The sequence below is a fragment of the uncultured Tateyamaria sp. genome (assembly GCF_947497045.1).
Classification (GTDB): Bacteria; Pseudomonadota; Alphaproteobacteria; order Rhodobacterales; family Rhodobacteraceae; genus Tateyamaria.
This window is the reverse complement of the sequence record NZ_CANMEU010000017.1, coordinates 1-49,567: the sequence shown is the minus strand read 5'-3', so window position 1 is coordinate 49,567 and position 49,567 is coordinate 1. Positions and strand designations below refer to the sequence as shown.

The following is a 49,567-nucleotide window of genomic DNA, read 5'->3' as shown; positions in this document are numbered from 1 at the left end:
CTTAACTAAGCCCAGATGAGCGACGACTCCTCAAAGTCAAACCGCCATCTGTCTCAAACCATTTGATGACGGACACATAGAATGCATCATCACCAGCCAAGGTCACCATATCCGCATATCGATCGGCATTAAGGGAGTGGTAAGGCACGTGCGATAGGAGATCTGAACGGCGCCCCTTCAAGGTTGAGTGGCACGCTTTCGGTCAAGGATCTTTCGATGCGCTTTTTCGACACTCTCAGGAAAACCGGGTACCGGTTCAATACGTTGCTCGTCAAATCGGCGCTGCTGACGGGTTTTGTGACTATCGCAGTCCTGTCAACACAGACGACCCTTGATCTTCGCAACAAACGTCTGATGGCAGGTGATCAAATATCAGCACGGGCCGTGGATGTGACCCGATTGCTCGCCGATCAGATGGCTGGATCAATCAAGTTCGGTAATGAGGTGGCGGTGGCGGACATCTCCATCGGAGTTGTTGAAACTGCGCAACCCGATGCCAAGGGCGCATTTGTGACGAATGCCGATTTGGGTGTCCTGTTTGCGAGCGAGGGTCTTGAAGAAAGCAGATCGATTTTTCTGGAATTGGCCGAACAATCCATCGCAAGCGGTGAACTGGTGACATCTGAAGACGGGTTATATGTCGCCGCACCGGCCTTATTTGGCGGGGAAGGGGCAATTGCGGGGGCCGTCGTCACCGCATGGGCAAATGACCACGTTATGGCGCAGGTCCTCAAGGCGCAGCGTACGGCCTATATCATCGCGGCTTTTATGTTTGTGGCCACCATGATGCTGGTGGTGACGTATGTCTGGTATGCTGTGTCGCGCCCGGCACTCTATTTAGGGCGATCAATGGGCAAGATGGCCCGTCATATCTATGATATCGAGATCCCTTATACCAAACGTCGGGATGAGATCGGCGAAATTGCCCGCCAGATTGATGGATTTCGCGTGTCATTGTCCAAAGCAAAGCGGGCTCAACGGGACAGCGCATTCAAAAGCGCCGCATTTGAAGGGAGTACGGCACCAATCATGATGGTGGATGAAGCCTGCAAGGTGATTTTTGTGAACCCGGCATGTTGTGCTTTATTGTCCCAATTGGTGCCTGATTTGATGGAAATCTGGCCGGATGCGGTTGAGGGTGCCTGGGTTGGTGCGGACCTGACGACCATGTCGGGGGTCAAGAATGCCTTTGCCCAGATCGGTGACGCGGATGGTCAGGATGATATGGCGTTTTACAGCCGGATCGGGGCGCGTCATGTGCGCATCAAACTCAATCCGGCACGCGACCACAAAGAACGGCTGATAGGGGCTGTGATCGAGTGGAGCGATCGCACCAGTGCGCAGCGCAATGCAGCGGTTCTTCAGGGGATCGACACAACTCAGTTGCGGATGGAATTTGATGTGGCCGGGCAGTGCACGGTGATGAATGATTTTGCGGCCACGTTGCTTGGATATGCGGATGATCGTCCGAATAATTTGATGCTGAATGACATATTGAGTGACACGCAGACGGATGTCGCGCTCCCCTCGAACCTGGCTGTCGCCGCGCTGTCACATGCCTCCGTACACGGTAAAATCGACATCCAAGATCGAAAGGGGGAATGTCTGGTCGTTGATGGTGGCTTTATCACGGTCAATGCCGAAGATGGGACCGTTGAACGTAGCATTCTCATTGCGTCCAATGTGACGCAATCCGAACAGGACATCCGGGCAGCGCGTCTGGATCAGGCCCGCGTCAGCGAAGAACAGACAGGTGTTGTGCTGGCACTGGGTGATGCCTTGCAACGCTTGGCGAACGGCGATCTGACGACAGAGCTGTCACAGAACATCCCCGAGGATTACCAGACGCTTCGGACGAATTTCAATCTGGCTTTGGTGGCATTGCGGGATGCGCTGACGACTGTCACCCAAAATGTGCAATCCATTCGCAGTGAAACGACCGAGATCACTAGCGCGGCTGATGACCTGTCGCGGCGAACGGAACGGCAGGCCGCGACTTTGGAAGAAACGGCTGCGGCACTTGACGAACTGACCTCGTCAGTGCGGTCGGCGGCTGAAGGCGCGGATGCGGCAAGCAAGATGTCGGGCGACGCGCAGGCCAATGCGGAAAGAGGGGGGGAAATTGCCGGTCAGGCGGTTCACGCGATGGACGGGATCAAGGCGTCATCTCAGGAGATCTCCAAAATCACCAGCGTGATTGATGATATCGCCTTTCAGACGAACCTGCTTGCGTTGAATGCAGGGGTGGAAGCGGCGCGCGCGGGTGAGGCGGGACGCGGATTTGCTGTTGTCGCCACCGAGGTGCGGGCCTTGGCGCAGCGATCATCTGATGCAGCACGCGAGATCAATACGCTCATTTCAACAAGCGCCGAGCAGGTCGAACAGGGTGTGGACCTTGTGGATCGTACCGGAACAGCGCTGTCGGCGATTGTGTCTTCGGTTGCGGAAATATCGGAACGTGTTGCTGAGATCGCGAGTTCAGCGCGTGAGCAATCCGCCGGATTGAACGAAATCAACGTGGCCGTAAACGAATTGGATCACGTCACCCAGCAGAATGCCGCGATGTTTGAAGAGACGACCGCCGCAAGCCATGCACTGACATCCGAGGCCGATGCGCTTGCCGCCGCCGTCGCCAAATTTCAACTTGGAAGCGCGGCGGAGGCCAAAGATGTGGTGCTTGCGCCGACACAACCCCGATCTGCATTCGCCGCACCGATTGCAGGAAATACGGCGCTGGCTTTGGACACAGAAATCACTGCGGCGGAAACCGGTTGGGAGGAGTTTTGACCAAGGTCCAAGACCTGTGATGCGCCTGTATTCAAACGGGGTGCACAACGCCTGGCGTTGACCCAAAGCCTGACTAACATGCAAATCAAACGGTGCGGCAATCGTTATTCACGGGTGCCGGAAAACTGTTCTTTCCATCGTTCGGTGTCTTCACCGGTGATCTTGGTGAACAGATTTTCTGGTACAGTGAACGGGTGTTCGGGCGACAGCTGCGTGAGGGTTCGGGCCATGTCCGAGGGCCATTCCGCATCTTCAACACCCATCGCCATCAGCATCTTTGCCGAGGCATCCGGAATGAAGGGGGCCGACAAGGTCCCGTAAAGTGCGATCAGGTTCAGTCCCATCCGTATTTGCATGGCCGCAGCGTCGGGGTTCTCCTTTATGGTCGTCCATGGGGCGCACGCCTGTAAATATTCGTTGCCCGCAACCCAGATGGCGCGAAGTTCCTGCGCGGATTTGCGGACTTCCATCGCCTCCATCGTGGCGACGTAGCGCGCAATGCGGGCATCAAGATCCTCGATCAGCGCCTGCTCGCGCGACCCGTAGGACGTCCCGGCCGGAACGGTTTCACCAAATTTCGAGCGGCAGAATTTTGTCACCCGGCTGACGAAATTCCCCAAAACGTCGGCGAGATCCTTGTTCACGCCCTGCTGGAACAGCTCCCACGTGAATTCCGAATCCGATGTTTCCGGGCAGTTTGACAGCAACCACCACCGCCAGTAGTCGGCAGGCAAAATCGCGAGGGCCTGATCCATGAACACACCCCGCCCCTGGCTTGTCGAGAATTGGCCGCCATCATAATTCAGGTAATTGAACGATTTGAGGTGATCGACCATTTTCCAGGGCTCTCCGGAGCCAAGCAATGTGGCGGGAAAACTCAGCGTGTGAAACGGCACGTTGTCCTTGCCCATGAACTGGGTATAGCGCACATCGTCCGCGCCCTTGTCGGTGCGCCACCAGCATTCCCAATCCGCGTGCCCGTTTGCATCAGCCCATTCGCCCGCGCAGGCGATGTACTCGATCGGCGCATCAAACCAGACGTAGAAAACCTTGCCCTCCATCCCCGGCCATTCTGCATCGCCGCGCCGGACCGGAATGCCCCAGTCAAGATCGCGGGTGATACCGCGATCCTGCAAACCGTCACCGTCATGCAACCACTTTTTCGCAATGGATGTCGTCAGCAAGGGCCAATCAGTTTTGCTGTTGATCCAGGCATCAAGGTCGTCCTTGAGGGCGGATTGGCGCAAATAGAGGTGCTTGGTGTTGCGCACCTCAAGATCGGTGGAGCCGGAAATGGCCGAGCGCGGCTCAATCAGGTCGGTGGGATCAAGCTGCTTGGTACAGTTTTCACACTGATCGCCGCGCGCCTTGTCATATCCGCAATTCGGGCACGTCCCCTCGATGTAGCGATCCGGCAAATAGCGCCCATCGGCATTGGAGTAGACCTGCTGCTCGGACACTTCGTGGATCAGATCCGCGTCGGCCAGCCGCCCGGCAAAATGCTGTGTCAAGGCGTGGTTCTGGGGCGAGGATGACCGACCAAAGTGGTCGAAAGACAGCCCGAACCCTTTGGCGATCTCGGCCTGGATCGCGTGCATCTCGGCGCAGTATTCGGCGACCGGTTTGCCAGCCTTGGCGGCGGCCAGTTCCGCCGGGGTGCCATGTTCGTCGGTGGCACACAAAAACAGCACTTCGTTGCCGCGCGCGCGTTGGTAGCGGGCATATAGGTCGGCGGGCAGCTGGCTCCCGATCAAATTGCCGAGATGTTTGATCCCGTTGATATAGGGGATGGCGGATGTGATCAGGTGACGTTGCATGGCGGGCCTTTGGATGAATGTCGCCCGTGTACCAGTGCCGTGCGGCAGGGAAAAGGCCCTGTCGGCCTTAGCGGCGATCCCGGCTGCGCCCGGTCAGCCGTCCGATCAGAAACGAGGTGCGCGGTGCGTAAACGTAGGCGGTGCGTTTGCTTGGGCTGGCCCGGGTCCGCATCCGGGCCAGACCGAACAGGATCAGGCCGCCATGCCCGACCGCAATCATCCCAAACAGCGCCGATGGGCCAAAACTGTCGATCAGCGCCGAGGCGGTGAATGGTGCTGCGATTGCGCCGAGTGCGAAATAGAACATCAGCGCCGCCGACAGCTCAACCCGTTCGGAACTCTCGGCAAAATCGTGGGCATGGGCGGCGGCCACCGAATAAATCGGGAATGTCGTCAACCCGAACAGCCCGGCCGTAATCATAATCCCATATGTGCCCAACCCGGCGCTGAGCGCGGTGACCGCACAACTGCACATGGCCGCAGCCGACAGCCAGATCAGAACCCATCGGCGGTCATATTTGTCGGCGAGCCAGCCAACAGGGTACTGTGCCAGTGCGCCGCCAAGCACGAAAGAGGCCATGAACCACGCAATCTGGGGTGTGCTCAGCCCGACCTCTTGCCCATAAATCGGCCCGACCATCCGAAACGACGCACTTGAGAGGGCGGCGACGATTACCCCCGCAGCCGCCAGAGGAGAGCGTTGCGCGGCCAATCGCGGGCGCAGTCGCGGGGCGTTGGGTGTTTCGGGCTGTTTGATCGTGGTCAATGTCAGCGGCAACAGGGCCGCGCAGCACACAATCGCAAGCAGGTTGTAGCTGACATAGCTGGCCGGTTCGAGCACACCAATGACCAGTTGGGCGGCCAGCGATCCGCCCATGTCGATCAGCCGATAGACCCCCATGGTGCGTCCACGGGTCTCGTTTGTGACCTTGGCCTGCAACCACGCCTCGACCACGGTATAGCAGCCCGCCACACACATGCCCGATGCGATCCGCATCAACGCCCATGCGATGGGGTCCACGATCAGCATATGCGCGATCAGCCCGATCGCACCCGTCGCCGTGAAGGCTGCAAAGGCCCGTGAATGACCGACACTGCCCATCAGTCGCGGAGCCCACCAGCACCCGATGAAAAACCCCAGGAAGTGCGCCGAGCCCAGCATCCCGATCTCTTGCCGCGTGAAATCAAGTGCCAGGCCCGAAAGTGCATCCAGCGGCCCGAGTGAGCCGGAGCTGAGCTGCAATAGAACGACGGACAAAAAGAGAGCGGCAAAGGAAATGATCAGGCGCATATTCGCACCAGCTTGGCGCAGACTGGCAAACGGGCCATGCGCGGATTCGACGGTCGCGTGTCGTTTTTATCCGTTTGCAGAGATTTCTGCGGCGATGTCGATGCCCACGATATCGTCGACCAGATCGGGATAGCCGACCGCACCAAAGTCCCGGCGGTTGATTTGACCCGACAGCTGAACGCTGAGTGCGCTGAGATCATTGGACGTGCTGCCGCGTGTTCGAAACAGACCGGCCTTGAATTGAACGGGGCGGGTTACGCCGCGCAGGGTCAGATCTCCCCGCAACGCAGCCCCGTCTGAAATGCGCCCGCCCGGTCCAAGGATCACTTGTGTCGAGCGAAACCGCGCCAGTGGGAAGTCTGCGGTGTTCAACACGCTTGCCGATTTTAGCGCCTCGGTGGCAAAGATCAGGCCGGTGCGCGCGGCGCGCACGTCGGCTGTCACGTCAGCGGTGGACGCGGCCAGATTGTTGGGGTCCACCGTCAAATCCGCTTGGGTGATTGGCACAGTGCCCCGCACGCGATTTCCATTCAGCACAAAGGTGTAGGTGATGGTCGAGCGCCCCGGAGCCAGCCCATAGGGCTGTGATACGCCCATGCTGGGTGCTGCGATCGAGGCAAGGGCGAGTGTCAGAAAGTGTCGGCGAAACATGCGCGTGTCCTTTTCATGCACGGGGTTATGTCAGGTTAACACGGCAGTGCTGGGATTTATGCACCGATACCTGTCGTTGATGTGTGGACCGTGACAGAGGCTGATCCCTTTGATGCGCCGCAGCGACGTTTTTTGCGGCGCAAAGGTGTCTGGGAAAATCTACTTGCCCGTCCACACCGCACCGCTAGGGTCAGCACCATCACAACGCGAAGGACACCCCTATGGAAAGACGCAAACTCGGCCGCACGGATATCGATGTCTCGGTCCTGTGCCTGGGGTCGATGACCTGGGGCACCCAGAACACCGCCCAAGAGGGGCATGCCCAGATTGATCGCGCGTTGGATGCTGGTATCAACTTTGTCGATACCGCCGAAATGTACCCTGTCAATCCGATCAGCGCCGAAACTGTCGGGCGTACCGAGCAGATCATCGGCTTGTGGGTCGAGCGGGGCGGTACCCGTTCGGATATGGTGCTCGCGACCAAGCATTCGGGAGCCGGATTTTCTCATGTACGCGGTGGAGGTCCCATCACGGCCGCGACGATCCCCGCGACGATTGAGGGATCTCTGCGTCGATTGCAGACGGACTATATTGATCTCTACCAGTTCCATTGGCCCAATCGTGGCAGCTATATGTTCCGCCAGAACTGGACCTTTGATCCCTCTGATCAGGATCCGGTGGCGGTGCGGCAGAACATGGATGACTGCCTTGGCGCGTTGCAGGCCGAGGTGGATCGCGGCACGATCCGCGCCTTTGGCTTGTCCAATGAAAGCGCGTGGGGGACGGCCGAGTGGCTTGCGTCGGCTGCCCGCAAGGGTGGGCCGCGCGTGGTGTCTGTGCAGAACGAATATTCGCTGATGTGCCGCCTTTATGACACCGACATGGCCGAGTTGAGCGTTAACGAAGACGTTGGTTTGCTTGCATTTTCCCCGTTGGCCGCCGGGCTGCTGACGGGCAAGTATCAGGGCGGCGCGGTCCCGGATGGATCCCGCCTGTCGTTGAACCCCGATCTGGGCGGGCGCAGGACCGCGCGCGCATTCGAGGCGGTCGATGCCTATCTTTCGGTTGCTGGACGGCATGGGCTGGACCCGGCGCAGATGGCGCTCGCGTGGTGCATGACGCGCCCTTTCATGGCGTCCGTCATTTTCGGTGCCACCACAATGGACCAGTTGGAGGTCGCGCTTGGTGCTGCTGATCTGACGCTGAGCCAAGAGGTGATGGACGACATTGATGCCGCGCACCGCGCCCATCCGATGCCGTATTGAATGTATTCGTGTTTATCTTTGCAGTCGTGGGGCGAGGCGCGTTTCGCGCGGTTGTTCCCCAAACTGCGCCCTGTAGGCGCGGCTGAAAGTCGAGCTGGAGGTAAACCCGGTCGCCAGCGCCACTTGCTGCACCGTGTCTGCGCCGATGCACAGCAGGCGGTGCGCCTCTGTCAGCCGCAGTGTCAGATAATGTGCTTTGGCCGTGATGTTCAGGGCGCGGCGGAAATGGAGTTGCAGGCTGCGCGGGGTCAACCCGAGCTGTGCGGCGATGGCTGGCAATGGCAGCGGGTGTTCCAGATGTGCCTCCATCAGCCGGTGAGCGCGCGCGGTGATCGGGGTGTGCGGTCGCGTCGGCGGGTGGCGCATCTGTGGGTCCGAAGGGGCCGGACGGCTGGTGTGGATAAAACTTGCCGCGACCTGCGCCGCACAGCGTGCCCCCGCTTTGACCTGGATCAGGTGCAGCATCATATCAAGCGCGGGCGCGGCCCCTCCGCTGGTCCAGCGTTGATCTGACACGACGTATCGCGCGTTGATCGTCTCGACTTCCGCAAAGGTGGTTGCAAATTTTTCCAAATCTTCCCAATGGGTTGTGGCTTTTCGCCCGTTCAGAAGGCCGGACTTGGCCACGACCCACGGCCCCCCGTCAATCGCCAATACGGTGGTGTCCGGCTTGGCCAGGCGGCGCAGACTGGCCATCAGATGAGGCGTGGCTTGGGCCTCCAGCGCGAACCCGGCCACCACGATCAGCACATCACAGGCGGGCACTCTGTGCAGCGGTGCTGCCGTCACCCGCAACCCGCTGGTCAGCATCACATCTTGAGTTCCCGGCGTCGCCAATTGCCAGTCAAACACCGTGTGCCCGGCCTGTCGGTTCGCCGCCCTCAGCGGGTCAATGGCGGCAGCAAGCGACAGCGTGTTGGTGTCTTGCAGAACAAGAACTACGGTTTTTGTCATTTTTATTCGTTTTTTAACAAGTTTGTTGTGCCTTCATCCGCAAACTGGCGAAAAATGCAAGGATATAGACAGATGCCCCTGGCCATGAACACCGAGGTTTTCATCACCTGCGCCGTGACCGGATCGGGCGGCACGCAGGACCGCAGCCCCCATGTCCCGCGCAGTCCCAAGGAGATCGCGGACAGCGCGATCGCGGCGGCCAAGGCGGGGGCCGCAATTGTCCACTGCCACGTGCGTGACCCCGACACCGGCGCGCCGTCCCGCAAGCTGGACTACTACCGCGAGGTCACGGACCGCATTCGTGATGCGGATGTGGATGTGGTGCTGAACCTGACGGCCGGCATGGGCGGTGACATGATCTTTGGCGACGTCGAGTCACCGCTGCCCTTGCAAGAGGCGGGCACCGACATGATCGGCGCGTCCGCCCGGGTGGCCCATGTGGCCGAATGCCTGCCCGAGATTTGCACGCTTGATTGTGGCACGATGAACTTTGCCGAGGCCGATTATGTGATGACCAACACGCCGGGCATGTTGACCGCCATGGGGTCGATGATGACCAGGCTGGGCGTGAAACCCGAGATCGAGGCCTTTGATACCGGCCATTTATGGTACGCAAAACAACTTGTTAAGGATGGCGTGCTTGACGCGCCTGCCTTGGTCCAACTGTGCATGGGCGTGCCGTGGGGTGCGCCGGACGACCTCAATACGTTCATGGCCATGGTCAACAACGTGCCGGACGACTGGACGTTTTCGGCCTTTGGATTGGGGCGCAACCAGATGGCTTATGTGGCCGCCGCTGTCCTGGCAGGCGGCAATGTGCGCGTCGGTCTTGAGGATAACTTGTGGCTGGCCAAGGGTGAATTGGCCCAGAATTGGCAATTGGTCGAGCGCGCAGGCACCATCATCGAAAATATGGGCGCACGCGTGATTGGCCCGGCAGAGGTGCGCGAAAAGCTGGGCCTCGTGAAACGGGCTCCAAGCGCTTGAGCGTCGCGCGCATCGTTCGCACACTTGCAGCCGCCCTGCTTGGGTTGGCGCTGGCGGCCTGCGCGCCCCCGCCTGATGGCGGCACCTTGCGCGATCTGAATGTACCGATTGGCGTCACCAGCCGCTATGACGATGCGCGTTTTGGCGGTGCGTGGCAGGTGCGCGGGGCCTATCCGGTGGATGGCGACCTTGTGACAGTTGAGCGGATTGGGCGCGTGCAAGATGGGGCCGCATGGATATTGGCCGCACAGCCATGTCCGACATGCCCGGTCAGCCAGACCACATGGGTGGGCGAGGTCGATGTGCCCGGTGCTGACCGGCTGCGCAGCCCCACGGGCGCAATGCGCCGTGCTGTGGTGATCTGGGTGGACGAGGGGTTTCGCACCGGGGCCATTGCGGACCCGGATGGGCAATTCGCGTGGGTTCTTGATCGCAATGCAACAGGCGGGGCGGATCGCATCAAGGCCGCCCGCCAAATTCTTGAGTTTTCGGGCTTTGACCTTGCAACCATGCGGATGCGCCCCTGATGGACAACATGCTGATCTATGCGGGCATTCCAGTGCTGGCCGCGCTTGCCGCCTATCTCTGGACATGGACGCCGGTGTGGCTGGGCGGGCTGCTTGTCGGTGCGGCAGCGGCGGGGGCCTACGCGGTGGGTGTCCTGGGCAGTGCGTGGAGCATATACGGACTGGTCGTACTTGGCCTTGGCTGGATTGGCGCGGTGATTGGCCACCGCTACGGCGCGGATGAGGAAACGGTGGCGGGCCTCGTGTGGTTCATCCTGTCGATTCTTGGTGTGCTGATCTGGATCATTGGGCCGGAGGGCCTGTTTGGATGACCTGTGCGCTTGAGAGCGTGATCTAAAAAGGGAAGGGGGCCGGAATGTCACACACAGCGGCGATCATCGGCGGGGGTGTCATCGGGGGGGGGTGGGCTGCGCGGTTCTTGCTCAATGGCTGGGATGTGCGGGTGTTTGACCCCGACCCCGAGGCTGTGGAAAAGCTGGCCCCGGTCCTTGCACAAGCGCGCCGGGCCTTGCCCAGCCTTGTCGATGTGGCGCTGCCACCCGAGGGACGCCTGACCTTTCACGCCGACTTGGCCGAAGTCGTGACAGGCGTGGACTGGATACAGGAAAGCGTGCCCGAACGTCTTGAGATCAAACACAAAGTGCTGGCCGACATTCAGGCGGCCTGCCCGGTGGATGCAATCATCGGGTCCTCGACCTCTGGGTTCAAGCCGAGCGAGTTGCAGCAGGGCGCACAGCGCAAGGGGCAGATCATGGTCTGCCACCCGTTCAATCCGGTCTACCTGATGCCCCTGATCGAGGTTGTGCCCTCGCCCGACACTGACATCGCATTGGTCGTAAAGGCCGAAGATATCCTGCGCTCTCTCGGCCATTACCCCTTGCGCGTGCGCAAGGAAATCGACGCCCATATCGCGGATCGCTTTCTTGAGGCGGTGTGGCGCGAGGCATTGTGGTTGGTCAAGGACGGGGTCGCCACCACCGAAGAGATCGACGAGGCGATCCGCATGGGCTTTGGCATCCGTTGGGCGCAGATGGGTCTGTTTGACACCTATCGCACTGCGGGGGGCGAGGCGGGCATGCGGCATTTCATGGCGCAATTCGGCCCCGCCTTGCAGTGGCCCTGGACCAAGCTGATGGATGTGCCTGAGTTCACGGACGAATTGGTGGACCTGATCGCGGGCCAGTCCGATGCCCAATCAAGCCATATGAGCATCGCAGAGATGCTGGCGGCGCGCGACGACAATCTGGTGGGGATGATGCGCGCGCTCAAGGCCAATAACTGGGGCGCAGGCGCTGTGATGAACGCGCACGAGGCAGGCCTGCGCGCGGGCACGGTGCTTGGCGCGCATGTGGATCGGGTCAAGGACATCTCGGCCCCGCTGTTGACCGTGCGCCGTGCGGTGCCCTTGGATTGGACCGACTATAACGGGCACATGAACGAGGCCCGTTATTTGCAGGCCTTTGGCGATGCGACGGACCGGTTCATTGCGATGATCGGCTGTGATGCGGATTATATCGCGACGGGCGGCAGCTATTTCACCGCCGAAACCCATATCCGCCATGTGGATGAGGCCCATGCGGGGGCCGTGATCGAAGTGCGCACCCAAGTGCTGGCCGGTGCGGGCAAAAAGCTGCATCTGTTTCACGAGATGCTTGAGGGAGAGCGGTTGCTGGCCAGTGGTGAGCATTTCCTGCTGCATGTTAGCCTCGACACCCGCCGCCCCTGCGATCCCGCACCGCAGATCGTGCAGGCGTTGGACCGTGTGGCGCAGGCCCACGCCGCATTGCCGGTGCCCGAAGGCGCGGGACGTCACGTCGGCCAACGTCCATGAGCCGCGTCTTGATCACAGCCGGGGCGTCAGGGATCGGGCTGGCCATGGCACGCGTGTTTGATCGGGCAGGCTATAAGGTGTGGGTGTCGGATGTGGACGCAGAGGCGGTCGCTGCGCTGCCGTCTCATTGGCAGGCACATGTCTGTGACGCGATCGATGAGGCAGGCGTCGCCGATTTGATCGCCCGCGCCGGACCCTTGGACGTGCTGTGCGCCAATGCCGGGATCGCAGGGCCAACGGCTCAGGTCGAGGATGTGGCGCTGACCGAATGGCGTAGCTGCGTGTCCGTCAATCTGGAGGGTGCGTTTCTGGCTGCCAAACATGCGCTGCCCGCGATGAAGGCGGCAGGGCGGGGGGCGATGATCTTTACCTCCTCCACCGCCGGGATCTACGGCTATCCCAACCGTGCGCCCTATGCGGCTGCCAAATGGGCCATCATCGGGTTGATGAAAACCGTCGCGATGGAGGCCGGGCCCTTTGGCGTGCGTGCCAATGCGATCTGCCCCGGAGCCGTGGAGGGGCCGCGCATGGAGGGCGTGCTGGCCCGCGAGGCCGCCGCCAAGGGCATGAGCCGCGATCAGGTCTACGCGGGCTATGCGGCGGGCACGTCGATGCGCAGCTTTGTGGAGGCGGAGGACGTTGCGGATATGGCGCTGTTTTTGGCCTCGGACGCGGCGCGGCGTGTGTCGGGGCAGGTGATCGCTGTGGATGGGCACACGGAAAACCCTGATCCCAGGCTTTAGGCCGGTGTGCGGCTCTGTTTGCCTGTCGGCAAAGGTGCCCGCCCACCGACCCGGGTGTAGCCCCTAGTTGATCAGCTTGCGCAGACTTTCGAAATGGGCGGGCATGTCCCGCGCTGTATGCGCCGCCTGCCGCACCAGATCATCGAAATGCAGCGACAGTGTTTCGATCCGTTCACGATCTCGAAACGCCATGTAGTGCCCGCCTGTGTACAGCACGGCGAGCAGTGGCCCGAACACGGTAATGGGCGCGGAATAGAGTGCGCGTTGGTCAAACAGGTACAAGCGCAGCCGGGGATAAAGGTGGCGCGACAGGTCCAGCAGCTGATCCAGTTGGTCGTGCCGCGTTTGCGCTGGAAGGTCTGTGTAATATCCCGTTCCCGCAGCAAAACTGTGCAACTCATAGATCGGCAATGCGATTTCATAATCTGATTGTGCTGTGCGCATCCAGTTCAGCCGATCCCTTGATGCATTGATCGCTTGCGCTGTGGTGCGGCCCAGATGGGGCCGAAATTCCCATTCCAGCATGGCATTGGTTTTGAGCATATCGGGCAGACCTGCGGGCACATGTCGGATTTTGTAACCCGCCGCCTCTTGGTGCCAGCCAAAGATGCGTTCATCAATCAGGGCGCGGGGGGCGTGGGTCAGCGACAGTGCGGCGGCTGTCAGGGCCGCAGCGCTTTCAGGGCGGTCTGACAGGCCAAGCAACCAATCCGCCGACACCCCAAGTGCCTGCGCACAGGCCGCCACCACATGCGCCCCCGGCAGGCGTGCCCCGCTGTCTGACAAGGCTTGGCTGATGGTGGAACGGTCCGTGCCAGTGTAGCGCGCCAGCGCGCTTTGCGACATGGACTTGTCTTGCATGGCCCGCTGAAGGCGCTGGCGAAACTGATCTGCCCGGTCCCGCTTGTCTAGAATATCACTCATATTGTGATCTTTGTCACAGAATGACGGCTTTGTTAACATCTTTCAGAATGGCCGTGCGCACGATGTGCCAGTAATTTGAGCGTCTCATTTTTCTTGCCCAAAGTAGCTCTCTTCAGTGTCTTCTTCTTCTGCTACCTCGTCCCGTCGCCTGCCCAAAGCCCGCCCTGCGCGTGTGGAGTGGATCACGCTTGCCTTGTTTGTGGCCTGCATATCGGGCTGGGGCGTCGGTGTCTTCTGGCTTGCGTCTGTCTCAACCAGCCTCTCTGTTGTTGTGGTTGGTTTGACGTTGGTGCTGCACGCCTCGCTGACACATGAAGTGCTGCACGGGCACCCGTTCAGGTCACGGATCGCCAGCGAGAGCCTTGGGATGATCAATCCGGGCCTGTTCATTCCGTATCTGCGGTTTCGCGACACGCATCTGGCGCATCATCAGGATGCGAACCTGACGGACCCGTATGACGATCCCGAAACAAATTATGTCGACCCCGTTCGATGGCGGCAGTTGCCGCGCGCGGTGCAGTGGGTTCTGGAGGTCAACAACACCTTGGCCGGACGTATGCTTGTTGGTCCGCTGATTGCGCAGGTCTGTTTCATGCGGTCCGACTGGGCGGCGATGCGGGGTGGGGATCGGCAGGTGATGCTGGGCTGGGGCCTGCATGTGCCCGGCGTGATAGGGGTGGTGTGGCTGGTTGCAGTATCACCGATGCCCATTTGGGCCTATCTGCTTGCCTGTTACGCGGCCTTGTCGGTTCTGAAAATCCGCACCTTTCTGGAACATCAGGCGCACAGTAAGGCGCGCGGGCGCACGGTGATTATCGAAGATCGCGGGCCGCTCGCTTTTCTGTTTCTGAACAATAACTTCCATGTCGTGCATCACATGCATCCCGGCGTACCATGGTATCGGCTGCCCGGGGTGTATCGGGCGCATGCGAGCCGCTATCTGGCCTGTAATGAGGGCTACCGCTATCGCAATTACGCGCAGGTTTTCGCCCGGCATTTCTGGCGTGCAAAGGACGGCGTGCCCCATCCGCTCTGGTCCTCTGATCGCTGATCGGTGATAGAGGGCCATGGCCCTTTGGATCCCAATCACTCTCGCGGCGGCGTTCTTTCAGACGTTGCGGTTCATGCTGCAACGCCAGCTGTCACTGGGGACGCTGACGGCAGGCGGGGCGACGCTGGCGCGGTTCCTGTATTCCGCCCCGTTGGTGGTGGTCCTGATCACAGCCTATATGAGCATCCGGGCTCAGGCATGGCCCGCATTTCCGCCCGGGTTCTGGACCTACGGTGCGGTAGGGGGGCTGGCACAGATCCTTGCGACGGTCGCTACGGTCAGCCTGTTCAAGTCGCGCAATTTCGCCGTCGGGATCACTTTCAAAAAGACCGAGACCATGCAGGCGGTGCTGGTGGGGTGGCTTATCCTGGGCGATCATGTCACGGCGCTTGGGTTTGTTGCCATCGGGATCGGGCTGATTGGGGTGTTGTTGCTGTCAACGCCTCCGGACCTTTCGAAGTTCCGATGGCGTGACATGGCGAACCGTTCGGTGGGGCTGGGGCTGAGTGCGGGCGCGCTGTTTGCGGTGTCGGGGGTCAGTTATCGGGGGGCATCCCTCAGCCTTGGGCTGGATGATCCGCTGGCGCGGGCGGGTCTGACACTGGCGGCAGTGACAACGATGCAAACCATCGCGATGCTGTTTTGGTTGCGCCTTCGCGATCCGGGCCAGATCAGTGCGGTCTGGGCCGCCCGGCGCATTGCGCTCTGGGTCGGGCTGATGTCGATGGCCGGATCGTTCTGCTGGTTTGTGGCCTTCACATTACAAAACGCGGCTTATGTCAAAGCGGTCGGACAGGTGGAGCTGGTATTCAGCATGCTTGTCACCGTGCTGATCTTTCGCGAGGCGATCAGCGCGCGGGAATGGGTCGGTATGGCGGTGCTGATGACCTCGATCCTGATGCTGGTCGCGACCATCTGAAGGGGGCCGTGCAAGGTGGACGTGTCGTCCGCCAGCATCAGGGCTCAGTCAGGCATCGCTGTGCCGCGCAACCGCAGAAACAGGCTTTGTTCGTCGTCATTCCTGAAATAGGGCACGCTCGCGGGTGGGGCCGGGTCGGCGACGCGGGCGTTGACCTCGCTCAGCACGACCTCGGTGATAAAGGGCATGTCAAAGCGGCGCATATCCTCAAGCGCAACCCATTGCAGATGGGACAACTCGTCCGAGGCGGCGCTGAAATCATCGGGGTCCGAGGCCAGATCATCCGCATCTATCAGGAAAAACCGCGCGTCAAACCGGCGGGGCCGCCCTGGCGGGGTCAGTGCGCGAAACACGAATTGCAAAGGGGCCGCATGGGGCAGGTGTCCTGTCGCGGCAAAACCGGCCCAATCGGTAGGGGGCGCATCCCATGCACCCGGCAGGCCCAGCACTTGCCCGGTCTCTTCAAACAGTTCTCGGATCGCGGCAACAGCCAGCGCCGGACCAAGGTCCGGGGCGCTGTCATCGCGCAGCCGTTGGTCGTTTGGCGGGCTGAGTGCAGACCTCAGCGGGACCGCATGATCGCCTGCATCCACAGCGCCACCCGGAAAGACGAACTTGCCTGGCATGAATACGGCATGCGCCCCGCGCTGCCCCATCAGGATGCGGGGTGTTGTCGCGCGATCACGCAGCACGATCACGGTGGAGGCATCCCGCACCTGGGTTTTGTCGATGGGATCAACTGTCATATATGCGCCTCCGATCTGTGATCCGGGGGCGCACCGCTAGTCCGACGCGTGCCCGAACCCACCCATTTGCCGCGCCCACTGAAAGGCGACAATTGTCCCCTTGAGCCGGGGCAAGAGGTACAGGGACAACGCCACACAGCCAACCGCAAAGATTGTAAACAGCACAAGCGGATCAGGCCGCCATTTCACAAACACAAAGTGCAGAAGCGGTGCCATGAGGTGTCCGACCAGCAGAATGGTGATGTAGGCGGGCCCGTCATCGGCCCGGTGATGACTGTAGTCCAGCTTGCACACCGGGCAGGATGGTGCCACCTGCAGGTAGCCTTTGAGCAACTTGCCTTGCCCGCAGCGCGGACACCGGTTGCGCCAGCCCCGAAACAGGGCTGGACGGACTGGGTGTTGTGTTGTGCCGTCAGAGGGGTCTGCGATATGGTCGGTCTGCATGATCTGCGTCCTTGGATGCTCGCGTGACCCCTTAAATGGGTGCTGTGCGTGCAGAACGAAATAGCGCAAAGCGTCCTTGCGTCGTGATGTCGCGCAGGATGTGTCGAAACCTTGGGCGAAAATTTTTTCGACGGAATGCGGGATGGGGCCCGTTTGATGGTTATGAGGCGTTCGGAAATGTCCCTGACGACCTCGGGCCAAAAACGGAGAATGACATGAAAAGTACAACTTATATCGCGCTGGTTGCCACGATTGCCTTGGGCGTGAGCACGGTGCTGGCGATGGCCTCCAATCGTGGGCCGGACTTCAGCACATTGGACGCCGATGCCAACGGTGAAATCACGATGCAAGAGTTGCAGGCCAGCGCCGCCACCCGCTTTGACGAGGCCGACACAAACGCCGACGGCTTTCTGGACAAGGCCGAGATCGAGGCCCGTGCAGCCGCTCGCAGCAGTGATCGTGCCACCAAGATGATCGAGCGGATGGATGCAAATGCGGATGGCAAATTGTCACCAGAAGAGATGCAGACCACCCGCCGCAATCCCGCCCGCTTCTTTGAGCGTATGGATGCAGACAACAGCGGCACCATCAGTCAGGCCGAGTTTGATGAGGCCCGCGCCAAGATGCAGGACCGTCGCGCCAAGCGCATCAACAAGAACTAAGCGCCACACCCCGGCCCGCCTCTTGTGCAAGGGGGCGGGCCGGGGATACGCCGGATGCAATGACTATGCCGCTTGATACCAGCCCCGACACGGATGATGCCGCACTTCTTGCGCGCTATGGTCGTGGGGATGCGGCGGCGGCCCGCAGTCTCACGGTGCGCCTTGTCCCGCGCGTTCACGCCCAGGCCTACCGGATGTTGGGCGATACGGCCGAGGCCGAGGATGTCGCCCAGGATGCCATGATGCGGTTGTGGAAAATTGCACCCGACTGGCGAGAGGGCGAGGCGCAGGTTTCAACCTGGTTGTTCCGGGTGGTGGCCAATCTGTGCACGGACCGTCTGCGCAAACGCCGGGGGGGCAACGTCCCACTTGAGGATGTGGCGGAACCTGCCGATCCCACCCCGTCGGTCGAGGTGAATTTGCAGACCCGCGCCCGGCAGGACGCGTTGCGCGCCGCCCTTGCCGATCTACCCGAACGCCAGCGTATTGCCGTCGCGATGCGCCACTTTGACGGGGCCTCGAACCCCGAAATCGCTGCGGCCCTTTCGATCAGCACCGAAGCGGTCGAAAGCCTGACGGCGCGGGGCAAACGCGCCCTTGCGCACGCACTGAAAGGGCAGGCCGATGCCCTTGGATATGAAGGATGACGGATATGACCCGCCCCCCCGACCGCCGCGATGAAGCGGCCTGGCTTGATGAGATGCTGGATGACATGGCCGGGGCGGATGTGCCCGGCCCCTCTGCGGATCTGATGGCCCGTGTTCTGGCGGACGCGGTTGCGCAAATGCCCCCGCCGGGTGGTGCGCCTGCCTCTGTCCCGCTGTGGCGTCAGATCGTACGCGGCCTTGGGGGGTGGAGCGCTGTGGGCGGTCTGGTCGCGGCGGCGGCCACCGGCTTTGTCGTGGGGCTTGGCGGCCTTGAGACGGTCGGCGCAGACGCGCTGTGGTTGGATACATATTATGACAGCTCAAGCGCGCTTGACGCATTTGGCTGGGATTACGAGGAGGGCTGAGCATGAACGACTCCCCCGAAAAACAACGCTGCCCGTTGTGGGTCAAGGTCCTGTTGGGCCTGTCGCTTGCGCTTAATCTGGCGGTGGCGGGCCTCGCTGCGGGCCTTGCGCTGCGCGCTGGTGGCGGTCCGGGCGGCGCGCGTGTGCCCGGTATCGGGTATGCGTTGCCCTATGTCGTGGCGTTGCCACGTGAAAGCCGGCGTGCTGTCTTTGATGCGGTGCGCGATGATCCGGCCTTGCCTGATCGTCGGGCGCGGCGTGCGGATTACGCGGCCATGGTCGCCGCCCTGACGCAGGACCCCTTTGATCGTGATGCGGCGCAGGCCATTCTGGAGCGTCAGCAAAATGGCGTGGCAGGCGTGCAGCGTGCCGCCCAATCCAAATGGCTGGATGTGGTCGCCGCCATGCCTGCCGCGACGCGTGCGTCTTATGCCGCGCGGATCGAAGACGTTCTGAAACGTGGTCCGAAACGGTCAGATCGCGGCCCCAAACCCTGAGGTTTCAGGCCGCCGGACGGCTGAGCGTGACCCTGTCGCGCCCGTTTGCCTTGGCCCCGTAAAGCGCCTTGTCTGCCCGGTCGAGCAGGGTTTCGGGGCTGTGCGCCAAGGTGGGCGTGGCCCGGTTGGCGGGATCGTAGACCGTCATGCCCACCGAAATGGTGGCCCAGATGCCCTCAGGCAGTTCGGGCACCTCAAAGACCGTGTCGCGGATCACACGGCACAGCCGTTGGGCCGCCTTCTTGGCATTGGCCAGTTCCGCGCCCGGCAGGACGATCAGAAACTCTTCGCCCCCGATCCGGGCCACAAGGTCGACGGCGCGCAGATTTTCGCGCAGCCGGGTCGCCGTTTCCACCAGCACCGCATCACCTGCCGCATGTCCATGGGTGTCGTTGATCGCCTTGAAGTGGTCCATATCGGCCACCATCACCGCAAAGGGCTTGCCGGTCTGGGCCGCCCGTTCGGCGATCCGCGCCAGATGTGGCATCGCATAGCGACGGTTGTGCAGCCCGGTCAGCGGATCGATCACTGCCGCTTCGATGCCACTGCGCACCGTATCGCGCAGCGCATCCGTCATCCGCTTGCGCGTCAGTTGCGCCTCAAGCCGCAGGGCAAGTTCGGCAGGGTCGCGGTCAAAGGCCATCAGGTCATTGGCCCCCATATCCAGCAATTGCGCCCCAAGCCGTGCATCCGGTTCCACCAACACCGCCAGAATGGCGCTGTGACGGGTGTCGGCATGGCTGCGGATCGTGGCCAGCAGGCCCAGCATGTCGCCCCCCGTTCCGGGTTCAACCACCAGAATGAATGCATCCGGAGCATCGCCGGGGCTGTGGTCACTGACTGCATCGCCCGGCAGACAGGTGCTGAGCGCCGCGGTGGATTTGCGCCCCAAGGCCGGACGCCACAGATCGATACAGGTCGGATCGTAAGAAACGATGCGCGCATGTTGTGCCGGGCCGAAATGCGCGTTGGGTTCCGCGAAGCCAAGCGCGCGCGAGGTGCCATCGCGCAGTTTCCATTCGCTGGCGGACGCATAGGCCCGGATCACGCTGCGCGCACGGGCCAGCAGCAACATATCCTCAACCGGTTTGAGCAACACGTCGTCGACGCCTGCGGCCAGCAATTGCAACCGCGACGCCGGGGCGTCATCGCTGCTCAGCACGATCATCGGCACCTTGCCCGCAAGGCCCGCCTTGCGCAGCCGCGCCATCAGGCGCAGCGGCCCCCCGTCGGGCAGCGTATCGGCGCACAGGATCAGGTCAGGCGTGGATTGTGCAATGGCCCGCATCGCATCCGCCACGCTGTCGGCCTGAGCCATGTCATAGTGATTGGCCGCAAGCTTGACGCGCAGGACGATGCGATTTGTCGCGATAGGGTCGATAACGAGGACCTTGCCGTGCATCTTATGTGTCCAATTCCAAACAATTAACGTACGTTTGTTTTTTGTTGGTTTAGGTTAACAAAGGGTTTCGAAATGGCCGGGAAGGGCGTTTGACATGGCGATGTCGCAAGAATCCGCCGAAGTGATCGGCTTAAAAGCGCTGGCATGGCTGGCCGCCCACGAGGAATTGCTGCCCGTTTTCCTTGGTGCAACCGGTGCCAGTGAGGCGGACGTGCGCAGCGGGGCAACCGATCCGGCGTTTCTAGGGGCGCTTCTGGACTTTGTGATGATGGACGATGCCTGGGTGCGCGAATTTTGTGACGGGGCCGGTCTGCCCTACGAACAGCCCATGATTGCGCGCATGTCATTGCCCGGTGGCGGTCAGGTGCATTGGACATGAGTGCGCCCGTGCGCGGCATCATCTTTGACAAGGACGGCACCCTGTTCGATTTTGGCACCACATGGGAGGCATGGGCCGCCGCTTTTCTGCTGAATGCCACCGACAATGACACCGCGCGTGCGACCAAGATTGGCCATGCCATCGGCTTTGATCTGGCCAAGCGCAAGTTTCGCCGTGACAGTCTGGTGATCGCAGGCACGGCTGGTGAAATCACCGACGCCCTGTTGCCGCATTTTCCAGGCATGGGGCGCGACGCGATGCTGAACATGCTTAATGCCGAGGCCGAAGTCGCGCCTCAGGCCGAGGCCGTCGCACTGGCCCCGTTTCTGCAAGGCTTGCGCGGGCGCGGTCTGACCCTTGGGGTTGCGACGAACGATGCCGAAAGCCCCGCGCGCGCGCATCTACAGGGCGCGGGCGTGGTGGATCTGTTCGATTTTGTCGCCGGGTTCGACAGCGGTCATGGTGGCAAACCAGCACCAGGCCAGCTGCTCGCGTTTTGCACGCAATGCGGGCTTGAGCCTGCCGATGTGATCATGGTCGGTGACAGCCTGCATGATTTGCGTGCGGGGCGCGCCGCCGGAATGCGCACTCTGGGTGTCCTGACCGGCATGGCCATCGCGGCTGATCTCGCCCCTCTTGCCGACGCGGTGCTGCCCGACATCGGGCACATCCCCGCATGGCTTGATCAGCAGGGCCTTTGAGGCAAACGGCACTCCGTCCCTGAAAAACGACACTTCCGGTCGCAATTGGCAATGTGATCCGCCGCCTGCTGCGCTGTTTTGGTGCGACACCAAGGCAAAAGGGCGATCACATGAGCGAGACCGGGCAAAAGCGCAGAACACGTGGTGGCGGACGGGCAGGGGCCGCTGCACGACGCGGCGGGGCCGTGATCGAACAGATGCCGTGGAACCCGCCGGTGATGATCGACGCCCCGATTGAGCCGCTGGCCCCCGAAGGCGTCGCGGCGATCCATGATGGCGCGATGCGCATCCTCGAAGAGATCGGGGTGCAATTCCTGAACGAAGAAGCCCTTGGCATTCTGCGCGAGGCGGGCTGCAAGATCGATGGTGATATCGTGCGCATGGACCGCGATTTTGTGATGGAGATGATTGGTAAGGCACCGTCTGAATTCACCCTCACCCCGCGCAACCTTGATCGCAAGATCACCATCGGCGGCAATCACCTGACCTTTGGCAATGTGTCCTCGCCCCCAAACTATTGGGACATGGAGATTGGGACCAAGGTCGCAGGCACCCGTGAGATGTGCGCCAACCTGCTCAAGCTGACCCAGTATTTCAACTGTATCCACTTTGCGGGCGGCTATCCGGTGGAACCTGTCGATATCCACGCCTCGGTCCGGCATCTGGACGTCGTCTATGACAAGCTGACGCTGACGGACAAGGTCATGCACGCCTATTCACTGGGCAAGGAACGCGTCGAGGACGTGATGGAGATGGTGCGCATCGCGGGCGGCCTCAGCCATGAGGAGTTCGAGGCGAGCCCGCGGATGTATACCAACATCAACTCGACTTCGCCGCTCAAGCATGACCATCCCATGATCGACGGGTGCCTGCGTCTTGTGCGGCGCGGGCAGGCAGTGGTCGTGACACCGTTCACGTTGGCGGGTGCGATGGCCCCTGTGACGATGGCCGGGGCTGTGGCTCAATCGATTGCCGAGTCGCTTTGTGCGATTGCGCTGTTTCAGTACGTCGCGCCGGGCTGTCCGTGCGCCATCGGGACCTTCACCTCGAATGTGGACATGAAATCGGGCGCGCCCGCCTTCGGGACCCCTGAATATATGCGCGCCACCCAGATGACCGGCCAATTGGCCCGGTTTTACGGGTTGCCCATGCGCTCGTCGGGGGTGTGTGCGGCGAACGTGCCGGACGGGCAGGCCATGTGGGAGACATCCAACAGTCTTTGGTCGGCCGTGCATTCTGGCACCAACATGGTCTATCATGCCGCCGGTTGGCTTGAGGGCGGGTTGATCGCAAGCCCCGAGAAATTCATAATGGATTGCGAGATTTTGCAGCAGATTCAGCGGTATCTGGATCCTTCGATCACCGCCACGACACCTGATGATATCGCGTTGGATGCGATCAAGTCGGTCGGCAATGACGGGCACTTCTTTGGCATTCAGCACACGCAGGATCGCTATACGACCGCGTTCTACCAGCCCTTCCTGAGTGATTGGAAAAACTACGAAGGATGGGAGGTCGCAGGGGGGATCTGGACGCCCGAACGGGCCCACGCGATGTACAAGGACATTCTTGCTAACTTTGAAGCCCCCGAGATGGACGCGGCCATTCACGACGAACTTGTGGCCTTCGTCGAGCGGCGCAAAACCGAAGGGGGCGCGCCAACCGACTTTTGACTGGGTCCCGCAAAATAGCTCAAATTGTATCTGTTATCGGAATGTTTAGAGCTGAACGTGCATGTATGGCGCGAGGAATTGGGATAACTGCGCGATGCATGGTCTGATCAATAGGGCAATCCAGTGCTTTGTCACTGACAGCTACGGTGCTGAAAAATGGGTCGAAGCGACGCGCGTGGCCGACCTCGATTTCGTCGAATTCGAGGCGATGCTGACCTATGACGATGATATCACGCCCGATTTGCTTGATGCGGTCAGCCATGTTCTGGACCGCCCACGTGACGAGATGATGGAGGATATTGGCACCTATCTGGTGTCTCATCCTAATGTGGAGGCGTTGCGCCGCCTGTTGCGGTTTGGCGGGGTGACCTTTGTCGAGTTTTTGCACTCTCTTGATGATTTGCCGGATCGCGCGCGGCTTGCGGTGTCCGATTTGAACCTGCCGCGTATTGAATTGCGCGATCATTCCCCCACGCAGTTCAGTCTGATTTGTCAAAGCCCGGTCGCAGGGTATGGTCATGTGATGATGGGCATATTGCGCACCATGGCGGATGATTACGGAACATTGGCCATGCTGGAACACACAGGGGCAGGCCATGGGGTTGAGACGATTTCCGTCTCTCTGATCGAAACCGAATTTGCGGAAGGCCGGGTGTTTGACCTCGGTGCGCGTGCCTCGTGAGTGATGTCATCCAAATGCACCAGACCATGGATACCTTGTGCCCGATGCATGTGGTGTTGTCGGCAACGGGCCATGTGGTTCATGCCGGTCCAACGGTACAGAAGCTGCGGCCTGACATGGCGATGATCGGGCGTCCGTTCCTCGAAATTTTTGACCTCAAACGCCCGCGCGCGATTTCGACAATGGATCAGTTGCGCGACACTGCGGGCACCAAGCTGCATTTGCAGCTGCGTGATGCCCCCCAGACCGAAGTGAAGGGTATTCTGGTTCCGGGATTTGCGCCGGGGCATAGCATCGTGAACTTGTCCTTTGGCATTTCTGTTGTTGACGCGGTGTCGGATTACGCGCTGACCAGTGCCGACTTTGCGGCCACGGATCTGACGGTGGAAATGCTGTATCTGGTCGAGGCGAAGTCGGCAGCCATGGATGCCTCGCGCAAGCTGAACCTGCGGCTGCAAGGCGCAATGATCGCCGCCGAAGAGCAGGCCTTTACCGACACGCTGACGGGGCTGAAAAACCGCCGGGCCATGGATCATGTGCTGGCCCGTCATATCCAGTGGGACACGCGGTTTGGTTTGATGCAGATCGATCTGGACTGGTTCAAGGCGGTAAACGACACGCTTGGCCACGCGGCGGGGGATCACGTGTTGCAAACCGTGGCCCGTGTCATGGTCGAGGAAACCCGCGAAACAGACACCGTCGCGCGCGTGGGCGGGGATGAATTCGTGATTATCCTGCCGCATGCCAAAGGGGCTGATGGGCTGCTGAGCATCGGGCGGCGCATCATCAAGCGATTGTCCAGACCAATCCCTTTTCAGGGGGAGGAGTGCAATATCTCGGCCAGCATCGGAACCGCGATCTTTGAGCCGGGCTCGGGTCTGACAATGGCTGAAATTCTCGACAATGCAGATGTGGCCTTATACGCGTCCAAACATGGCGGGCGCAGCCAGCAGACCATTTACCGCCCGGAACTGCGCGCCCAGACCCAGAACCTCGCACCACCGGTTGGGCGTGCCGATACCCGGACAGCATAGATCACTCTTCTTGCGGTGCCGGGTGCCTGCGGTGATGCGATCCCTACGAGTGAGTCGCCCTCACATCAAAAAACCGACCGGTGAGCCGCGTTTCCAGTCGGGTCCGTTTGCGCGGTGTCGTGGTCAGCGCGATCCATATGCGCCCTAAGCCTTTGATGGGTCTTGGTGATGATCGCTGCATGCGTAACCAACCACATATTTCAAGTGTCAGATTTTATTTACACTTGAAATTGTAATCTTTTCCTGACACCTTGAAGGATACAGTGTGTGTTTAGAGGCGACAGGAACGGGGCATGGCAAGCCTGATCCTGGCGCAAAGCTTCGAAACACGGAGGAATGAACGTGGCGGATAGTGACGACAAAGTGTGGCCAACAGGGCTCACGCTTGAAGAGGCTGAGGAAGTACACAGCTACCTCATCGATGGGACCCGCGTCTTTGGCGCAATTGCCCTTTTGGCCCACATTTTGGTCGCTGTGTCGACCCCGTGGTTGGGATAAGGGAGTCCTCACATGAACAATGCAAAAATGTGGTTGGTCGTAAAACCAACAGTTGGTGTGCCGCTGTTTCTGAGCGCGGTCGCGGTCGGATCCTTTGCGGTCCACGTCGCAGTGCTGAGCAACACATCCTGGGTGTCTGACTTTTTGTCGGGCAACGAACTGGGCTCGGGTGATGCGGTGTCTGCGGGCCTGCTGCCAAGCATGGACGCGGATGTGGCCAAGGCGACCTATGTGGTGCCCGGCGCAGATGGGTCACGTGAAGTGACGATCATCATGTCCGATGGCACGCCTGTCAAAGCGATCCTGCAACCGTCTGAGTTGCATGCCGCCTCAAATGCGACGCCGCTGATCTCGCAATAAAACACGTCAGCCCGCGCTGTAGGACAGGGCGGGCTGGACACGTCCAGGGGCGGGCGCGCGACGCGCGGCACGTCGGAATATGGCGGACCACGCATGTTCGACTATCGTACATATGCAACGCGGAAATTGGCGGCTGTAGGCCCCAGATACCTGCCGTTTGCGGATGTGGCGAGTGACGAGGTCCCGCTGTCGCGTCTTTTGCGTCTGTCTTTGTTTCAGGTCACCGTCGGGATGGCATTGGTGTTGCTTGTCGGCACGCTGAACCGTGTGATGATCGTTGAATTGTCGGTGCCCGCGACGCTTGTGGCGTTGATGCTGGCGCTGCCTTTGATATTTGCACCGCTACGCACGTTGATCGGGTTCAAATCGGACACCCATGTGTCGGCCCTTGGCCTGCGCCGCGTGCCCTACATCTGGAAGGGCACATTGCTGCAATTTGGCGGCTTTGCGATCATGCCTTTCGCGCTGCTTGTATTGTCTGGATATGGCGAGGCCGTCGATGCGCCGCGCTGGATCGGCCACGGCTCGGCGGCATTGTCGTTTCTGCTTGTGGGGGCCGGGGTGCACATGGTGCAGACCATCGGCCTGGCCCTTGCCACCGATCTGGTCCCGCAAGAGGATCACCCCAAAGTCGTTGGCCTGATGTATGTGATGTTGCTGCTTGGCATGGTCGCAAGCGCATTGGTTTTTGGCGCATTGCTTGAAGCCTACACACCGGGCCGGCTGATCCAGGTCATACAGGGGGCTGCCGTCGTGACCGTCGTGCTGAATATGTGCGCCATGTGGAAGCAGGAGGCCCGCAACCGCCCCCGTGCTGCCGCCATGAAAGCAGCGCAACCTGTTGAATTTACGCATGCGCTTTCCAGCCTTGTCAAAGCCAACGGCATGACTCGCTTGCTTGGTGTGATCGCCCTTGGCACGTTTGGCTTTGGCATGGCGGATGTGCTGCTGGAACCTTATGGCGGGCAGGTCTTGGGCCTCTCGGTGGCGGGGACAACCAAGCTGACCGCGCTCTTGGCGGCCGGAACGCTTTGCGGTTTCGTGTTGGCCGCACGCAATCTGGGGCAGGGCGGATCGCCCACCCGGTTCTCCATGATCGGCGCGGCCGTCGGTATCCCTGGATTCCTGGCGATCATTCTGTCCGCGCAAGGCTTTGGCATCCCCTTGTTCATGGTGGGCACGCTGACCACCGGAATTGGTGCGGGCCTGTTTGGCCATGCCACCTTGACCGCGACCATCCGCAACGCGCCCAAGGACCGCATCGGGCTTGCACTTGGCGCTTGGGGCGCTGTGCAGGCGACGGCGGCGGGCATCGGCATTGCGCTGGCCGGGATCGTGCGTGATCTGATTGTGGGCTGGCACGGCGATGTTGGACGCGCCGCGCAAACGCCCTACACTTTAGTGTTCATGGTAGAAATCGTGTTTCTGGTGCTGGCCATTCTGATCTTGCTGCCTGCCTTGAAACGCCCCGTAAAACCCGACGATCGGCTGGAAATGTGCGCCCCTGCTGAACCGACAACCCAGAATTCAACCCCGGTGGAGGTTCCATGACCAATATTATCTCACGTGTGTTCGAGGACGCGGCCGCAGCCCGTTATGCGGCGGAACGGATCGTGTTCCGCGGCGTTCCAAGCCGCGATGTCAAAGTGATTGCAGGCGCTGATTCGGAGGCCACCCACGCCAAAATGGCGCAGGCCGAAGTGGATGACAGCACGATGAGTGCATATGCCTCGGCGCTGAAAAAGGGACAGGCCGTGCTTGTCGTGCGGGCCACCTACAAACCGCTGACGGCGGCCACGGTCGTGCGCGACCTGCTGTCCAAGATGGACACCATCGATGTCGGCGATGTGGTCGAGGACTACTACCGTGTGGATGGCCCGGAGGCTGCCTCAAGCGTGTTGAAGGAACACCCGCTGTTCCTGACGGTGCGGTTTGACCGTACGGGCTATTCCGGCGGACCTGTCACGCGGGGTCTGGGGTGGCGCATGCTCAGCAAACGCCGCACGCGCACATCGGCCATTCGTGGCGGTGGGTTCAAGTCCCGCGTGTTCTGGCCAATGCCTCTTTTGTCGACAAAACAGCGCAAGAATTCCGTCATCAGCGGCGGGCGGTATATGTCCAAGGCGTTCTGGCCAATGGCGCTTTTATCGACCAAGCCACGCTCGAATTCGGTGATCAAGGGCGGTGACCTGCCACTGTCGCGCGCCTTGGGCTGGCCTGCCGTCAGCTGATCGCGGTCCGTATTTTGCAGCGGCGTATCCATTGAGGTGCGCCGCTTTTTCACGTGCCCTATCAAGGGTCTATGCGTGCCGCATTCGAACCGTTGGTCGTCTTCAGCTGTGTGGAAAGATGCAATTGGCATCCCGTAGGGGAATCGAACCCCTCTTTCCAGGTTGAAAACCTGGCGTCCTAACCGATAGACGAACGGGACACAAACTGTGAGCGGTGGAATAGGCGTTTGTGGCATGGGGCGCAACCCAAAAAGTTGCGGAGTTCCCAACTTCTGTCGGCCTAGGCCGGGCTCGCGTCTTCCAGCCTTAACTGCACGGATTGGCGGCCCCGGAAACTGTTGATCTCCAACCGTCCCGCAAGGTGAAATGGCGCCCCCCCATGCCCCATCAGCGCAGGCCCAAGCGGGCTATCAAATGCCCCGAACGCAATTCCATCCAACCGCGCGCCCCCGGTCTCGCCAAAGGTCACTTTCAGATGGGTTTCCCCGACCCGGCGCGCATTCAGGACGCGCATGCCGGAAAACGCATAGCGCGGCGCAGGGGCCCCCGCCCCGAACGGGCCTGCCGCGTCGATCTGTTCCAGCAACTCGATGGTCGCCGCCCCCGGCATCAAGGCCCCATCCAATCGCAGGTCGGCGGGCCCAAGCGTGTCCGCCCCCTGACGCGCCAGTAACTCGCTCAGCCGCGCCATTGCGGCCTCGATCTTGTCTTCTGCCACGGTAAGCCCCGCAGCCATCTTGTGCCCACCGCCCTTGATCAGCAGCCCCTCGGCGGCCAGCCGTTGGATCGGTGCGCCCAGATCAATGCCCGACACCGATCGCCCCGACCCCTTGCCGATCCCGTTCTCGATCCCGATCACGATGGAGGGGCGGTTTGTTGCCTCTTTCAGCCGTGCGGCCACGATCCCCACCACACCGGGGTGCCATCCCGCACCCGCAGCCCAGGCCAGTGCGCCATCTGTTCCGCGCGCCTCGCTTTGGGCGATGGCCTCGGCGCGCACCGTTGCCTCAATCTCGCGGCGATCCGCATTCAGAGCGTTGAGCCGTTTGGCCAGCGCTTCGGCTTCGTGGGGGTCCTGAGTGCTGAGCAGACGTGCACCCAGATCGGCCTGACCAATCCGCCCACCCGCATTGATCCGCGGCCCCAGCATATAGCCCAGATGATAGGGGGTGGGGGCTGTGTCCATCCCTGCGATGTCCGCCAGCGCCACCAGACCGGGCCGATCCCGCCGTCCCATGACGGTCAGCCCTTGGCGCACAAAGGCCCGGTTCACCCCGATCAGAGGGGCCACATCCGCAACGGTCGCGAGTCCGACAAGATCTAGCATCGCCATCAGGTCGGGCCCTTGCGTGCCGGCCTCGCGCATCTGCCGCCCGGCCTCGACCAAGACCAGAAACACGACCGCCGCCGCACAAAGATGCGCCAGGGCCCCGTCTTCATCCTGCCGGTTCGGATTCACGACAGCCAGGGCCGGGGGCAGGGTTTCGCCCCCCAAATGGTGGTCCAGCACAATCACATCTGCCCCCACGGCCGCGTCAATCGGGGCGTGCGACAAGGTTCCGCAATCTACGCAGATGATCAGATCATGTCGCGCGGCAAGGTCTGCCATGGCGGCCTCGTTGGGGCCATACCCCTCGTCTATCCGGTCGGGGACATAAAGTGTCGCACTGTGGCCAAGCGCATGTAGCCAGGTGATCAGCAACGCCGCCGAACTGCCCCCATCCACGTCATAATCGGCGAAGACGGCAATGCGCTGGCGCTGCTGAACAGCCGCCAAAAGACGCGCGGCGGCAGGTTCCACGTCCCGCAAACTGCGCGGGTCGGGCATCAATGCACGTAAAGTCGGCGCCAGATAGGCCGCAGCCTCAGAAGCATCCACACCCATCCGGGCCAGGATCTGACAAACGGGGCGGGGCAGGCTGCTTTGCTGGGCCAAGGCCTCAGCCGCGCGGCTGAGGTCAGCGTCAGGGCCAACCCATCGCCGCCCCGTGAGGGACTGCTCCACATCCAAAAATGCCATTTGCCCCCCTTCCTTTCGCCAAGAATACCTCCGCCGGAGGCACCAAGCAGTGTCACAGATGACGGGATCCCCGTAAGGCGGACGTTGTCGTCCGCCCAAGGCTCACACCGTGTGGGTCGGGGTGCGGTAGCTCATGCGGCGCACCGATCCGGTCTTGGAGCGCATCAACAAGGTCTCGCAGGTCAGCCAGCCCGGTTCGCGCTGCACGGCAGCCAGCAACGACCCCGACGTCACACCCGTCGCGGCAAAGATCACATCCTGCGTTACCATCTCGTCACGCGCATAGATCCGGTCCAGATCGGTGATCCCGGCCTTGGCCGCACGGCCCCGCTCATCATCATTGCGGAACAGTAACTTGCCGTAGATCTGGCCGCCCATGCACTTCAGTGCGGCGGCCGCCAGCACCCCTTCGGGTGCGCCACCTTCGCCCATATACATGTCGATTCCCGTCGAGGGATCGGCGCAGTGCATGACCCCCGCCACATCGCCATCCGTGATCAGCCGGATTGACGCGCCCGTGCCACGCACGGCGGCGATCATCGCCGCATGGCGGGGGCGTTCCAGAATACAGACCGTAATGTCGGAGGCTGTGCAGTTTTTCGCTTTCGCCAGCGCATGAACCCGCGTGGCGTGATCCATCTCAAGCGTGACAGTGTCGGTGGCAAAGCCCGGCCCAATCGCCAATTTGTCCATATACACATCCGGGGCATGCAACATCGAGCCGCGCGGCCCCATCGCAATGACCGTCAGCGCGTTGGGCATGTCCTTGGCGGTCAGCGTTGTCCCCTCAAGCGGGTCGAGCGCGATGTCCACCCCGGGGCCGTTTCCGGTGCCGACCTCTTCGCCAATATAAAGCATGGGGGCCTCGTCCCGTTCGCCTTCGCCGATCACCACGACGCCCGCGATATCCAGCAGGTTCAGCTGCTCGCGCATCGCATTGACAGCTGCCTGATCAGCGGCCTTTTCGTCACCATGCCCGACAAGACGGGCCGAGGCGAGGGCGGCGGCTTCGGACACACGGGCAAGGCCCAGTGACAGCAGGCGGTCCTGAAATTGTGCAGTGGCGGTCATGGTAAAATCCTTTTCGTGAAAATATCAGACATGTTCAGACGGATTCGATGCGCAACACAACCGGTTCGGAGGCGAGCACGCCCGTGCCGTCCATCGCCGCAAGGGCCGTATCAAGGGCTGCGCGGGTACATTTATGCGTCACGATCAACACGGGCGCTGTCGTGTCGTCGTGACCGTATTGGCGCATGCGGTCGATGCTGACCCCCGCTTCGCCCAGGACGGTGGCGATCTTGGCCAGTGCGCCGGGTTTGTCCACGAGGCTGGTGCGCAGATAATAGGGCGCGGGCAACAGGGATGTGGTGCGCGTCGCTGCCTCAAGCCCTGTGGCGGGTTGGCCGAAGACGGGCAGGCGCAAACCGCGTGCAATGTCACACACATCGCCCATCACAGCCGAAGCTGTGGGTCCTTCGCCTGCACCGGGACCCCGCAGAACCACCTGTTCCACCGCGTCCCCTTCGATGGCGACCATGTTGGTGCCGCCCTGTAATTGGCCCATGGGTGAGGTCGCAGGCACAAGGCAGGGCATCATCCGCTGTTCCAGCCCCCGCCCGGTCTTCTGTGCCACCCCAAGCAGCTTGATCTTGTAGCCCATGTCGTCAGCTTGCCGGATATCGTCGATGCTGACCCGCTCGATCCCCTCAAGCTCGATCCCGTCGAAATCGACGCGGGTGCCAAAGGCGATGGCCGACAGGATCGCCAGCTTGTGCGCCGCATCAATCCCGCCCACATCCAGCTGCGGGTCCGCCTCAAGATAGCCAAGCCCATCGGCTTCGGCGAACACGTCCGCATAGGGCAACCCGGCGCTTTCCATCCGCGTCAGGATGTAGTTGCACGACCCGTTCATCACACCCACGATCCGGGTAACCTGGTTGCCCGCCAGCCCTTCGGTCAGGGCCTTGATCACAGGAATGCCGCCGGCCACCGCCGCTTCATAGCGCAATGAGACCTCGGCGGCTTCGGCCGCTTCGGCAAGCGCCTGACCATGGATCGCGAGCATGGCCTTGTTGGCGGTGACCACATCCTTGCCCGCCGCAATCGCGGCCTCGACCGAGGCTTTGGCAGGGCCGTCAGTACCACCCATCAGCTCGATATAGACGTCCACATCGTCGCGGGTGGCGAGTGCCACGGGGTCATCTTCCCAGGCATATCCCGACAGGTTTACGCCCCGATCCTTGTCGCGGCTGCGCGCGCTGACGGCTGAAATAATGATCTCGCGTCCGGTGCGCGCGCCCAGGAGGGCGGCGTGTTGGCGTACGATCTTGACCACGCCGACCCCGACGGTGCCCAGACCCGCAATACCAAGGCGCAGAGGAGTGTTCATGGCGGAATCCTTTTGCAGCAGAGCGCGATGCGCGGCATTTCTGGCGATGTAGCGGGTTCCGCCGGGCGGTGCAATTGCCCCTTGGGTGCCCGCGCGCCGGATCAGCCGAGCCGGTCCTCGATGCGCCGCCGGGTTGCGGCGTCAACGATAGGTCGACTTTGCAAGGACTGTGCCCGCGCGCGCAAGGACGCGACCCGCGCCTCAAGCGTTTTGGTGGTGTCGATAGGATTCGTGACGACGGGTGCGGCCTGGGCCTCGAATGTCTCGAACGGGATCAGGGTGGGGAAATTCGCGTTTTCCACATCCGGCGAGATCACGCCATCAAGTTCGGGAAACTGGGCGCATGCGCCAAGGGTCAAGGCAAGGATCAGGAAGGTGGCGCGCATCTGGCGGGGTCCTGGTTCGGGAATGGGTTGCGGTGGTGATGCACCATGGCGCGCGCGCAAGCAAGCGTGGCTTGGGGTTGTTCGCCCATGAGGGTGCTTGGATTTAAACGCCTGTTCAGTTAAATCTTGCCCATGGCGCGCACAGCAGGATCCCATTCCGATATTACTGGCCCGCGTGTGCGCGAAGCGGCCTTGCGCCTGTTTGCCCGCCACGGGTTTGCGGCTGTGTCCATGCGCCAGATCGCGGCCGAGGTGGGCGTGCAGGCGGGCGCGCTTTATAACTACACCCCCGACAAGCAGACCCTGTTGTTCGAGCTGATGCGCAACCACATGGTTGAACTGCTCGCCGACATGCGCCGGGATTCCGCGGTATCGGCCCCCGTTCAGCTTGATCGCTTTGTGCGGTTTCACATCAGCTTCCATCATGCCCGCCCGGACGCGGTGTTCATCGCCTATATGGAGTTGCGCAATCTGGAGCCGGACAACTTTGCCACCATCGAAGCCTTGCGCCGTCAATATGAGACGGTGCTGGAGGACATCCTGCGCGCAGGTGTCGATGGGGGGCTGTTCGATGTCGGCGATACCAAGGTGGCGACATTGGCGGTGATCGCGATGCTGACGGGGGTCACCACATGGTTTCGCCCTGACGGGCGGCTGAGTCTGGGCGATGTGCAGGACCAGTATTGCCAGATGGTGACCCGCTTGGTCGGCGCGCCGGGTGGCTCTGTTTGAGCGGACGCTCAAAGGCGCCCACCCGCCGACCCTTGGGATGGGCCCTAATGTGCAGGTTTGATGAACGTCCCGTTTTGCAGATCGCGCATGGCCTGTTGCAACTCGCTTTGGGTGTTCATCACGATGGGGCCGTGCCATGCGACCGGCTCGTCAATCGGCGCGCCCGAGATCAGCAGAAAGCGTGCGCCTTCCGGTCCGGCCTGTACTGTGACCTCATCCCCGGTGCCAAACCGGATCAACGTGCGGTCGCCTGACAAATCCCGAATGTTGAGCTCATGGCCTGCCACTTCTTTTTCCAGCAGCACGCCTGCGGGGGCTGAGGCATCGGCAAAGGCTGCCGCCCCGCCGAAGACATAGGCGAATGCGCGTCGATAGGTGTCGATGGTAAAGGTCTTTTTCACGCCTGCGGGCAATGTGATGTCGAGGTATTGCGGATCGGCGGCGATCCCGTCCACCGGCCCTGTCAGCCCCCAAAAGCTGCCGGTGATCACTTTGACGCGCGTGCCGTCATCGTCTGTCACCACCGGAATATCCGCGCTGGTGATGTCCTGATAGCGCGGTGCGGTCATCTTTTGATCCGCGGGCAGGTTCCCCCACAACTGGAACCCGTGCATCTGTCCGCGCGCGTTGCCCTGCGGCATTTCCTGATGCAGGATGCCCGACCCTGCCGTCATCCACTGCACATCGCCCGCCCCGAGGGTGCCCTGATTGCCAAGCGAATCCCCGTGTTCCACCGTGCCCTCAAGCACATAGGTGATGGTTTCGATGCCCCTGTGCGGGTGCCACGGAAACCCCTTTTCGAAATGCGCCGGGATGTCGTTGCGAAAATCGTCAAACAGCAGGAACGGGTCAAGCTCGCTTGGGTCTTGAAAGCCGAAGGCGCGGTGCAGATGCACGCCGGCGCCTTCCATGGTGGGCATGGCCTGGCGGGTCTCGAGGGTGGGTCTGATGGACATGGGTGCGCTCCGACGATCACGTTGGGCGCAGCATACCCGCCCGCCCCGCTGGCGCAATTGCGCACGGACAAACGGGTGGTGTGCGTGGGTGATTGGATGACGGGAACCACCACAACCGTTTGGTTCTCTCATTCCCGAGGACCTGTATGTACAGGTGGGTGCCAGGTAACCGGACCAGGATCCGGACAGAGCCAGCGCCCTCGGAATTGCTTAAGGCCACCGGAATGCAACCTGTCACGAGAAGGGCAGAACCCGTCACGCTCTCACATAGGTGCGCGCGCAGGGTGGGGCAAGGGCAGGTCGGGTGCAATCGACGCCGTTGTGCCCCGCCTGATCGTCGGGGTGGCACCCCACTTAATCGTCGTGGATGTGGCCGCGCATCTGCATGAGGTGATCGTCCCATCCTTTGTCCAGCGCGAGCGTCAGCCCAAATGCCTCCTCGCCTTGAGGCAACCCGCTGTGTTCCAAGGCAAGTTGCGTGCCGCCCGACACTTCGGTCAGGGTCCATTTGACCGTGCTGACCGCATCACCCATGGGCCCCACCGTAAAGCTGTATTCCAGATGACCGGGTGCGTCGGCCACACGCACCTCGCCCCAGATCAGCTTGTCGCCGCTGGTGGTGCCAAACATCTCGAGCGGTTCACCCGCCGCAAGGGGCACCTTGGGCGCATGAAACCATTTGGCAAGATGCTCGGGCTGGGTCAGATAATCCCACACCAAGTGCCGGGGGGCCTTGAGAAAGATGGTTTTGCGCAGAACGGTGTCGGTCATTGGATGTCCTTTTCGATGGCGGATTTGAGGTCTGACAGGCGGTCATCCCAGAACTGGTCAAAGATTTGCAGCCAGGTCAGCACAGGGGCCAACCCTTGGGGGTTCAGCCGGTTGATCCGTTCGCGCCCCCGCACCTCGACCGTGATCAGCCCGCCGTCACTCAGCACCGTCAGGTGCTTTTTCACAGCCGCCCGCGTCATGTCAAAGCGCGCGCTGACCTCGGCGATGGTCATCGCTTCGCGCCGCAACAGCTGGATGATGTCGCGCCGGGTTGGATCGGCGAGGGCGCGAAAGGTGGATTGTGTGGGATCGCTCATGGGGTTCCGCTAAATGATGCCATTTGGTATCATTTAATTAGATACCTTTTGGTATCATGTCAAGCGCCGCTTTTACTGAACCTAGCTGTCGGGCGGCGTGAACCCGTAACGGGCCAATTCCTCGTGCAAGAGCACGTAAATCTCGTCGGGCGGTGTGGAAAGGGCGTGTCGCATCACCAGCGGATCAATCCCCATCTCGTCCAGATAGGTCATCACCTCGCCCTGTCCGCGCTGGATATCCTCGACCGCGAAGGCGGCGGGCAGGAACGTGTTTTCGCCGAAATAGTGTTGATGCACGCCCACAGTGGCGTCCGCGTCGATGTCGCGGCTGGTCCCGGCGGCGAGCAAGTAGGGGCAGGCAGAGAGGCAGAACTCGCCCGACAGCATCTGGGTTGTCATCCCTTGGGCGCGGATGTGGCGGCCCAGATCAAGCGCGTCACTGACCGACCCGCCGGGGGATTGCAGGATCAGCGTTTCCGGGGCCGGATCAGCGGCGTTGATCAATCCGATCAGGCGCGGGGCGTCCCCTGCGCGAATGCCGCCCTCGAGCCGATAGGTTGCGCCCTCGGTCTGTGTCAGGACCAGTCGGTCGGGCAAATCACCGGGGTCGCGGGCGGGCTGCACGGTGGGACGGTCCCGGTCAGGGCGAAAGGTGCGGCGCTGATCGCCCGGGCTCACAGGCTCGGTCAGGCGCGGCGCGTCTGGTCCGAAGCTCGGCAGGCGCAGCCCTTGCATATCCCCAAGGATCAGCAGGCCGCCAAGGCCAAGCTGAAAGATCAGCACGCCCATCAGCACGCGCGCCACCGGGCTGCGGGGCTTGGTCGCCTCGTCGCTCATTCGGCGGCCTTGGTCTTGGTCGGGCGGGGAATGTCGGGGGGCACAGCGTGCGTTTCGTGATCGGTCATGGCTGTTTCGACGTCGCGTGCGGCGGCCAGCGCGGCGCGCAGTTCGGCCAGCGTCAGCGTGTCTTCGATGGCAGTACCTTCGCGTCCGCCCCGGATCGCCGATTGAGTGATCGCGACGATAAAGACCAGCACCGCAGGCAGCAGGTCAATCGCAATGGCACCCGCCCAGGATGGGATGAAGTTGCGCCCATAAAGGATCACCGCATCCGCTGAAGAGATGGGCGTATAGGTCACGTCTGCGGGTGGTTGCTGGGCCTGCACCGCTTGGGCGGCGCGTTCAAGCGTCGTGGCGCGTTGTGCCAACACTTCGAGGACAGACGTGATTGTGGCGGCCTGATCGACACGGCCTGCTTCGGTTTGCCCATCAAGTTCGGGCAGCACGACCGAGGCGGCAAGGTCCTGCGCGGCCCGTTCGACCAGCGGCGCGATAGAAAGCTGGCGCAATTGTGTGATCAAGCCCGCCAGACGCACGGCCTGTTCGGAAAACTCGACGCTGCGCGCCTCGACAGGACCGGGTTCGACAGTAAGCGCCCGCATCCGGCTGAGTATCGCGTTGCCCTCGGCAAAGGCAGATTGCACCAGCGGGGTCTGCGCGCTGATCTGGCCCTCAAGACCCGACAACTCCGCCGCCTTCTGGCGCAACACACGGAATACGGCACCGCGCCCGGCGAGGCCCGACAAGGCACCCGCCGCTTCCTGCTCGGACAGATCCTCAAAGGATTGGCGGGTGCGCGCCACGTCGCGTTCCAGCGATTGGGCGGTAATAGCGACCTCATGCGCCCGCTCAAGGCTGTTTTGATAATCCTGCACGGTCTTGGCGAGGTGCTGTTCCACGGCGGCCGATCCGGCCAGAGCGGCCGCATTCAGCCAGGATGACATCGCCACAATCGCAAGCGAGCCGACACCCATGGTGAGGATCAGCCCGACGCGCGCCTGCGCCGAGCGGACCGCGGGGAACAGGCGCATCATGTAGGACCAGAACACAAAGATCCCGACCGACACCGCAACCGAATAGGCGATGGCCGCGAATACCGACATCGCGCCGTTTTCGTCCAGCAACGAGGACACCCCGAGATAGGTGTAGATGCCTGAGGCAACCGCCAGCACCCCAAGTGCCGTGCCTGAAAAGGTGTCGAGCCAGCCAAGGTGCCCTTCGAGTTCGCGGGCATAGCGCACGCCACGCGCTTGGGTGTCGCTGAGGCGGGTGTCGTTGGTCATAAAGGTCCCTCGTGAATGATCCGTTAACGTAAGGCGGGGTGGGCGGATCGCCAAGGGGCTGAACGCGCACTTGCTTTTGTTCAGGGTTTGTTCGTATCTTGGGCGTATGCAAAGCGCACAGGACCTTTCAGTGATGATGCCGGGCCAGATGCTCGCGCGGGGCGTGTCGCGCCATTTGGCGAGCCTTGGCTGGGTCACGGTCGAAGAACTGGTACCCGCACGCGGTCTGCGCGTGGACGTCATGGCATTGGGTCCCAAGGGCGAGATTTGGGTGGTGGAATGCAAATCCAGCCGTGCGGACTTTATGACGGACCACAAATGGGAGGGCTATCTGGAGTGGTGCGACCGGTTTTTCTGGGCGGTTGACAGTGATTTCCCCGTTGATCTGCTGCCCGAGGACAGCGGGTTGATCATCGCGGATGCCTATGACGCAGAGATCATCCGCATGGGCCCCGAACACAAGCTTGCCGCCGCCCGGCGCAAGGTCATGGTGCAGAAATTCGCAACCCATGCGGCGCGCCGTTTGCACGGCCTGCGCGATCCCGGCGCAGGGCTGGCGTGGTGATTTCATTGATAAAAACCGACCGCCTACCAAAAATCCGGTATGGAGACGGCGCGAAATCGTCCCATCTTGGGTGACAAGCCTATTTGAATACGTCTAGATGGGATTGGATACGCGCGTTTTCCGCAAACAGCATGGGTTTTGGCCCGTGCTGTGATGATGTGGGCGCTAGTTATGCCAGACTGAAAGACCATCGCCGCAGGAGTTCGCGTGTCCCTCTTCTTTATCGTTGCTCTTCCATTCTTTGGTGCATTGCTGCCTGGGCTTATGAACCCTGCGGGGCGCTCTGCCTGCGCCGGGGTCACGTTCACGGTGTCGTTGGCGGCCTTTATCGGTCTGCTCACCAATCTGCCGACGGTTCTGGCGGGCGAGGTTGTGATGGCCCGCGTCGACTGGATGCCCGTGCTGGGGTTGAATTTCACGCTGATGCTTGACGGGCTTGGCTTTTTCTTTGCGCTGCTGATCCTTGGCATCGGGCTGCTGATCATCGCCTATGCGCGCCACTACCTGAGCCGCGACGACAATATGGGGCAGTTTTTCACCTATCTGCTGCTGTTTCAGGGCGCGATGGTTGGGATTGTTCTGTCTGATAACATACTGCTTTTGCTTATTTTCTGGGAGCTCACGTCGCTGTCCTCCTTCCTGCTGATCGGCTATTGGAAACACCTGCCCGAAGGCCGGCAGGGCGCGCGTATGGCGCTGACCGTCACGGGGATGGGCGGCCTTGCGATGATCGGGGGCATGCTGATCCTTGGTCAGATCGTGGGCAGTTATGATCTGAGTGTGATCTTGCAAAACCGCGAATTGATTCAGGCGGACCCGCTTTATGTGCCCGCGTTGATCCTGATCCTGCTGGGCTGTTTCACGAAGTCCGCGCAGTTCCCGTTCCATTTCTGGCTGCCGCATGCGATGGCGGCCCCCACGCCTGTGTCGGCCTACCTGCACTCTGCCACGATGGTCAAAGCCGGGATATTCCTGATGGCCCGCATGTGGCCGGTGCTGTCGGGCACGACTGAGTGGTTTGTGATCGTGACCACGGCGGGGCTGATCACCATGGTGCTGGGCGCGATCATCGCGCTGTTCAAACATGACCTCAAGGCGCTGCTGGCGTTTTCGACCGTGTCCCATCTGGGGCTGATCACGATGTTGCTGGGCACGGGGACGGCATTTGGAGCGATGGCGGCAATGTTCCATATCCTCAACCATGCGACGTTCAAGGCGGCGCTGTTCATGTCCGCGGGCATCGTCGATCACGAGACGCATACCCGCGATATTCGCCGCCTTGGCGGCTTGCGCACCCTCATGCCGATCACCTTCGTCATTGTCGTGCTCGCGGCCCTGTCGATGGCGGGCATTCCGCTGCTGAACGGTTTTCTGTCCAAGGAAATGATGCTTGAGGAAGCGACGCATACGGTCCTGTTCGACGTGCCGTGGCTGGTGCCTGCGCTCGCCACATTCGGCTCCGTTTTCTCCGCCGCCTACTGTTTCCGCCTGATCGGGCACACGTTCTTTGGCCCTGTGCGTGACGACTATCCGTCCAAGCCGCATGATCCGGGTTTTGGCCTGTGGGGGCCGCCCGCGTTGCTGGTGGTGCCGGTTGTCGCCATCGGCGTCGCGCCCTTTCTGGCCGAGCCGTTTGTGAAAATGGTCACCGCATCCGTCCTTGGCGGCGAGGCCGAAGTGCCCAAGGCCTATTTCAAGATCTGGCACGGGCTGGTGCCCGCCCTGTTCCTGTCGGTGGTGGCGGTTGTGGGTGGGTTTGTCCTGTTGGCGATCTTCAATCCCGCACTGCGGCTGTGGGATCGCGCCCCGCGCCCCGAGGCCAAGATCATCTTTGAGGCGCTGGTCGAGGCCGTGGCGGGCCTCGCGCGCCGCCTGATCCTGCCTTTGCACAACGGGGCCTTTTCGCGTTACGCGGCCATTGGATCGGTCGTGATCGTTGTCCTTGGCTTTCACGCGTGGAGCACGGGCACCGTCGGCCCCGCCACCCGCGTGATGCAGGACGTGACCCCTGTTTCCGTGGCCGGGTGGGCCATGCTGGTTGCCGCCACAATCGGGATGGTGTTCCTGCACCGCAACCGCTTTTTGTCGCTGATCCTGATCGGGATTGTCGGCCTCATGGTCTCCATCGGTTTTGTCTTTTTCAGCGCGCCGGATCTGGCGATGACCCAATTCACGGTCGAGGTGGTGACGATCATCCTGTTGCTTCTGGCGCTGAATTTCCTGCCCAATCATACCCCGGTCGAAAGTACCGTGCTGCGCCGGGTGCGCGACGCCGCAATTGCGCTGTTCGGGGGGCTTGCGACCTTTGGGCTGGCCTATCACTACCTGTTGCGTGATGCGGTGACCGGGCCAATCTCGGAGTTCCATCTGGCCAATTCCTATAAAGGCGGCGGCGGTACGAACGTGGTCAATGTGATCCTCGTCGATTTCCGTGGCTTTGACACCTATGGCGAGATCATCGTTCTGGGGATCGCGGCCCTGCTGATCTATGCGCTGACGGAAACACTACTGGGCGGGCCCGTGCGCGCGCGCCTGCTGAACCGCACGCCGGATGTGGCGCGGGCCGGGGATGCGCATCCGATGATGATGGTTGTCCTTACCCGGGTGATCATGCCGGTTGTGCTGATGGTCGGCTTCTACATCTTTTTGCGGGGACACAATGAACCGGGCGGGGGCTTTATCGCGGGCCTGATCGTGTCCATCGGCGTCGTGATGCAATATATGGCCAGCGGGTTCAGCTGGGCCTCGGCCCGTCTGCGCTATCCCTATCACGGGGTCATTGGCGCGGGTGTGCTGATTGCTGGGCTGACCGGTATCGGGTCGTGGTTCGTGGGCAAGCCGTTCCTGACCTCGGACTTCACCTATGTGCGCATTCCGCCTTTCAACGAGTTCGAGCTCGCCACCGCCGCCCTGTTTGATCTTGGCGTGTTCCTTGCCGTGGTGGGGGCGGTGATGCTGTCACTCGAGAGCTTCTCGCGTCTGGCGCGGCGTGCCCATGTGCCCGACAGCGAGCATCCGATGGATATCGACCCTTCGCGCGATGATGATCCGGTGCCCGGCACCCCCGCTGCACAGGGGGGCTTGTGATATGGAACTGCTTGTCGCATCCGCCATCGGCATCTTGACCGCGGGGGGCCTTTATCTGTTGCTGCGCCTGCGCACGTTTCCGGTGATCCTGGGCATTTCACTGCTGACCTATGCGGTGAACGTGTTCCTGTTTGCCTCGGGCCGCCTCACCATCGGCGCGCCGCCCATTCTGCGCGATGACATCACCCGCTATGCAGACCCGCTGCCGCAGGCCCTTGTGCTGACGGCCATCGTGATTTCGTTCGGGATGACGGCCGTGGTCGTGATGATCGGCCTTGGGGCCTATCTGGGGTCCGACGACGATCACGTGGATGACCAGCCCGAAGCGGATGCAGATACGTCGGAGGGCCGGCCATGACCCATTGGATTATTGCACCCGTCATTCTGCCCGCACTTGTTGCGCCCTTTATCGTACTGGCGGCACGCTATCATATCGGCATCCAGCGGGTGTTCTCGGTCGTGGGTGTGCTGGCCCTGATCGCTGTCGCCGCAGGGCTTGCATGGCAAGCCTCGGACGGGACCGTCACCCTTTATCAGCTTGGTGATTGGGCCGCGCCCTTTGGCATCGTGCTGGTGGGTGATCGACTGTCGACGATGATGGTGCTGCTGACGGCAGTGCTGGGTCTGTTTGTGCTGCTTTATGCAATCGGGTCCGGGTGGGACGATCGGGGGCGGCATTTCCACGCGCTTTTCCAGTTTCAGTTGATGGGGATCATGGGTGCGTTCCTGACGGGCGACCTGTTCAACCTGTTTGTCTTTTTCGAAGTGCTGCTGATCGCCTCATATGGGTTGATGATCCATGCGGGCGGCAATGACCGGCTGCGCGCGGGCGTACAATATGTGTTGTTCAACCTGATCGGATCGACCCTGTTCCTGTTTGCGCTCGGGGCGATTTACGCCGAGACGGGCACGCTCAACATGGCCGATCTGGCCGAGCGGGTGCGGTTGATCACCCCTGAGGAAACCGTGGGCATCCGTGTGGCCGCTGTGCTGTTGCTGCTGGTCTTTGCGATCAAGGCCGCGCTTGTGCCGCTGCATTTCTGGCTGCCCTCAAGCTATGCCGAGGCCCCTGCACCCGTGGCCGCCCTGTTTGCGATTATGACCAAGGTGGGAGCCTACGCGATCATCCGGGTCTACACGCTGATCTTTTCACCGGACCTTGAGGTGACGCAGGGCCTGCATGATGTGTGGCTGCTGCCTGCTGCGCTGGTCTCGCTCGCCATCGGTATGATTGGCGTGCTGGCCGCGAGAAAGCTGGACCGGCTGGTGGCCTTCTCGGTGATCGGGTCGATGGGGATGGTGATGATCTCAATCGCGCTGTTCACGCCCGAAGGGATTGCGGCGGCGCTGTATTATATCATCCACTCGACCCTTGCCGGGGCCACGCTGTTCCTGATTGTGGATCTTGTGCGCTGTTCACGTGCGGATTTGCAGCTGACCTCGCAGGCCCCGATGGCGGGTGCCGCATTGACAGCCGGGTTGTTCTTTGCCGGGGCGATTGCAATGGCGGGTCTGCCGCCGCTTTCGGGGTTCCTGGGAAAGTTGCTGGTGCTGAATGCCGCCTTTGACACCGACCTTGTGGTCTGGATCTGGGCGGTCGTTCTGACATCAAGCCTGATCAGTATTCTGGGGTTCGCGCGCGCAGGCAGCATCCTGTTCTGGAAAGCGCACAGTGTCGCCCCCCCCGAAGATGAAACGCCGCTGCCGCGTCCCGCGCCGCTGTCTTATGTGGCGGTCGGCGGGCTGGTCGCGCTGCTTGGGCTGCACACCGTGTTTGCAGGCGTGGTGCATGGGTACGCAACCACCATGGCGCGCGATCTGTTTGCGCCGGGGGCCTATATCGAGACGGTCGTGGGAACGCCGGGCAAGCTGAGCAAACCCGACACTGACAAGGCTGCCGACAAGGAGGACCACTGATATGACCCGTGCATTCCGTTGGCTTCTGCCGCACCCGTTCCTGACCCTGCTGTTGGCGGTGGTCTGGATTTTGTTGCAAAATCAGATCTCTGCCGGGATGGTGGTGTTTGGGATCATCTTGGGTGTGATCATCCCTTGGATGACGGCCGTGTGGTGGCCCGACACGCCGCAAGGGTTCCATCTGGGCAAGATGTTCAGCTACTCGATCATGGTGATCTGGGACATTTTGGTGGCTAACGTCCAGGTTGCGTGGATCGTTCTGACCGTTCCGAATGCCAAGCTGAAACCCGCCTGGATCGTGGTTCCGCTGGATTTGCGCCAGCCCGAGGCGATCACGGTATTGGCAGGCACCATCACCCTGACGCCGGGCACCGTTTCGGCGGATTTGTCGGATGAGGGGCATTCGCTGCTCGTGCATGTGTTGCACACCGATGATCCCGACGGGGTCCGGGACGAGATCAAGACCCGCTACGAGGCCCGCCTCAAGGAGATTTTCGCATGAGTGCTGCCACTGAATTCATGGACGTCGCGCTGATTATCGCCTTTGTGGTGATCGTGCTGGCGCAGGTTCTGTCGATGGTCCGCCTTGTGATGGGGCCGACGACGGGTGATCGCATTCTGGCGCTGGACACGATGGTGATCAACGCGCTTGGGCTGGTTGTGCTGCTTGGGATCTATCAGGGCGTCCAGATCTATTTCGAGGTGTCGCTGCTGATTGCGATGCTGGGATTTGTGTCCACGGTCGCGCTGGCGCGGTTCATCTTGCGGGGGGACATTATCGAATGATCGAGATCATTTTGACATATGCCGTTGCCGTTTTCCTGCTGATCGGGTCCGGTTTTGCCATCGTGGGGGTGATCGGGCTGCTCAAGTTCAACGACTCCATGACCCGCCTGCACGCCCCGACCAAGGTGGGCACCGTGGGGATCGGCTCGCTTTTGCTGGCGTCGATGCTGCATTCCTACATGCTTGGCGAGACATCGATGCACGAGTTGCTGATCATGTCGTTCCTGTTCGTGACCGCGCCGATCTCTGCCAATTTCATCGCCAAGGTGAACATCCATCGCCGCGCCTGCGACACCCCCCCGTCGCCGCCGCGCGATGATACGTGGTCGACGTTGAACGTGCCGGAAGCGGACCGCGCGCTGGAAACCATCAAGGCCCCTTGAACGGTGATCAGACGGCGCGGGCCGCCTTGGCTGCGGCGCGGATTTCGTCGGCGATTTCCTCGGCCTCTTCGGGGTCGAAATCCATGGGGATTTCAACGCCTTTGGCTTCGATATATATGCGCACCATGCCCTGATCGGTGGGGCCGATCTGCATGTTTGCCTCAATATCGCGTTCGCTGTTGATACCCATGGTCGCCTCCGCTCTGGCTCTGAAGAACCTGTGCTATCGCGCGGCCCCTTGAAAGGCAAGATCGCGGGTTGCAGGATAGGGCCATGAGCCCGATCGCCCTACGCCCCTTTCGCCCGGATGACACCGACTGGCTGGTTGAACAACACGACCGGCTCTATGCGCAGGCCGAGGGGTTTGACGCCAGTTTCGGCGTGCTGGTGCGCGAAATTCTCGATGGCTTCAATGCCGATCACGACCCCACCTGCGAGCAAGGGTGGATCGCGCAGGTCGGTGATACCCGCCTTGGGTCGATATTTTGTGTCCGGCTGGATGATCAGACCGCCAAACTGCGCCTGTTCCTGCTGGTGCCGGAGGCGCGGGGGCAGGGGGTTGGGGCCAAGTTGCTGGCGCAGTGCATGGGCTATGCCCAGGCCAAGGGGTATCGCGGCATGCAGCTGTGGACCCACGAAAGCCACCGCGCCGCCTGCGCTCTTTACGCGCGCACAGGTTGGCAGTTGGGTGACAGCCGCCCCGTCCAGTCCTTTGGTCAGGATTTGGTCGAACAGACATGGACCTACCGGTTCTGACGCTTTTTCTGGTTTTCACGGTCTTGCAATCGCGCCACCTCAGAGGTATCTCAGCCCCAGTGCCGCCTTAGCTCAGTAGGTTAGAGCGCTTGATTGTGGATCAAGAGGTCCCTGGTTCGAGACCAGGAGGTGGTACCACCCCCCCTTTTTTCAAGGCTGGTCCAGCGTAATGGTCTGGCGCAACGTGCCCGTTACCTGATCAAAGATCAGAATCGTGTCGTCCTGCGTCACCACCGCGAACCAGTCCGAGCCCACGGTAAAGGCGGTCGCGGTCGCCCCGTCAGGCAATGTCACCTGTTCGGGCAGCACCATCGGCTTGGGATCGGCGTTCAGGCGGATGACAAGCAAGGCAATCACCGTTAGAACGCCGAAAATCATAATGACGGTCAGCACCGTCACCAACCGGCGCAGGAACCGCAGATTGGCCGGTTCGATAGGGGTTTCGATGTCGTCCAACACCATATCCTTTGTGATCGGCGAGGCACCCCCGCCGCGCCTTGATAAGGCCATCGCGCGCGACGTGCCAGAGGGGGCGGCCCTGTCGCGCACCCGGCTCGCCCGTCTGGTGGCCGCCGGGGCGGTGTCCGTCGATGGGGTCGTAACGCTTGACCCCAAGGTGCGCGTGGCTGAGGGCGCGCAGATCGAGGTCACGGTTGCCCAAGCGCAGGACAGCCACATCGCGCCCGAGGATATCCCGCTTGAGATCGTATACGAAGATGCGGACCTGATCGTGGTCAACAAACCGGCGGGCATGGTGGTGCATCCGGCACCCGGATCGCCCTCGGGCACGCTTGTGAACGCGCTGATGCATCACTGTGGCGACGACCTGTCCGGGGTCGGGGGCATGAAACGCCCCGGCATCGTGCACCGGATCGACAAGGACACGAGCGGCCTTTTGGTGGTGGCCAAATCCGACGCTGCCCATCACGGGCTGGCGGATCAGTTTGCGGCCCACACCGTCGAGCGGTACTACCGCGCTCTGGTCTACGGGGCACCGGATGCGGCCGATCCGCGCTTGCGCGGGATCAAGGGGACGAATTTCGAACCCGGAAACGTGCTCAAGATCACCACGCAACTGGCCCGTCACAAGACCGACCGGCAGCGACAGGCGGTTTTGTTTCAGGGGGGGCGGCATGCGGTGACGCGGGCGCGGCTGGTCGAACGCTATGGCAACCCCGAGGTGTTGGCCCAGATCGAATGCTGGCTCGAGACGGGGCGCACCCACCAGATTCGCGTGCATATGGCCCATGCCGGGCATGGGCTGGTCGGTGATCCGGTCTATGGCGGGCGGCGCAAATTGGCACGCGGAGCGCTGAGTGATGCGGCAGCGGCTGCCGTGGCCGCATTTGGGCGTCAGGCCCTGCATGCGGCTGTGTTGGGCTTTGACCATCCGATCAGCGGCGCACAGATGCGATTCGAGGCCCCGCTGCCCGACGACTTTGAAACGCTTTTGGGACTGTTGCGTTAAACTTTCATTAGCTTGGCTGTGCGACATCGCCATGCGGCCCCGTTTTCTGAAACGATCAGCACGTGCGCGTGAGGGTCGGGCAGGGGGCTGCACATTCAGGATTGAGCGTGCCAATATCCTGACAATCGACGACCCTCGTGCCTTGAAAGGGTGCGATCGCCGTCCCATATTCAATGTTAAGCCTCTAAACATGAAAGGTTTGAGGGGCACCAGGAGGGACATTATGGCCAATTACGCAAATCTGCCCGCACCCACCCCCGAGGGTGGTTTGAACCGCTATATGCAGGAAATCCGCAAATTTCCCCTGCTTGAGCCGGAAGAGGAATACATGCTGGCCAAGGCGTGGGTTGAAAAGGAAGACACCGAAGCGGCCCACAGGATGGTCACCAGCCACCTGCGTCTGGCCGCAAAGATCGCCATGGGCTATCGCGGCTACGGGCTGCCTCAGGCCGAGGTGATTTCAGAGGCCAATGTGGGTCTGATGCAGGCCGTCAAACGTTTTGACCCTGAAAAGGGCTTTCGACTTGCGACTTATGCGATGTGGTGGATCCGCGCCTCGATTCAGGAATATATCCTGCGCTCGTGGAGCCTCGTCAAACTTGGCACCACATCGGCCCAGAAAAAGCTATTCTTCAACCTGCGCAAGGCCAAGAACAAGATCGGTGCACTGGAAGAAGGCGACCTGCGCCCTGAAAACGTGGCACGCATTGCCAATGATCTGAGTGTGACCGAAGCCGAAGTGATCTCGATGAACCGCCGTTTGTCGGGGGGCGATGCCTCGCTGAACGCCACCGTCGGGTCCGAAGGCGAAGGCACGATGCAGTGGCAGGACTGGCTTGAGGACGAAAGCGCCGATCAGGCAGGTGACTACGAGGCGCAGGACGAATTGGAAGTGCGCCGCGAGATGCTGGCCGAGGCACTGGATGTGTTGAACGAGCGTGAAAGGGATATCCTGACGCAACGCCGTCTGGCCGATAAGGTCGTCACCCTCGAAGAGCTGTCCGAGCAATACAACGTCAGCCGTGAACGGATCCGCCAGATCGAAGTGCGCGCCTTTGAAAAGCTGCAAAAGAGGATGCGCGAGATTGCGAAATCCAAAGGGTTGCTGGCGACCGCCTGACCCTTTTTGCACGCCAAATAGACAAGGCCCTGCCGATGTGCGGGGCCTTTTTTCGTTTTGGCGCAGGCCGGGCGTTCCTGCGAGGGGAAGAACGGGGATGGGCCGGGTCCGTTGCGATACTGCCATTGGGTGATATGCTGAAAGGTGTTCAGCCTTGAGGGGGCGTTATGTCAAAGCCGGTCAGATGGGGAATTTTGGGGGCGAGCAACTTTGCGCGCAAGGACATGGCCCCGGCAATTCACGCAGCCCACGGGGCGGAATTGTACGCCTTGGCGACATCGGACCCGGCCAAAGCCGCGCCGTTTTCCGCATTTTGCCCCGGTTTGAAGGTGTATACCGATTATGACGCGCTGCTGGCCGATCCAGACATCAATGCGGTTTACATCCCCCTGCCAAACCATCTGCATGTCGAGTGGTCGTTGAAGGCGTTGGCGGCAGGCAAGCACGTATTGTGTGAAAAGCCGATGGCGATGGTGGCGTCTGACTATGACGCGCTGATCGAGGCGCGCGACAGCTCCGGCCTGGTTGCGACCGAAGCCTACATGATCGTGCATCACCCCCAATGGCAGCGGGCCCGCGCGCTCTATCGGGAAGGCGAGATTGGCAAGCTGATCCACGTGGATGCGATGTTTTGCTATGACAACGGGGCCGACACCGCCAACGTGCGCAACCGCCCCGAAACCGGGGGCGGCGGCATCCCGGATATCGGTGTCTATACCTATGGGGCGACCCGGTGGTTCAGTGGGCAGGACCCGGTCGAGATCACCCATGCCGATGTGGATTTCGAGAACGACGTGGATGTGTTGGCCCGCGTGGCTGCGCGCTTTGACGGGTTCGGCGCGCATTGGGTCACCTCGATGCGCATGCATCCCTATCAGGAGATGACGTTTTTCGGCTCTGGCGGCGTGATCAAACTGACGGCTCCGTTCAATGCGGGTGGCTTCGGCACGGCCCGGTTGGAACTGCAAAAGAATGTGCATGGCGGTGGCCGCCCGTCCTCGATCACCGAAGAGCGGTTTCCCGGCGTCAATCACTACGTCTTGCAGGTCGAAGCGTTCTGCGCGCATCTGCGCGAGGGGACGCCCTATCCCTGGCGGCTTGAGGATGCGCGCGGCACGCAGGCGGTGATCGATGCGGTTTTTGCCAAGGCGAGGGGCTAGATATGGCGGGCGGATGGGCCAAGGACGGCGCGGTCAGCGAACAGATCGAGGCATCGATTTCAGACGAGTTGGCGCGGATGAAGGCACGCCGGGCACCGGTTGGGGAAAGCGCGAAATATTGCGCCGAATGCGAAGAACCAATCCCCGAAGCGCGCCGCGCGGCTCTGCCCGGGGTGAAGCTGTGCGTCGATTGCGTGGCCGAGCGCGATGCCGCGTTCAAGGGGCGCGGTGGGATCAATCGACGGGGGTCGAAGGACTCGCAGTTGAAGTGAGGGGGTTGGCGAATGGCACCTTTGAGCGGCGGTTTCAACGGATCGACGCAACGCACACTGCGGACTTCTCCGCTGGTGTTTGATATTGCAATGTCTTTCGAGGTCGTTCGTTGAGCTGTCTTGCAACCGCGCTCAGTTTCGCTTGGCTATGCATCGACAAATCCGTTCCTTCTGGAAAATACTGTCTCAGCAAACGGTTTGTGTTTTCGTTTGACCCACGTTGCCACGGCGAATGTGGTTCGCAGAGGAAGACGTCGATATCAGTCGCTAATGTGAACGTGCGATGGC

General features: G+C 61.5%; 55 protein-coding genes, 2 tRNA genes and 1 other RNA gene. 36 read left to right on the top strand and 22 right to left on the bottom strand.

The annotated features are described in order from the left end of the window. Positions 1-216: 216 nt before the first annotated feature. Positions 217-2,787 carry a methyl-accepting chemotaxis protein gene (locus tag Q0859_RS20410; protein ID WP_299154807.1) on the top strand — a complete coding sequence of 857 codons (2,571 nt, stop codon included), beginning with the start codon at positions 217-219 and terminating at the stop codon, positions 2,785-2,787. 104 nt (positions 2,788-2,891) lie between these two features. On the opposite strand, the gene metG is transcribed toward Q0859_RS20410, so the two are convergent. From metG to Q0859_RS20395, 3 genes are all read right to left on the bottom strand, one after another. After that, positions 2,892-4,604 (bottom strand): methionine--tRNA ligase, encoded by a 1,713-nt coding sequence (gene metG, locus Q0859_RS20405; RefSeq protein ID WP_299154806.1) that lies wholly within the window; start codon positions 4,602-4,604, stop codon positions 2,892-2,894. 67 nt (positions 4,605-4,671) lie between these two features. Next, a complete protein-coding gene (locus Q0859_RS20400; protein WP_299154803.1) occupies positions 4,672-5,895 on the bottom strand; it encodes an MFS transporter in 1,224 nt (407 codons plus the stop codon). A 66-nt stretch (positions 5,896-5,961) separates the two neighbouring features. Continuing rightward, positions 5,962-6,546: a YceI family protein gene (locus Q0859_RS20395; RefSeq protein ID WP_299154801.1), complete on the bottom strand. Its 585-nt coding sequence runs from the start codon at positions 6,544-6,546 to the stop codon at positions 5,962-5,964. A 221-nt stretch (positions 6,547-6,767) separates the two neighbouring features. Between Q0859_RS20395 and Q0859_RS20390 the strand changes: the two genes are divergently transcribed. Further along, positions 6,768-7,811: an aldo/keto reductase gene (locus Q0859_RS20390; protein WP_299154799.1), complete on the top strand. Its 1,044-nt coding sequence runs from the start codon at positions 6,768-6,770 to the stop codon at positions 7,809-7,811. A 12-nt stretch (positions 7,812-7,823) separates the two neighbouring features. Here the strand turns inward: Q0859_RS20390 and Q0859_RS20385 are convergent, their stop codons facing one another. Further along, entirely contained in the window at positions 7,824-8,765 is a 942-nt protein-coding gene (locus Q0859_RS20385; RefSeq protein ID WP_299154797.1) for a helix-turn-helix domain-containing protein, read from the bottom strand. Positions 8,766-8,837: 72 nt separating this feature from the next. On the opposite strand from Q0859_RS20385, the gene Q0859_RS20380 reads away from it, so the two are divergent. The 5 genes from Q0859_RS20380 to Q0859_RS20360 are packed head-to-tail and all read left to right on the top strand — an operon-like array spanning position 8,838 to position 12,853. Then, complete coding sequence (locus Q0859_RS20380) at positions 8,838-9,752, top strand: 3-keto-5-aminohexanoate cleavage protein (protein WP_299154794.1); 915 nt, start codon at positions 8,838-8,840, stop codon at positions 9,750-9,752. After that, positions 9,749-10,279 carry a lipocalin gene (locus tag Q0859_RS20375; protein ID WP_299154793.1) on the top strand — a complete coding sequence of 177 codons (531 nt, stop codon included), beginning with the start codon at positions 9,749-9,751 and terminating at the stop codon, positions 10,277-10,279. Before Q0859_RS20380 ends, Q0859_RS20375 begins: the two co-directional genes overlap by 4 nt. Then, positions 10,279-10,590, top strand: a complete 312-nt coding sequence (locus Q0859_RS20370) for a hypothetical protein (RefSeq protein ID WP_299154791.1) — start codon at positions 10,279-10,281, stop codon at positions 10,588-10,590. The genes Q0859_RS20375 and Q0859_RS20370 overlap by 1 nt, the downstream gene beginning before the upstream one ends. A 44-nt stretch (positions 10,591-10,634) precedes the next feature. After that, positions 10,635-12,110, top strand: a complete 1,476-nt coding sequence (locus Q0859_RS20365) for a carnitine 3-dehydrogenase (RefSeq protein ID WP_299154789.1) — start codon at positions 10,635-10,637, stop codon at positions 12,108-12,110. Continuing rightward, entirely contained in the window at positions 12,107-12,853 is a 747-nt protein-coding gene (locus Q0859_RS20360; RefSeq protein WP_299154785.1) for an SDR family oxidoreductase, read from the top strand. Before Q0859_RS20365 ends, Q0859_RS20360 begins: the two co-directional genes overlap by 4 nt. Before the next feature lie 63 nt (positions 12,854-12,916). Here Q0859_RS20360 and Q0859_RS20355 read toward each other — a convergent pair whose 3' ends face one another. After that, the gene (locus Q0859_RS20355; RefSeq protein ID WP_299154782.1) at positions 12,917-13,777 is read right to left on the bottom strand and encodes a helix-turn-helix transcriptional regulator; all 861 of its coding nucleotides are present in this window, start codon (positions 13,775-13,777) and stop codon (positions 12,917-12,919) included. A gap of 115 nt (positions 13,778-13,892) precedes the next feature. Between Q0859_RS20355 and Q0859_RS20350 the strand changes: the two genes are divergently transcribed. Together Q0859_RS20350 and Q0859_RS20345 are read left to right on the top strand one after the other, a co-directional pair. Then, positions 13,893-14,828, top strand: coding sequence for a fatty acid desaturase (locus Q0859_RS20350; RefSeq protein WP_299154780.1), 936 nt, complete (start codon positions 13,893-13,895; stop codon positions 14,826-14,828). Between the two features lie 16 nt (positions 14,829-14,844). Continuing rightward, entirely contained in the window at positions 14,845-15,747 is a 903-nt protein-coding gene (locus Q0859_RS20345) for a DMT family transporter (RefSeq protein WP_299154778.1), read from the top strand. A gap of 44 nt (positions 15,748-15,791) precedes the next feature. Here the strand turns inward: Q0859_RS20345 and Q0859_RS20340 are convergent, their stop codons facing one another. Then, positions 15,792-16,493: an NUDIX hydrolase gene (locus tag Q0859_RS20340; protein ID WP_299154776.1), complete on the bottom strand. Its 702-nt coding sequence runs from the start codon at positions 16,491-16,493 to the stop codon at positions 15,792-15,794. Between the two features lie 36 nt (positions 16,494-16,529). Next, positions 16,530-16,937: a DUF983 domain-containing protein gene (locus Q0859_RS20335; protein WP_299154773.1), complete on the bottom strand. Its 408-nt coding sequence runs from the start codon at positions 16,935-16,937 to the stop codon at positions 16,530-16,532. 215 nt (positions 16,938-17,152) lie between these two features. Between Q0859_RS20335 and Q0859_RS20330 the strand changes: the two genes are divergently transcribed. Genes Q0859_RS20330 through Q0859_RS20315 form a run of 4 tightly spaced genes read left to right on the top strand, consistent with a single transcriptional unit; the run spans position 17,153 to position 19,108 of the window. Continuing rightward, positions 17,153-17,599 carry an EF-hand domain-containing protein gene (locus Q0859_RS20330; RefSeq protein ID WP_299154770.1) on the top strand — a complete coding sequence of 149 codons (447 nt, stop codon included), beginning with the start codon at positions 17,153-17,155 and terminating at the stop codon, positions 17,597-17,599. A gap of 59 nt (positions 17,600-17,658) precedes the next feature. Continuing rightward, on the top strand, positions 17,659-18,246 hold the full coding sequence (locus Q0859_RS20325; protein WP_299154768.1) for an RNA polymerase sigma factor: 588 nt from the start codon (positions 17,659-17,661) through the stop codon (positions 18,244-18,246). Positions 18,247-18,251: 5 nt separating this feature from the next. Then, on the top strand, positions 18,252-18,611 hold the full coding sequence (locus tag Q0859_RS20320) for a hypothetical protein (RefSeq protein WP_299154765.1): 360 nt from the start codon (positions 18,252-18,254) through the stop codon (positions 18,609-18,611). A 2-nt stretch (positions 18,612-18,613) separates the two neighbouring features. Continuing rightward, positions 18,614-19,108: a periplasmic heavy metal sensor gene (locus Q0859_RS20315; protein WP_299154763.1), complete on the top strand. Its 495-nt coding sequence runs from the start codon at positions 18,614-18,616 to the stop codon at positions 19,106-19,108. A gap of 4 nt (positions 19,109-19,112) precedes the next feature. On the opposite strand, the gene Q0859_RS20310 is transcribed toward Q0859_RS20315, so the two are convergent. Continuing rightward, a complete protein-coding gene (locus Q0859_RS20310; RefSeq protein ID WP_299154761.1) occupies positions 19,113-20,510 on the bottom strand; it encodes a diguanylate cyclase in 1,398 nt (465 codons plus the stop codon). Between the two features lie 94 nt (positions 20,511-20,604). On the opposite strand from Q0859_RS20310, the gene Q0859_RS20305 reads away from it, so the two are divergent. The 9 genes from Q0859_RS20305 (at position 20,605) to Q0859_RS20265 (ending at position 28,068) form a co-directional block, all read left to right on the top strand. After that, positions 20,605-20,889: a DUF3572 domain-containing protein gene (locus Q0859_RS20305; protein ID WP_299154758.1), complete on the top strand. Its 285-nt coding sequence runs from the start codon at positions 20,605-20,607 to the stop codon at positions 20,887-20,889. After that, the gene (locus Q0859_RS20300; protein ID WP_299154757.1) at positions 20,886-21,590 is read left to right on the top strand and encodes an HAD family hydrolase; all 705 of its coding nucleotides are present in this window, start codon (positions 20,886-20,888) and stop codon (positions 21,588-21,590) included. Before Q0859_RS20305 ends, Q0859_RS20300 begins: the two co-directional genes overlap by 4 nt. Positions 21,591-21,700: 110 nt before the next feature. Continuing rightward, positions 21,701-23,263: a trimethylamine methyltransferase family protein gene (locus tag Q0859_RS20295; protein WP_299154755.1), complete on the top strand. Its 1,563-nt coding sequence runs from the start codon at positions 21,701-21,703 to the stop codon at positions 23,261-23,263. 94 nt (positions 23,264-23,357) lie between these two features. Further along, a complete protein-coding gene (locus tag Q0859_RS20290; RefSeq protein WP_299154753.1) occupies positions 23,358-23,945 on the top strand; it encodes a heme NO-binding domain-containing protein in 588 nt (195 codons plus the stop codon). Between the two features lie 14 nt (positions 23,946-23,959). After that, complete coding sequence (locus tag Q0859_RS20285) at positions 23,960-24,979, top strand: GGDEF domain-containing protein (RefSeq protein ID WP_299154809.1); 1,020 nt, start codon at positions 23,960-23,962, stop codon at positions 24,977-24,979. Between the two features lie 342 nt (positions 24,980-25,321). Beyond that, positions 25,322-25,477: a light-harvesting antenna LH1, beta subunit gene (gene pufB / locus Q0859_RS20280; RefSeq protein ID WP_299154751.1), complete on the top strand. Its 156-nt coding sequence runs from the start codon at positions 25,322-25,324 to the stop codon at positions 25,475-25,477. A gap of 12 nt (positions 25,478-25,489) precedes the next feature. Continuing rightward, positions 25,490-25,837 carry a light-harvesting protein gene (locus Q0859_RS20275; RefSeq protein ID WP_299154749.1) on the top strand — a complete coding sequence of 116 codons (348 nt, stop codon included), beginning with the start codon at positions 25,490-25,492 and terminating at the stop codon, positions 25,835-25,837. A 93-nt stretch (positions 25,838-25,930) separates the two neighbouring features. Then, on the top strand, positions 25,931-27,388 hold the full coding sequence (locus tag Q0859_RS20270; protein ID WP_299154747.1) for a PucC family protein: 1,458 nt from the start codon (positions 25,931-25,933) through the stop codon (positions 27,386-27,388). Then, complete coding sequence (locus tag Q0859_RS20265; protein ID WP_299154745.1) at positions 27,385-28,068, top strand: hypothetical protein; 684 nt, start codon at positions 27,385-27,387, stop codon at positions 28,066-28,068. The genes Q0859_RS20270 and Q0859_RS20265 overlap by 4 nt, the downstream gene beginning before the upstream one ends. 125 nt (positions 28,069-28,193) lie before the next feature. Here Q0859_RS20265 and Q0859_RS20260 read toward each other — a convergent pair. The 5 genes from Q0859_RS20260 to Q0859_RS20240 form a co-directional block, all read right to left on the bottom strand. After that, positions 28,194-28,268 (bottom strand) — tRNA-Glu (locus Q0859_RS20260). A gap of 80 nt (positions 28,269-28,348) precedes the next feature. Further along, on the bottom strand, positions 28,349-30,088 hold the full coding sequence (gene recJ, locus Q0859_RS20255; protein ID WP_299154743.1) for a single-stranded-DNA-specific exonuclease RecJ: 1,740 nt from the start codon (positions 30,086-30,088) through the stop codon (positions 28,349-28,351). Between the two features lie 102 nt (positions 30,089-30,190). Further along, on the bottom strand, positions 30,191-31,159 hold the full coding sequence (gene glpX, locus Q0859_RS20250) for a class II fructose-bisphosphatase (protein ID WP_299154740.1): 969 nt from the start codon (positions 31,157-31,159) through the stop codon (positions 30,191-30,193). Positions 31,160-31,193: 34 nt separating this feature from the next. Beyond that, positions 31,194-32,480, bottom strand: coding sequence for a homoserine dehydrogenase (locus Q0859_RS20245; protein ID WP_299154735.1), 1,287 nt, complete (start codon positions 32,478-32,480; stop codon positions 31,194-31,196). A gap of 101 nt (positions 32,481-32,581) precedes the next feature. Continuing rightward, positions 32,582-32,866 carry a hypothetical protein gene (locus tag Q0859_RS20240; RefSeq protein ID WP_299154733.1) on the bottom strand — a complete coding sequence of 95 codons (285 nt, stop codon included), beginning with the start codon at positions 32,864-32,866 and terminating at the stop codon, positions 32,582-32,584. A 132-nt stretch (positions 32,867-32,998) separates the two neighbouring features. Between Q0859_RS20240 and Q0859_RS20235 the strand changes: the two genes are divergently transcribed. Beyond that, positions 32,999-33,598, top strand: a complete 600-nt coding sequence (locus tag Q0859_RS20235; protein WP_299154731.1) for a TetR/AcrR family transcriptional regulator — start codon at positions 32,999-33,001, stop codon at positions 33,596-33,598. Positions 33,599-33,642: 44 nt separating this feature from the next. On the opposite strand, the gene Q0859_RS20230 is transcribed toward Q0859_RS20235, so the two are convergent. From Q0859_RS20230 to Q0859_RS20205, 6 genes are all read right to left on the bottom strand, one after another. Further along, on the bottom strand, positions 33,643-34,554 hold the full coding sequence (locus Q0859_RS20230) for a pirin family protein (RefSeq protein WP_299154729.1): 912 nt from the start codon (positions 34,552-34,554) through the stop codon (positions 33,643-33,645). Between the two features lie 99 nt (positions 34,555-34,653). After that, a non-coding RNA gene (gene ssrS / locus Q0859_RS20225) (6S RNA) lies at positions 34,654-34,809 on the bottom strand. A gap of 99 nt (positions 34,810-34,908) precedes the next feature. Continuing rightward, positions 34,909-35,325, bottom strand: a complete 417-nt coding sequence (locus Q0859_RS20220; protein ID WP_299154727.1) for an SRPBCC domain-containing protein — start codon at positions 35,323-35,325, stop codon at positions 34,909-34,911. Then, positions 35,322-35,642, bottom strand: coding sequence for a metalloregulator ArsR/SmtB family transcription factor (locus tag Q0859_RS20215; RefSeq protein ID WP_299154725.1), 321 nt, complete (start codon positions 35,640-35,642; stop codon positions 35,322-35,324). The genes Q0859_RS20220 and Q0859_RS20215 overlap by 4 nt, the downstream gene beginning before the upstream one ends. 81 nt (positions 35,643-35,723) lie before the next feature. Beyond that, entirely contained in the window at positions 35,724-36,479 is a 756-nt protein-coding gene (locus Q0859_RS20210; RefSeq protein WP_299154723.1) for a hypothetical protein, read from the bottom strand. After that, positions 36,476-37,765: a hypothetical protein gene (locus Q0859_RS20205; RefSeq protein WP_299154722.1), complete on the bottom strand. Its 1,290-nt coding sequence runs from the start codon at positions 37,763-37,765 to the stop codon at positions 36,476-36,478. Before Q0859_RS20205 ends, Q0859_RS20210 begins: the two co-directional genes overlap by 4 nt. A 106-nt stretch (positions 37,766-37,871) precedes the next feature. On the opposite strand from Q0859_RS20205, the gene Q0859_RS20200 reads away from it, so the two are divergent. From Q0859_RS20200 to Q0859_RS20170, 7 genes are all read left to right on the top strand, one after another. Further along, complete coding sequence (locus tag Q0859_RS20200) at positions 37,872-38,330, top strand: MmcB family DNA repair protein (protein WP_299154720.1); 459 nt, start codon at positions 37,872-37,874, stop codon at positions 38,328-38,330. Positions 38,331-38,537: 207 nt separating this feature from the next. After that, positions 38,538-41,417, top strand: a complete 2,880-nt coding sequence (locus Q0859_RS20195) for a monovalent cation/H+ antiporter subunit A (RefSeq protein ID WP_299154718.1) — start codon at positions 38,538-38,540, stop codon at positions 41,415-41,417. A 1-nt stretch (position 41,418) separates the two neighbouring features. Then, positions 41,419-41,775, top strand: a complete 357-nt coding sequence (locus Q0859_RS20190) for a Na+/H+ antiporter subunit C (protein ID WP_299154716.1) — start codon at positions 41,419-41,421, stop codon at positions 41,773-41,775. Continuing rightward, positions 41,772-43,334 carry a monovalent cation/H+ antiporter subunit D gene (locus Q0859_RS20185; protein ID WP_299154714.1) on the top strand — a complete coding sequence of 521 codons (1,563 nt, stop codon included), beginning with the start codon at positions 41,772-41,774 and terminating at the stop codon, positions 43,332-43,334. Before Q0859_RS20190 ends, Q0859_RS20185 begins: the two co-directional genes overlap by 4 nt. 1 nt (position 43,335) lies before the next feature. Continuing rightward, complete coding sequence (locus Q0859_RS20180) at positions 43,336-43,836, top strand: Na+/H+ antiporter subunit E (protein ID WP_299154712.1); 501 nt, start codon at positions 43,336-43,338, stop codon at positions 43,834-43,836. After that, complete coding sequence (locus Q0859_RS20175; protein WP_299154710.1) at positions 43,833-44,120, top strand: K+/H+ antiporter subunit F; 288 nt, start codon at positions 43,833-43,835, stop codon at positions 44,118-44,120. Before Q0859_RS20180 ends, Q0859_RS20175 begins: the two co-directional genes overlap by 4 nt. Further along, positions 44,117-44,503, top strand: coding sequence for a Na+/H+ antiporter subunit G (locus Q0859_RS20170; protein ID WP_299154708.1), 387 nt, complete (start codon positions 44,117-44,119; stop codon positions 44,501-44,503). Before Q0859_RS20175 ends, Q0859_RS20170 begins: the two co-directional genes overlap by 4 nt. A gap of 7 nt (positions 44,504-44,510) precedes the next feature. Here Q0859_RS20170 and Q0859_RS20165 read toward each other — a convergent pair whose 3' ends face one another. Continuing rightward, entirely contained in the window at positions 44,511-44,693 is a 183-nt protein-coding gene (locus Q0859_RS20165) for a DUF6324 family protein (protein WP_299154706.1), read from the bottom strand. 83 nt (positions 44,694-44,776) lie between these two features. Between Q0859_RS20165 and Q0859_RS20160 the strand changes: the two genes are divergently transcribed. Then, on the top strand, positions 44,777-45,259 hold the full coding sequence (locus Q0859_RS20160; RefSeq protein ID WP_299154704.1) for a GNAT family N-acetyltransferase: 483 nt from the start codon (positions 44,777-44,779) through the stop codon (positions 45,257-45,259). A gap of 61 nt (positions 45,260-45,320) precedes the next feature. Next, positions 45,321-45,397 (top strand) — tRNA-His (locus Q0859_RS20155). 12 nt (positions 45,398-45,409) lie between these two features. Here Q0859_RS20155 and Q0859_RS20150 read toward each other — a convergent pair. After that, the gene (locus Q0859_RS20150; RefSeq protein WP_299154808.1) at positions 45,410-45,706 is read right to left on the bottom strand and encodes a DUF6476 family protein; all 297 of its coding nucleotides are present in this window, start codon (positions 45,704-45,706) and stop codon (positions 45,410-45,412) included. Here Q0859_RS20150 and Q0859_RS20145 point away from each other — a divergent pair. From Q0859_RS20145 to Q0859_RS20130, 4 genes are all read left to right on the top strand, one after another. Next, complete coding sequence (locus tag Q0859_RS20145) at positions 45,705-46,727, top strand: RluA family pseudouridine synthase (RefSeq protein ID WP_299154703.1); 1,023 nt, start codon at positions 45,705-45,707, stop codon at positions 46,725-46,727. The two genes, Q0859_RS20150 and Q0859_RS20145, sit on opposite strands and share 2 nt — an antisense overlap. Before the next feature lie 223 nt (positions 46,728-46,950). Then, positions 46,951-47,847: an RNA polymerase sigma factor RpoH gene (rpoH, locus tag Q0859_RS20140; RefSeq protein WP_299154701.1), complete on the top strand. Its 897-nt coding sequence runs from the start codon at positions 46,951-46,953 to the stop codon at positions 47,845-47,847. Positions 47,848-48,014: 167 nt separating this feature from the next. Continuing rightward, the gene (locus Q0859_RS20135) at positions 48,015-49,007 is read left to right on the top strand and encodes a Gfo/Idh/MocA family oxidoreductase (RefSeq protein WP_299154699.1); all 993 of its coding nucleotides are present in this window, start codon (positions 48,015-48,017) and stop codon (positions 49,005-49,007) included. A 2-nt stretch (positions 49,008-49,009) separates the two neighbouring features. Further along, the gene (locus Q0859_RS20130) at positions 49,010-49,279 is read left to right on the top strand and encodes a DksA/TraR family C4-type zinc finger protein (protein ID WP_299154697.1); all 270 of its coding nucleotides are present in this window, start codon (positions 49,010-49,012) and stop codon (positions 49,277-49,279) included. A 34-nt stretch (positions 49,280-49,313) separates the two neighbouring features. Here Q0859_RS20130 and Q0859_RS20125 read toward each other — a convergent pair. After that, the coding region (locus Q0859_RS20125; protein WP_299154695.1) for an IS30 family transposase at positions 49,314-49,567 on the bottom strand (254 nt) is incomplete at its 5' end.

What these genes read in the sequence shown, in the direction of transcription:
- Q0859_RS20165 (WP_299154706.1), bottom strand. Translation starts at nt 44,693, where the DNA reads ATGGGTATCAACAGCGAACGCGATATTGAGGCAAACATGCAGATCGGC.
- Q0859_RS20335 (WP_299154773.1), bottom strand. Translation starts at nt 16,937, where the DNA reads ATGCAGACCGACCATATCGCAGACCCCTCTGACGGCACAACACAACAC.
- Q0859_RS20345 (WP_299154778.1), top strand. Translation starts at nt 14,845, where the DNA reads ATGGCCCTTTGGATCCCAATCACTCTCGCGGCGGCGTTCTTTCAGACG.
- Q0859_RS20395 (WP_299154801.1), bottom strand. Translation starts at nt 6,546, where the DNA reads ATGTTTCGCCGACACTTTCTGACACTCGCCCTTGCCTCGATCGCAGCA.
- Q0859_RS20220 (WP_299154727.1), bottom strand. Translation starts at nt 35,325, where the DNA reads ATGACCGACACCGTTCTGCGCAAAACCATCTTTCTCAAGGCCCCCCGG.
- Q0859_RS20410 (WP_299154807.1), top strand. Translation starts at nt 217, where the DNA reads ATGCGCTTTTTCGACACTCTCAGGAAAACCGGGTACCGGTTCAATACG.
- Q0859_RS20310 (WP_299154761.1), bottom strand. Translation starts at nt 20,510, where the DNA reads ATGCACGGCAAGGTCCTCGTTATCGACCCTATCGCGACAAATCGCATC.
- Q0859_RS20285 (WP_299154809.1), top strand. Translation starts at nt 23,960, where the DNA reads ATGCACCAGACCATGGATACCTTGTGCCCGATGCATGTGGTGTTGTCG.
- Q0859_RS20190 (WP_299154716.1), top strand. Translation starts at nt 41,419, where the DNA reads ATGGAACTGCTTGTCGCATCCGCCATCGGCATCTTGACCGCGGGGGGC.
- Q0859_RS20185 (WP_299154714.1), top strand. Translation starts at nt 41,772, where the DNA reads ATGACCCATTGGATTATTGCACCCGTCATTCTGCCCGCACTTGTTGCG.
- Q0859_RS20245 (WP_299154735.1), bottom strand. Translation starts at nt 32,480, where the DNA reads ATGAACACTCCTCTGCGCCTTGGTATTGCGGGTCTGGGCACCGTCGGG.
- Q0859_RS20380 (WP_299154794.1), top strand. Translation starts at nt 8,838, where the DNA reads ATGCCCCTGGCCATGAACACCGAGGTTTTCATCACCTGCGCCGTGACC.
- Q0859_RS20235 (WP_299154731.1), top strand. Translation starts at nt 32,999, where the DNA reads ATGGCGCGCACAGCAGGATCCCATTCCGATATTACTGGCCCGCGTGTG.
- Q0859_RS20390 (WP_299154799.1), top strand. Translation starts at nt 6,768, where the DNA reads ATGGAAAGACGCAAACTCGGCCGCACGGATATCGATGTCTCGGTCCTG.
- Q0859_RS20290 (WP_299154753.1), top strand. Translation starts at nt 23,358, where the DNA reads ATGCATGGTCTGATCAATAGGGCAATCCAGTGCTTTGTCACTGACAGC.
- Q0859_RS20315 (WP_299154763.1), top strand. Translation starts at nt 18,614, where the DNA reads ATGAACGACTCCCCCGAAAAACAACGCTGCCCGTTGTGGGTCAAGGTC.
- Q0859_RS20355 (WP_299154782.1), bottom strand. Translation starts at nt 13,777, where the DNA reads ATGAGTGATATTCTAGACAAGCGGGACCGGGCAGATCAGTTTCGCCAG.
- Q0859_RS20325 (WP_299154768.1), top strand. Translation starts at nt 17,659, where the DNA reads ATGACTATGCCGCTTGATACCAGCCCCGACACGGATGATGCCGCACTT.
- Q0859_RS20400 (WP_299154803.1), bottom strand. Translation starts at nt 5,895, where the DNA reads ATGCGCCTGATCATTTCCTTTGCCGCTCTCTTTTTGTCCGTCGTTCTA.
- Q0859_RS20135 (WP_299154699.1), top strand. Translation starts at nt 48,015, where the DNA reads ATGTCAAAGCCGGTCAGATGGGGAATTTTGGGGGCGAGCAACTTTGCG.
- Q0859_RS20370 (WP_299154791.1), top strand. Translation starts at nt 10,279, where the DNA reads ATGGACAACATGCTGATCTATGCGGGCATTCCAGTGCTGGCCGCGCTT.
- Q0859_RS20300 (WP_299154757.1), top strand. Translation starts at nt 20,886, where the DNA reads ATGAGTGCGCCCGTGCGCGGCATCATCTTTGACAAGGACGGCACCCTG.
- Q0859_RS20210 (WP_299154723.1), bottom strand. Translation starts at nt 36,479, where the DNA reads ATGAGCGACGAGGCGACCAAGCCCCGCAGCCCGGTGGCGCGCGTGCTG.
- metG (WP_299154806.1), bottom strand. Translation starts at nt 4,604, where the DNA reads ATGCAACGTCACCTGATCACATCCGCCATCCCCTATATCAACGGGATC.
- Q0859_RS20360 (WP_299154785.1), top strand. Translation starts at nt 12,107, where the DNA reads ATGAGCCGCGTCTTGATCACAGCCGGGGCGTCAGGGATCGGGCTGGCC.
- Q0859_RS20175 (WP_299154710.1), top strand. Translation starts at nt 43,833, where the DNA reads ATGAGTGCTGCCACTGAATTCATGGACGTCGCGCTGATTATCGCCTTT.
- Q0859_RS20200 (WP_299154720.1), top strand. Translation starts at nt 37,872, where the DNA reads ATGCAAAGCGCACAGGACCTTTCAGTGATGATGCCGGGCCAGATGCTC.
- Q0859_RS20320 (WP_299154765.1), top strand. Translation starts at nt 18,252, where the DNA reads ATGACCCGCCCCCCCGACCGCCGCGATGAAGCGGCCTGGCTTGATGAG.
- Q0859_RS20330 (WP_299154770.1), top strand. Translation starts at nt 17,153, where the DNA reads ATGAAAAGTACAACTTATATCGCGCTGGTTGCCACGATTGCCTTGGGC.
- Q0859_RS20180 (WP_299154712.1), top strand. Translation starts at nt 43,336, where the DNA reads ATGACCCGTGCATTCCGTTGGCTTCTGCCGCACCCGTTCCTGACCCTG.
- Q0859_RS20170 (WP_299154708.1), top strand. Translation starts at nt 44,117, where the DNA reads ATGATCGAGATCATTTTGACATATGCCGTTGCCGTTTTCCTGCTGATC.
- Q0859_RS20295 (WP_299154755.1), top strand. Translation starts at nt 21,701, where the DNA reads ATGAGCGAGACCGGGCAAAAGCGCAGAACACGTGGTGGCGGACGGGCA.
- Q0859_RS20275 (WP_299154749.1), top strand. Translation starts at nt 25,490, where the DNA reads ATGAACAATGCAAAAATGTGGTTGGTCGTAAAACCAACAGTTGGTGTG.
- Q0859_RS20130 (WP_299154697.1), top strand. Translation starts at nt 49,010, where the DNA reads ATGGCGGGCGGATGGGCCAAGGACGGCGCGGTCAGCGAACAGATCGAG.
- Q0859_RS20205 (WP_299154722.1), bottom strand. Translation starts at nt 37,765, where the DNA reads ATGACCAACGACACCCGCCTCAGCGACACCCAAGCGCGTGGCGTGCGC.
- Q0859_RS20365 (WP_299154789.1), top strand. Translation starts at nt 10,635, where the DNA reads ATGTCACACACAGCGGCGATCATCGGCGGGGGTGTCATCGGGGGGGGG.
- Q0859_RS20215 (WP_299154725.1), bottom strand. Translation starts at nt 35,642, where the DNA reads ATGAGCGATCCCACACAATCCACCTTTCGCGCCCTCGCCGATCCAACC.
- recJ (WP_299154743.1), bottom strand. Translation starts at nt 30,088, where the DNA reads ATGGCATTTTTGGATGTGGAGCAGTCCCTCACGGGGCGGCGATGGGTT.
- Q0859_RS20240 (WP_299154733.1), bottom strand. Translation starts at nt 32,866, where the DNA reads ATGCGCGCCACCTTCCTGATCCTTGCCTTGACCCTTGGCGCATGCGCC.
- Q0859_RS20160 (WP_299154704.1), top strand. Translation starts at nt 44,777, where the DNA reads ATGAGCCCGATCGCCCTACGCCCCTTTCGCCCGGATGACACCGACTGG.
- Q0859_RS20230 (WP_299154729.1), bottom strand. Translation starts at nt 34,554, where the DNA reads ATGTCCATCAGACCCACCCTCGAGACCCGCCAGGCCATGCCCACCATG.
- Q0859_RS20305 (WP_299154758.1), top strand. Translation starts at nt 20,605, where the DNA reads ATGGCGATGTCGCAAGAATCCGCCGAAGTGATCGGCTTAAAAGCGCTG.
- Q0859_RS20340 (WP_299154776.1), bottom strand. Translation starts at nt 16,493, where the DNA reads ATGACAGTTGATCCCATCGACAAAACCCAGGTGCGGGATGCCTCCACC.
- Q0859_RS20265 (WP_299154745.1), top strand. Translation starts at nt 27,385, where the DNA reads ATGACCAATATTATCTCACGTGTGTTCGAGGACGCGGCCGCAGCCCGT.
- rpoH (WP_299154701.1), top strand. Translation starts at nt 46,951, where the DNA reads ATGGCCAATTACGCAAATCTGCCCGCACCCACCCCCGAGGGTGGTTTG.
- glpX (WP_299154740.1), bottom strand. Translation starts at nt 31,159, where the DNA reads ATGACCGCCACTGCACAATTTCAGGACCGCCTGCTGTCACTGGGCCTT.
- Q0859_RS20145 (WP_299154703.1), top strand. Translation starts at nt 45,705, where the DNA reads ATGTCGTCCAACACCATATCCTTTGTGATCGGCGAGGCACCCCCGCCG.
- Q0859_RS20270 (WP_299154747.1), top strand. Translation starts at nt 25,931, where the DNA reads ATGTTCGACTATCGTACATATGCAACGCGGAAATTGGCGGCTGTAGGC.
- Q0859_RS20385 (WP_299154797.1), bottom strand. Translation starts at nt 8,765, where the DNA reads ATGACAAAAACCGTAGTTCTTGTTCTGCAAGACACCAACACGCTGTCG.